This window comes from Salinicola salarius, assembly GCF_003206135.1.
In the GTDB taxonomy this organism is placed as follows: Bacteria; Pseudomonadota; Gammaproteobacteria; order Pseudomonadales; family Halomonadaceae; genus Salinicola; species Salinicola salarius.
Genome location: NZ_PZJT01000009.1, coordinates 171883 through 229553, shown reverse-complemented (window position 1 = coordinate 229553; position 57671 = coordinate 171883). Strand labels below are relative to the sequence as shown.

The window sequence follows — 57671 nt, the reverse complement described above, 5'->3', positions numbered from 1 at the left end:
CCACTCCGCCGACCGCGAACGTCTCGCGGGCTACCGACAGGCCATGCACGAGGCCGGACTCGATGACCTGTCGCGCATCGTTCGCGGCCCTCTGACCCGTTGCGCAGGGCGCGAAATCACCCTCGAGCTGATGCGTGGCGATGACAGGCCCACGGCCCTGATCTGCCACAACGACCTGGTCGCGCTGGGGGCGCTGCTGGCGCTTTCCCATCTTGGCCTGCGCGCGGGGCAGGACTGCGCGGTGGTCGGCGTCGACGACATCGATGAAGCCGCCCTCACCGACCCCGCATTGAGCAGTATCGCGACCCACCCGCGGTCGATCGGCCGCCGCGCTGCCGAACTGGCCCTGAAGCGGATACGGACGCCCGACGGCGAACGCGAGCGCATCGTCCTCGATGCGCCCTTGATGGTTCGCGCCAGCTCCCAACCCTCGCTCGCTCGCCCCCAGGAGTCACCATGAGATTTCACGAGGTTCCACGCTATCTGTCCGGCTGGCGACTCATCGTCGCCACGGGCCTTCTTTTCGCCGCGCTCGCCACGCCGGCCGAAGCCCGCGAGCTGATCTTCGGCCACGGCGCCACGGAGGATACCGCCTACCACCTGAGCGCGGAGCGCTTCAAACAGTTGCTGGAAGAGAAAACCGACGGCGAACTCACGGTGAACCTCTACAGCAACTCGGTGCTCGGTCATGAAACCGAGATGTTCGAGCAGCAGACCGCCGGTGCGCTGGATTTCTCGATCATCAATCCCGGCTTGATCTCGGAGTTCTCGCATACCGCCAGCATCTTCTCGATTCCGTTTCTGTATCGCGATCTCGATCATTGGCGGCACGTGCTGGATGGCGAGGCCGGCCAGGAGATCGCCCAGCGCATCGAGGCGGAAACCGGCGTCAAGGTGCTCGCCTATTATGGCGGCAGCACCCGCCAGATCGTCAGCACCCGCCCGCTGGAAACGCTAGACGATCTCAAGGGCATGAAGCTGCGCACCAATCCGACCCGGCCGGTGATCACGGCCTGGGCGGCGCTGGGCACCCAGCCCACGGTCATGGCCTACAAGGAGATCTACACCGGGCTGCAACTAGGCGCCATCGACGGCCTGCTCAACGAGGCGGAGTGGATCTACCGCATGCGCTTCCATGAAGTCGCGCCTTATATCGGACTTTCCGAGCACGACATCACCGTGCGCTTGCTGACCATTTCCGACGATACCTGGGACTCGCTCACGCCGCCCGAGCAGCAGGCGGTACAGGCCGCTGCCGACGAGAGCGAGCAGTACGCGCGGAACCTGCAGATCCGCCTCGACAAGGAGTCCCGCGACAAGCTCGAGGCCGAAGGCGCCACCTTCTACTCGATGGATCGCGAGCGCATGCAGCAGATCGTCGCCGGCCCGCTGGGCCAGGTGATCGATGACATGGGGCTGCGCGATCTCTACGAACTCATCATCAATACCCAGTAAAGGAGTCGTGTCATGGCATTCGCAACGGCCCTGGGCCGCGTCAACCGCCAGCTGGAACGCCTCCTTCACGGGGTGTTGCTGTTCTTGCTGGCCAGCTTCATCCTGCTGATCGTCTATCAGATCGTCAGCCGCAACCTGGGCTTCCTGCCGAGGCTCTACTGGACCGAGGAGATGAGCCGCTTCGCCTTCCAGTGGATGATCATGCTGGGCACCGCGATCGGCGTGCTGCATGCCGATCACTTCGTGCTCGAGGCTTTCCCCCGCGGCTCCCGCCCCGACCGGGTGACCCGGGTGATCCGCGATGTCGCCTGCCTGATCGTCGGGCTGATCTTCGTCGTCTTCGGCCAGGCCTTCGCCCTTTCCGGTTTCAACCGGATTGCCAGCGCCTCGCAGCTGCCGATGGTCGTGACCTATTCGACCTTCCTCGTCAGCGGCGTGCTGATCGTGCTGTTCAGCCTGCAGCGCCTGCTGGTGACCGCCAGCCAGGGCGTCGATGCCATGGAGAGCGAGCTCAACACGCCTTCCGAGATCGACGAGCTCATCGATCCGGACCATGCGAGCGCGCCGCCCACGCAAGAATTCGATTTGCCCTCGTCACACGAGAAGGAGACCTCGCGATGATGCCTGCCGACTGGCTCTACCTGCTGCCGTGGCTGCTGTTCGCGCTGCTCGGCGTCCTCATCGTGCTGGGCGTGCCGATCGCGATGTCGCTGGTGCTCACCTCGTTTAGCATCATCGTGCTCGATCCGCGCCTGACGCCGTGGATTCTGTTCCAGCGCATGTACTACGGCATGGACTCCTTCGTGCTGCTGGCGGTGCCGCTGTTCCTGCTCGCCGGCAACCTGATGAATGCCGCCCGCATTACCGATCGCCTGATCACGCTGTGCCTGCATCTGGTCGGCCATGTCAAAGGGGCGCTGGCCCACGTCAACGTGCTGGTCAGCATGCTGTTCGCCGGGGTTTCGGGGTCATCGACGGCCGACAGTGCGGGTATCGGTACGGTATTGATCCCGGCCATGAAAAAAGAGGGTTACCCGACCCACTTCAGCGTCGCGGTGACGGCCGCCTCCTCGGTGATGGGGATCATCATTCCGCCGTCGATCAACATGATCGTGTGGGGCGCGCTCACCAGCACCTCGATCGCCGGGCTGTTTCTCGGCGGCATCGTGCCGGGGATTCTGATCGCCGCCGCGCAGTTGCTGCTCAACCTCGGCTACGTGCGCCGCTATGACGTGCCGGCACGAAAACGCGCCACGCTCAGGCAACTGGCAAGTTCGGGCAAGGACGGCCTGCTTGCCGCCGGTATTCCGGTGCTGATCATCGGCGGTATCACCCTGGGCATCGTCACGCCCACCGAGGCTGCGGTCATGGCCGTGCTCTACGCGCTGCTGCTGGGCTTCATCGTCTATCGCGAACTCACCTTCAAGAGCGTCCTCGACGCCTCCACCGACACGGTGCGCCTCTGCTCTCTGTCGCTGTTCAGCCTCGTCGGCGCGGCGATCTTCGGCTACCTGATCAGCTTCTATCGGATTCCGCCGCAGCTGATGGCCGGCGTGGAAATCAGCGATCCGACCACGCTTTTGATCATCGCGACCATCGTCATGCTGCTGGTGGGCACCTTCATGGATTCGCTGCCGGCGATGGCGATCCTGGCGCCAATCTTCCAGCCCCTGGCGGCCCAGGCCGGCGTCGACCCGCTGCAGTTCGGCGTGATCAGCGTCATGGCACTCGGCTTGGGGCTGATCACCCCGCCCTACGGGCTCTGCCTGATGATCTCGGCCAAGATCGGCGGCATTCCCCTGCTCAAGGCGCTGGGCACGACGATGATCTACCTGCTGGTAATGCTGGTGGTGATCGGCCTGCTGATCGCCTTCCCCGACCTGATTCTCTACTTGCCTCAGACTTTCGGGCCGGATGCAGGCTGAACCGGTCCATCATCGAAGTGTGCAATTTCTGGGGAGTCATTCGCTCCGGCTTGTCAACGACAGCCGGGGCGACTAAAGTTGCAAGATAGATTGAAAACAGTGTTCCATAATCCTGCATTTCCGGATTGCGATGCCGATAAGGGTAGAACTGGAACAACGGAACTGGAAACGACAGAACTGGAGCCAGTCATCGGCAGGCCGCTTTATCGACGACCTGCGTACCTATTCACTGACAGCGCCCTCGAGGCGACCCATCATGCCCGATCCCCTCTGCTTGCTTTTCGATTGCGACGGCACCCTGGTCGACAGCGAACCGCTTCTCGCCGAAGTCATGGCGAAGTATCTGAATCAGGCCGGCCTGCCCTTTCAGCCCCATGACTACATGACGGATTTTCGCGGCGCGCGATTCGCCAGCATCGTTTCCCATCTGGAGCGGGTGCACGGGAATCTCGACGACGCCGTTCGCCAGCGGATAGAGACGGCGATGCGCCAGGAGATGCACGAGCGCATGGCGGACGAGCTCGAGCCGATCGCCGGGGTGCGGGAAGCGCTCGACGCACTGGGTTCGTTGCCGCGCTGCGTCGCCTCCAACGGCCCCGAGACCAAGATCCGACGCGCGCTGGACAGCACCGGTTTGCGCGGCTTCTTCGGCGACAACATCTACAGCGCCTACACCGTGGGCAGCTGGAAGCCGGCGCCGGGGCTCTTCCTTCACGCCGGCCGCGACATGGGCTTCGAGCCGGGCGAATGCATCGTGATCGATGACGCCCAGGTCGGTGTACGTGCCGCACTGGCAGCCGGCATGCGGGTCGTTCATATCAACCGCTTTGCCGATCTCGAACCCACCCCGGCCGGCGCTATCGGGATTCGCGACATGCGCGAGCTGCCGGCCGTGATCGACAAGCTGATGCCAGCCCTGGCCGTGAGCAACCTTTAGGGGCTGTCGTTTCAGCCAACGCCGGCCAGCCTCACCGACCAGCCTCAATGGCAGAACGATGATCGCGGCCCGAGCCAAACGCTCGGGCCGCGATCGTTTTTGGCACGGTCGTTTTGGCCCGTTCGATATCGATTCGTTCGCTTCGAGTGGTCGTTCGCAGGCGGATCGCCGCGTTATCATGTGGCTTTCATGTCTCGATTCGGAGTTCCCATGCCTTCGTTACAGGATCAGCTGCGCGGCCTGGTCTACTCGACCGAACACGGCGAGACCTGCCCCGACTGCCGCCAACCCGTGGCCCAGTGCGAATGCCGCGACCGCGAGGAAGCCGAACGCATCGCCGCACTCGACGGTATCGTGCGCATTCGGCGCGAGACCAGCGGTCGCAAGGGCAAGGGCGTCACCACGATCCAGGGCGTCCCGCTGGGCAGCGACGAGCTGAAAACCCTGGCCAAGACGCTGAAGAAGCGCTGCGGCACCGGTGGCGCGGTCAAGGATGGCGTGATCGAAATCCAGGGCGATCACCGCGACGTGCTCAAGGCCGAGCTGGAGTCGCGCGGTTTCAAGGTCAAGCTCGCCGGCGGCTGATCGGGGCTCGTCGCTTTTCCCGCCACCGGGAATTTCCCGCGCGCAGGCTTGTCATAGCCGCACGGTCGTCGTGCCGCCCGCTTCGACGCCGACTTTCTTAAGTTCCACCGTTCCACCTCGAGGGGTTCCGATGCTTTTGCCCACGGTTCCGCGACTTTTGCGTCTCGTCACCATCCTGTTCGCGCTCGTCGTGCTGGCGGGCTGCGCCGGCGGGCCCCAGTTCGACACGCTGGCCGCCCGCGTGGTATCCGAGAAGCCGATCACGCTGCCCGAGTCCGCCACGCTGGAGGTCCAGTTGAAGGACATCTCCACGGGAGACGTGCTGGCCAGCAGCCGCTATGAACGGCTGGGCCAGCTGCCGATTCCGATCACCCTGCAGTACGCCACCGAGGCGATCGACCCGGACGATCTCTACCGCCTCAGCGCGCAGATCCGCGACGACGACCGCATTCTCTACCTGAATCCGGAGCCGGTATCGGTCTTCGCCGACGGAGACCCCGCCGAGCCGGACATTCCAGTGTCGACCACGGGTGTCGAAACGAACCGCTGAAGCGCCTGACTCGCCCAAGGTACGGCTTGCCGAAGATGACATGCCCCGCCACTCTGTAGGGACTCGATTCATCGTCAAAGAGGACAAGATGGAAACATTGACATTACCGGGTACGGATATCGTCACATCGCGCATCGGCCTCGGCACCTGGGCCATGGGTGGCCGCCAGTGGGGCGGCACCGACGATCCCAACGCCATCCGCACCATTCATGCCGCCATCGACCAGGGCGTCAACCTGATCGATACCGCTCCGGCCTATGGCTTCGGTCACTCGGAAGAGGTCGTCGGCAAGGCCGTCGCCCAGGCCGGCCAGCGTGACAAGCTGGTGCTGGCGACCAAGGCGGGCCTGGAGTGGTACGACGACGCAAGCGTCGCCCGCAACGCCACGGCGAAGCGGCTGGAGAAGGAGCTCGACGATTCGCTGCGTCGGCTGAACACCGATCACATCGATCTCTACCAGATCCACTGGCCGGACCCGCTGGTCGACATTCAGGAGACCGCCGAGGCGATGGCACGCTTCCATCGCGCGGGCAAGATCCGGGCGATCGGCGTCAGCAACTTCTCCCCCGAGCAGTGCGACACCTTCCGCCAGACGGCGCCGCTGCATACCCTTCAGCCGCCCTACAATCTGTTCGAGCGCGACATCGACCGCGAGATCCTGCCCTACGCCGAAAACAACGACCTGACGTTGTTGACCTACGGCGCGCTGTGCCGCGGGCTGCTCACCGGCAAGATGCACGAAGGCTATACCTTCAACGGTGACGATCTGCGCAACAGCGATCCCAAGTTCCAGTCGCCGCGATTCGCCCAGTATCTGGCCGCCGTCGATGCGCTGGCCGAACTGGCTCGCACGCGTCATGACAAGAGCGTGCTGGCGCTGGCCGTGCGCTGGATTCTCGATCGCTCTCCCAACATCGTCGCGCTGTGGGGCGCCCGCAAGCCGGAGCAGGTCGAACCGCTGGGCGATATCACCGGCTGGAAGCTGAGCGACGAGGACATGGCCGACATCGATGCCATTCTGACCCGGCACGTCAAGGATCCAGTCGGCCCCGAATTCATGGCGCCGCCGACGCGTCAATGAACGTGAAGTGATTCATCGCCAATCTGGAACCCGGCCTCGGCCGGGTTCTGTCGCTTCAGCGCGCCAGGCGTTGCAGCGGCTCCAGCGCGTCGATCAGTGCCGTCAGGGTCGGGCCGATCGGTGCGGTGACCTTGAGATCGAACAGCGCGTCCGCGCGCGTCTTGCCGAGATTGACGCAGGCGATCGGCTTGCCGAGCTTGGCTGCCTGACGGGCGAAGCGAAACCCCGAATAGACCATCAGCGACGAGCCGACCACCAGCATCCCCGAAGCCTCCTCCAGCGCCTGGAAAGCCTGTTCGACACGGGCCCTGGGCACGTTGTCGCCGAAGAACACCACATCCGGCTTGAAGACGCCGACGCGGCAGCGATGGCAGCTCGGCACGTCGAACGTCGAGAAGTCGTAACCGTCGAGATCGGCGTCGCCGTCCGGCCCCACCTCGGCGCTCAATGACAGCCACTCGGGATTGCGTCGTGCCAGTTCGTCGTGCAATGCATGACGCATCAGGGTCGCGTCACAGTTCATGCACTTCACCACATCGGCCTGACCGTGCAGGTCGATGACGCGGCGGGCGCCGGCGCGTTGATGCAGGCCATCGACGTTCTGGGTCACCAGCGAAGTGATTCGCGACTGACGCTCCAGCGCGGTCAATGCCGCGTGCGCCTTGCCCGGATGGGCGGCCGCCAGCGCCCGGAAGCCGACCAGGCTGCGGGCCCAGTAGCGTTGCCGCACGCCGTGACTGCCCATGAAAGCCTGATGACTGACCGGCGGCGGCCGCTTCCAGTCGCCGCGCGCATCGCGATAGTCGGGAATGCCGCAATCGGTACTCACCCCGGCCCCCGTGAGCACGAACAGCCGTCGATGGCGCGAGACAAACTCGGCCAGCGCCTCGACGTCCTGGCTGGTATCTTCGAACATGATGTTTTCCATCGAAAGACGTTTCTCATCGACCCGCTTGCAGTATTCACCGTAGCATGCCGGATGGCCGATCATGTCGCACCGGCCCCCGCATCATGCCGTCGTGATGAGCCGCCGGGCATCGCCACGGTTCGACCGGCGAATCCATCGACATCGCAGACGATGCTCGACCTCGGCTAGAATGGGACCTCTTCCCGCCCACGCCGCAAGGACACCCGCTCATGGCCTGGTTGGAGTACGTGCTGCCGCTGATCTTCCTCGCTCCCCTGGGCGCCGCCGCCCTGGTGGCGATCACTCTGCGCGACGTGCAGACCGTCGGCCTTCGCTCTCCGCATGACGGCAAGCCCATCCGCGAGATCGCCCAGGCCCATCGCGACCGTCTCGAGAAAGCCCGTATGACGTTCTTCCTCGATGCCACGCTGGCGCCGACGCTCACCTTGATGCCACTGGTTTACGGCATGGGCCGCATGCTGTTCGCCGAAAGACAGAGCTGGCTGGAATGGTCGCTGTATGGCGTCGTCAGCACGCTGCTGGCCATGCTGTTCTGCTTTCTGATCCTGCGCGACGTGCAGCGTCTCCGTCGCCTGACGCGCAGTCTGGCCTGCGAGCTGGCGGTCGGCCAGGCACTGGATCATCTGATCCGGCCGCTGGCCAAGCCCTACTTCGTCTTTCATGATTTTCCCGCCGACAGCTACAGTATCGACAACGTGCTGGTAACGCCCCAGGGCGTGTTCGTGATCCAGACCGTGGCCCGCGACTTTCCGCTCGATCTCGAGGGTCACCCCATCAACACCGTATCGGTAGAGAACGAACGCCTGCGCTTCCGCGGCTGGAGCGAACGTCAGATCCTGCGCAAGGTTCAGCTGTCGACGGTCTGGCTGCGCCAGTGGCTGTCGCGCCACGCCAAATTGAGCGTGCCGGTGAGAGGCATCCTCGTGCTTCCGGGCTGGATCATCGATGACGAAACCGAGCATCTCGGCGACAGCCGCGACATTCGTGTGGTCGACGGCGTCGATCTCGCCACCCAGCTCGGCACCGCCCAGGTCGAAGTCATCGACGACGCCCAGCGCCAGCATCTGGTGGACACCCTGAATGCCCGCTATCGGCGCTTCGAGAGCAAGCGCCGGCCAACTGACGGAGCCTGAAAGTCTCCGCCTCGGACTTTTCCCAGGCTTTTTCCAGAGAGCGCTTCAAACAAAAGCTTCAAACAAAAGCTTCAAAACGACCTCTCAAAGAGGCCCAAAAACTTTTCCACAAGCCAGGAGACGCCATGCCCCGTTCCGATTCCCGCCACGATTCTCGCTACGATGTGCTGACCTTCGGTGAAGCCATGGCCCTGTTCGTCGCCGACGACGACGGCCCGCTGGACCAGGTCACGCGATTCCACCGCCGCACGGCCGGTGCCGATACCAACGTGGCGATCGGGCTGTCACGACTGGGCTTCGATGTGCGCTGGCTCAGTCGCGTCGGCGCGGATCACAACGGCACCTTCCTGCAGCGGGCGCTGGAGACTGAAGGGCTGGACTGCCGCCATGTGCAGCGCGATGACACCCACGCCACCGGCTTGGTCTTCAAGGAGCGCGCCGTCGACGGTGCCGACCCTCACGTTGAGTACGTTCGCCGGGGCAGCGCGGCCAGCTACCTCAACGTCGCCGACAGCGAAGGCGTGGCGCTGGAATCCGCACGCCACCTTCATGCCACCGGGATCCCGCCGGCCATCTCCGAGTCGGCGCGAGAGCTGTCGTTTCATCTGTTGCGCCGGGCGCGCAGCGCCGGCCTGTCGATCTCGTTCGATCCCAACCTGCGGCCCAGCCTGTGGCCCAGCGAAAAGGTCATGATCGAAACGCTCAACGCGCTGGCCGCCGAGGCCGACATCGTCATGCCAGGGCTCAGCGAAGGGCGCCTGCTGACCGGCCGCGACACGGCCTACGACATCGCCGGAGGCTATCTCGACCGGGGCGCCAAGGTCGTGGTCATCAAGCTGGGCCCGGAAGGCAGCTACTTCCGTACCGCCGACAGCGAAGGCACCGTCGAAGGCTCGCCCGTCAAGCAGGTCATCGATACCGTCGGCGCCGGTGACGGCTTTGCGGTGGGCATCGTCAGCGCCTATCTGGACGGACTGGATTGGCGCGCCGCGCTGCATCGCGGCAACTTGATCGGCGCCCGACAGGTGCAGGTCATCGGCGACATGGAAGGCCTGCCCAGCCGGGAGCAGCTGGTCGCCATGGAGCGCAGCGGCGAGGCGATCTAACCCGGCACGGGGTCGTCGTCGCGAACCTGCCGGCTCGTATGATTCGTGGCGTACGGCTTCGCGTTCAGGCAATCGCGAAGCCCCGCCAGCACCGCGGGCTTGAGCGCTCCCAGCGCTTCGCCCGAGAGCCCGCTGAGAACGATGAGCCGCGTCTGGCGGCGCTGCCGATAGCTCTGTTGCCCTTGCGAATAGCCCGGCCGCCCTTGCGAATAGCCCGGCCGCCCTTGGGAATAACCCAGCCACAGAGGCAGCTCGACGGCGCGCATCGTCGACGGCTGTACACGCAGCGACCAGCGGCGTGGCCGGGCCAGCCGCTCCCAGAGCCACCAGCGCTCGAACTGCGCAACCGTCGGCCGCTGGCCGCCGCCAAGCGCAAGGGCGTCATCGTCCTCTGCCGGCTGCAGGTCCAGCTCCCCCGCCACCAACAACGCCCGGGGCAGGTTCTCGGCGGCCAAGAGCCAGGCCAGCGGCGTTGCCGCCTCGCGGCCGATCGCCACGGCCCACAGCGACAGCCACGCCGGTTCGAACCGCTCGGCGCCAAAGCGGCGCAGCCTGGGTTCGGCGTCGGTAGCGTTCACGCGCCGGGGCAGACGCACCAGCGGTTCCGGCGGCACGGCCTTTCGCTCAGCCATTGGCCCAGCCCTGCAACAGCCCCAGCACGATCAGCGAGACGAAGAACCACACCACCAACCCAATGCAGCGGCGCCGCGTCAGGCGGGCATCACGGCCGATCTCGATGGCACCGTCATGGCGGCCCTTGAGCATCGCCTGCATGTCCGGCGCGGTTTCGTCGATCACCACATCCGACAGCTGAGCCGCCGAGGGTGCCGGCGCGGTCAAACTCACGACATAGCCGACGACGACCGAAACCACCAGCCCTACGAAGTTCTGATACAGCCAGGAGATATCGGTCTGCGACACGGCCCACACTGCCGCCATGCCGAGAACGATACCGGCGACCGCCCCGCGCCCGTTGCTGCGGTGGCTGAGCACGGCCAGCAGGAAGGTGCCCAGCAACGCACCGTAGAACCAGGAACCGATACGATTGACGGCTTCGATGACCGGCCCGAGATTGCCCGCGAAGAACGCGAACGCCGTGGCGTAGAGCCCCCAGAAGATGGTCGCCCAGCGCGACGCCTTCAGATAGTGCTTCTCGTCGGCATCGGGCTTGACGTAGCGGGCATAGAAATCGCGCACCGTCACCGCGGAGAGCGAATTGAGCGCGGAATCCAGGCTCGACATCGCCGCCGCGAAAACGCCGGCAATCACCAGCCCGGTGATTCCGACAGGGAAAGCGTTGACCACGTAGCGCGGGAACAGCTCGTTGAGGTTGTCCGGTGCGGTCAGGCCATGCTGCTGGTAGTAGGCCGCCAGCATTACGCCGATGAACAGGAACAGCAGCATCTGCGGCACCAGCAGATAGCCGCCGATCAGCAGCGAGCGCTGCCCTTCGGCGATCGACGGGCTGGTCAGCACCCGCTGGATCTGGCTCTGGTCGGTGCCGAAATAGGCGATGTGCATGACCACGCCACCGATCAGCCCCGCCCATAGCGAGTAGGTCACGGTGGGGTCGAGCGACAGGTCGATGGTATCGAACATGTCGTTGGCGGCACCGTAGGCGAATACGTCGCTCCAGCCGCCGGGCAGGCTCGAGACCATCAGCACCATGCTCAGGATCGCCCCCAGCCACAGCACGAACATCTGGATCACGTCTGTCCAGATCACCGCGCTGATCCCGCCAAGCACGGTGTAGCTCACCGCGATGACCGCCATCAGCACGATGGTCAGATTGACGTCCCAGCCGGTGACGACCGACAGCACCAGCGCCGGCGCGTAAAGCACGACGCCGGTGGCGAGGCCTCGGGCGACCAGGAACAGCAGCGCAGCCAGCGATCGCGTCAGCGCCCCGAAACGACGTTCGAGCAGCTCGTAGATGCTGTAGATCCCGGCGCGGTGGAAGATCGGCACCAGAATCACGATCAGCACCGCCATCGCCAGCGGTACGTTGATGAACGTCGCCAGGCGCTCCAGCCCGCCTTCGAAACCCCAGCCGGGCGCGCCGATGAACGTGATGGCACTGGCCTGCGTCGCCATGACCGACAGTCCGATGGCCCAGCCGGGAATCTTGCGACCACCGAGGAAGTAGTCCTGCGTGCTCTCCTGATCCTTGCCGAAGCGGGCGCCCACCCAGGCGATCCCCACCACGTAGACGATCAGAACGACGGTGTCCCACCAGGTAAAGGCTCCCACATCCGAGTCCTCGCTTTTTTGTTATCGACAAACTTGAGCGTAGCACGTCGTTTCCGGTGTGACCCTCGGCGCCACGGACGGAGCGTCTCGCCTCTCGTCAAGGGCCGGCGAATTCTGCCATCGAGACTCGGAGCATTTCGCCATGGGGACTCGGAGAATTTCGCCATGGAGACTCGGAGAATTTCGCCATGGAGAGTCTTGCCAAGGCGCGAAAACGGCCCGATGATGGCGCGATTTTTTCCTCCATCCTGTCAGCGGCTGGTATTTCACGAGGCATCCGATGCGTCTGATCTCTTTCGACGTTTCCCGCACCCTGCATATTCCCGGGGTTCGCTACATCAAACCCGAGCGCATGTTCGAACACCTCGACGAGATCCAGGCCGCCGACTGGCTCCTCTTCCCCAGCTACTGGCAAGTCAACACGTTGCTTCACGCGCTGCACAAGCGGATCTTCCCCTCGCCGGCCACCTATTACCTGGGCCACGACAAGGTGGAGCAGACCCGTGCCTTCCGTGCCCTCTGCCCGGACAACCTCCCGCGAACGACGATCCAGGCCAGCACCTGCCACGGTATCGATACCGTCGAGGCGGAAATCGGCTACCCGATGATCCTCAAGGAGATTCGGAGCGCCCGCGGACAGGGCGTGCATCTGATCGAGACGCGACGCGAACTGGAAACGTTCGCCGAATCGCAGGAAGTACTGTACGCCCAGACGCGTCTGCCCATCGACAGGGATCTGCGCATCGTGCTGATCGGAGACCAGATTCTTGCCAGTTACTGGCGTGTGACGCCACCGGGCGGGTATCGCGCCAACGTCTCCCAGGGCGGGACGATCGATCATGAGGACATCCCCCCTTCGGCGCTAGCCCTGGTTCGACGCGTCGCCGCCCGCATGGGGATCGATCACGGGGGATTCGACGTGGCGATGGTCGGGGATCAACCCTTTCTGTTCGAGTTCAACCGCCTGTTCGGCACGCAGGGAATCACCGCCCCCGGGCGAACGACCGCTGCCGCCATCCTGGAATGGCTCTCGCGCAGCCAGGGCGTTCCCGCCGCGAATGACGCGGGAATCGAGACGGATGCCAGCCAGAAAAACCCCGGCCAGGTAGCCGGGGTCGGAGTCAGTGCAACACGGAGCGATCTCAGCCTGGCGGCTGCTCGGGACTGTCGGGCATGTTGATGCTGCCCGGCTCCATGCGGTTGAGGTGCAGGAACTGCAGATGGCGCTCGTACTGGTCGAGAATGTCATCGATGACCTGCTCACGGGTATAACCCATCAGGTCGTAACCCTGACTCCCTTCCAGCAGATACACCTCCAGACGGTAGTACCGGTTGCTGCTCCGCGGCGTGCGCATGGCGAAGGACGGCGTGGAGAACGGATGCGTCCAGATCTGGTAGGCGAAGTTCTGCTCGTTGCCGAGATCGACGTAGAGCGACAGGTAGTCGTCGTCGTTCTGGTTGCCATCGCTGATATCGACCTGAACGCCCTGCTTCAACAGCTCTTCACGCACCGCTTCCATCGCCGGGCGCCCGGTCGATTCCAGGAACTGCTGCGCCTGCTGGCGATTGGGGAAGGACATGGCGCGCTTGAGTCGCATCTTCCAGTCGTAAGGGCGATCACGGCCACCGGTGGACATCCGCCCCGACAGCGAGCCGGACAGGCTCAGGCGATGGCTGTCTTCCTTGAACGCCTCGACCTTCAGTGCCTTGTAGAGCCCGGCGATCATGAAAAACAGCACGATCGAGAAGGGCAGCCCGGTGATGACCACCGCGCTCTGCAGCGTCGACAGGCCACCGGCGAGCAGCAGCGACAGGGTCAGAATCCCGATCACGGCCGACCACAGGATACGCATCCAGATGGGCGCGTCGCTGTTGACGTCCTTGAGCTTGGAGGTGAAGTTCGACAGCACCAGGGCACCCGAGTCGCCGGAGGTGATGAAGAACACGATCGCCAGAATGCTCACGGCAACGGTCGTGATGACCGGGAACGGATATTCCTGCAGGAACAGATAGATCCCCGCCGGCGGCGTTTCCATGACCTGCTGGCCGAAGTCCGCCGCCCCGTTCATCGCCATGTCGAGGGCGCTGTTACCGAGGATCGACATCCAGATCATCATGAACGCGATCGGCAGCGTCAGGGTACCGGCCACGAAGGTACGAATCGTGCGGCCACGCGAGATGCGCGCCAGGAACAGGCCGACGAACGGGCCCCAGGCGATCCACCAGGCCCAGAAGAACAGGGTCCAGCCGTTCAGCCACTCCGTCGGGCGGTCGAAGGCGTAGGTGTCGAACGACATCGAGATGAAGTTGGACAGATAGTCGCCGACGTTCATCACCAGCGCGTTGAGCAGGAACACCGTCTTGCCGGCGAACAGCACGAACAGCAACAGCGCGATGGCCAGCAGGACATTGAACTCGGAAAGCCGACGGATCCCCTTCTCGACACCCGTCACCGCCGAAATGGTGGCGAACAGCACGATCAGCAGGACCAGGATCGTCTGCGTCCAGGCGCTCTCCGCGATACCGAACATGAAGTTCAGACCGTAGTTGAGCTGGATGACACCGATCCCGAGACTGGCGGCGATGCCGAACACGGTTCCCAGCACGGCGGCGATATCCACCACGTGGCCGACAGGGCCGTAGATCTTCTTGCCGAAAATGGGATAGAGGGCGCTACTGATGGTCAGCGGGAGGTTGTGGCGATAGCTGAAGAAGGCCAGCGACATCCCCACCAGGGTATAGATGCCCCACCCTGAAAGCCCCCAGTGCAGGAAGGTCAGCTGCATCGCGTGGCGCGCGGCCGCGATCTGGTCATCGGGAGCATTGGGCGCGTTGTAGAACTGGGTCAGCGGCTCCGCCAGGGCGAAGAAAATGACCCCGATCCCGATACCGGCGGAGAACAGCATTGCCGACCAGGAGAAGATGTTGAAATCGGGTCGCGAATGCTCGGGCCCGAGGCGAATCCTGCCGAAGCGGGACACCCCCACGAACAGCACGAACGCCAGATAGATGACGACCGTCAGAAAGTAATACCAGCCGAAAGTGTTGGAGATCCAACCCAGCAGCGCATTGATGATGCCGCTGGCCTGTTCGGTAGCGACCATCGCCCATAGCGAGAAGAGGACGATACCAATGACCGACCCATAGAAGACGACTGGATTCAGCCTGTCCTCGGTCGTGGAATTATTATCGGGGCTTGTACTCATGCGGCTCCCATCATGTTCAGATAGTTTGCGTTGACGAGAGGTCAGGGCGCCCCGGAAGCCCGTACCGGCCTGCGGGGGTCGCTGCGCGATAATGGCCCTTCACTCGTTTCCGTTTTACCGCCGCGAGGCCTTGCGACCTCGGATCGAGTCAGATCGATTCGGTCGTCGAATCCATCGCTGTCTTCAACGAAAGTCGCCGACCCGATCCACTCTCCCCGGCCTCTTGCCTTGTCCTGCAACCACCTGACCAGGGAATCGCTACCACTGCCGATGCTCCTGTAATCGCCCGGTATCGGGCCGAGCCAATGCTTGAACTATGATCCATTGCGGCACAAATGCGAGTGCTATTTCACCGCTCGAATTCCCAGCGCTTTGCCTCATCGGCTCTTGCCGTCGAGCGCTCCGTGTCAAAGCGCTTCGTGTCGTGTCAAAGCCCTTCGTGTCAAAGCCCTTCACATCGAACTCTCGAAGGCTCGGCAGGTTGGTACGCGGTTTCGACGCACGCTGGCGTCGGCGCCATTCGGTATCGACGACGCTACCGATGACGTGATTTTTATTGATTGATCGTTCAATTAAAATACGGCGTTATGAATCAACTTTCAACAGCCACACCGTCAGACTCTCGAGCAGCCGCGAGGGCCAGAGCACCGAAAGCGACGACGCCGGATACGGATCCGACGTCGCAGCGGGAAGCAAAAGGGAAGCAAAAGGGAAGGGAAAGGGAAAAGGAGTTGAAAGAGAACGCGGACTTACTCGGCCTTGAGGCGCCCGCCCATCTCCTGAGCGAGCTCGACGGCATAGTGGTCGGTCATGCCACCAATGAAATCGAGCATCCGGCGGTAACTGTCGTAAAGGGGCCAGTTCGGCTTCGGCGTATTCTCGCCGATCAGCGCCAGCACACGCTGATGCTTGAAGGATGAATGGCCGGTGTGATGCAGCTCGTGGGCCGCCCCGATGAATGCCTCGAGCAGGATGCCGAGCGTGGTGTAGGCGCCGATCTCGAGCTTGGCCTTGCGCTCGTTCTGGAAGATGCGCTCGCGGGCCAGTTGCTTGGCCGAGGAGACGCCCCAGGTCAGGTCCGGGTGGCACAGCTCGAGCAGATCATCGTTCAGCGTGCCATTGAGCAGCGCCCTTTCGTGCTGGACGAAGACATCCCCGACCTCGTTGACCGCCCGCTCCATCGCCGCCCCCCGCAGCGCCGCGATACGCCGACGCTGGGAGACACCATCGGCGGCCATCTGCTCGTAGCCGGCTGGCGGCTCGCCGGCGATCTGCAACAGCACCTGCGCCACTTCCTCGTAGCGCAGGATGCCCATTTCCAGACCATCCTCCAGATCGAGCAGCGCATAGCAGATATCGTCCGCGGCCTCGACCAGGTAGGCCAGCGGATGCCGACACCACTTCGACTCGTCGACCGCCTTCAGCCCCAGACGCTCGGTCACCTCGACCAGTAGCTGCTTCTCGGACTGGTAGCAACCGAACTTGCCCATCTGGCCACCGTGCTCGACCGTCCACGGGTACTTGAGCAGGGTGCCCAGCGTCGCGGCGGAGAGCCGCATGCCGCCCCGAAACTGGTTGTACTCGATCTGGGTCACGACCCGGAAACCCTGGGCGTTACCCTCGTAGGTCAGCAGGTCGCGGCGCTGCGCGTCGTCGAGCCCTTCCAGCAGGCCACTGCCCTGCAGCTCGGCCCATTTGAACCAGTCTCGTATCGCGTACTCGCCGGCGTGGCCGAACGGCGGATTGCCGATATCGTGCCCCAGGCAGGCCGCCTGGACGATCACGCCGAGATCAGCGGGGGTCACCCAGCCCGGCAGGCTGTCGCGCAGCTGCTCGCCGACGATCATCCCCAGGCTGCGGCCGACGCAGCCCACCTCGATCGAATGCGTCAACCGGGTATGGATATGATCGTTGTCGGTCAGCGGGTGAACCTGGGTCTTGCGCCCGAGCCGGCGGAAGGAGCCGGAGAAGACGATACGATCGTAGTCCTTGTGGAAAGGGCTACGACCGATTTCACCACGCGAAGTCCGGGCATCGTGCAGACGGACGGGATCGAGCAGGCGCTCCCATTGCATGGTGGTCATCTTGGTCTCCGTTGACAGTAAAGGCAGCTTCGGGCTTAGGGCTTCGGGCTTCGGGCTTCGGGCTTCGGGCTTCGGGCTTCGGGCTTCGGGCTTCGGGCTTCGGGCTTCGAACCGACTAGGATGCCGCCCGGGTCGCGGAAAGAAAAGCATCCACGCCCGGCTTGCGGCCCATCATCCCTGCTCTTGGCTCTTGGCTCGTAGCTCGTAGCTCGTAGCTATTCTTTGACGTCCATGTACTCGCGCGCCCAGATCCGATACTCATCGAGCGTCGAATAACGCGTCGACAGCTGCGAGGCATCCAGATCGTTGGTGGCGATGTTGCGTTGCTCGCGCAGGCAGTCGTAGGTCGCCTTGATCGCCGCGAAGTAGGCCGCGTGGCCGTTGACGACGATACGTACGCCGAGCCTCGCCAACCGTTCGCGGTCGCGCAGCGCCGGGTTGTCGTAGGTGACCAGCATCAAGGGCACCGTCAGCGGTGCGGCGAGCTTTTCCAGATGCTCGAAATCCCGCACGCCGACCAGACAGATGGCATCGACACCGGCGGCCTGGTAGGCACGAATGCGCGCAATGGCGGCATCGTCGTCGAGCTGGCCGGCATGGGTGCGCGCGATGATCGACATGGCGGGATCGATACGCGCCTCGAGTGCCGCACGCATCTTGCCGACGCCCTCTTCGACCGGAATCAGATCGGTCGACTTGTGGCCATACTGCGCCGGCAGCAGCGTGTCCTCGATGGTCAACGCCGCCACGCCGGCCCGCTCGAGCTCGGTGATCGTGCGCATCACGTTGAGCGCATTGCCGTAGCCGTGATCGGCATCGGCGATCACCGGCAGGCGGGCCACGCGGCCGATGCGGGTCGCCTGCTCGACGAACTCGCTCAGCGTGATCAAGGCGAAGTCCGGTGCTGCCAGTACCTGCAGCGAGGCGACCGAGCCCCCGAGAATGCCGACTTCGAAATCGAGATCGGCGGCGATACGAGCCGACATCGGATCGAAGACCGACGCCGTGTAGTAGCACGCGTCGCTGGCCAGCAGCTTGCGGAACGCGTTACGCAAATCGTGTTGCGAGGGGGTTGTCACGAAACACTCCTATCTCTATCACCCTTGCGGGCTTTGCTTCCCTAGGGACCTTTCTTTCACCCGGGAAACATGGTTTTCATGAAGGCGATGCTTTCGCCCTTGGCACACTCGGGCGCCCGCCGATAGCCGATGAAACCGCGATGAAGGCATCGGCGCGGACCGACAATCCTACCACTAAAGTTGGAGAAACGACGCTGGTACCGGGGCGCCGCCTGACGATCGATGAATGCCATGCATGATGATCGTGAGCGCGCTTCATTGGCCGAAATCCCCTCCAACCCGCATCATTAGCGGCCTCAGTATCGTTATTGGATCCACGTGCCACCATCGGGTCGGCGCCTCTCGAAAGGAAACCTCATGTCGCAAACGCATCCCCCATTCCGAGCCGATATCGTCGGCAGCTTTCTGCGCCCGGCCGCACTGAAGGAAGCCCGCGTCCAGTTTCAGCGCGGCGCCATCGACGCCTCGGTACTTGAAAAGATCGAGGATGAGGAGATTCGTCGCGTGGTCGAACAGCAGGAAGCCGCCGGTCTTCAGGTGGTGACCGACGGCGAATTCCGCCGTGCCTGGTGGCACTTCGATTTCCTCGAAGAGCTCGATGGCGTCACGGGATACCAGGGCGAGCAGGGCATCCAGTTCCAGGGCGTGCAGACGAGTGCCAAGCAGATCCGCGTCGACGGCAAGGTCGGCTTCAACCCCGAACATCCGATGCTGGATCATTTCCGCTATCTGGCCGGCGTCGCCAACGTCATGCCCAAGATGACGATCCCCAGCCCCAGCGTGCTGCACTTCCGTGGCGGTCGCAAAAAGATCGACAGCGGCGTCTATCCCAGTCTGGATGCCTTCTTCGCCGATACCGCCGACGCCTATCGCGATACCATTCGCGCATTCTATGACGCCGGCTGCCGCTATTTGCAGCTGGACGACACCGTCTGGGCTTATCTCTGCTCCGAGAAGGAGCTGCAGGCCGCGCGGGATCGCGGCGACGACCCGGACCAGTTGCAGGCGATCTATGCCGAGATGATCAATCACGCCCTGGCCGACAAGCCGGACGACCTCTACGTCTCGCTCCATGTCTGCCGCGGCAACTTCCGCTCGACCTGGATCAGCGAAGGTGGCTACGAGCCGGTGGCGGAGACGCTGTTCGGCAAGGTCGGCGTGGATGCCTGGTTCCTCGAGTACGACAGTGATCGTGCCGGCAGCTTCGATCCGCTGCGCTTCATTCCGGAAGGCCACCAGCAGGCGGTGCTCGGCCTGATCACCACCAAGGTGGGCGAACTCGAAGACCCGCAGGCCGTCCGGGCGCGTCTCGACGAGGCTAGGCAGTTCGTCGACAAGCAGCAGCTCTGCCTGAGCCCGCAATGCGGCTTCGCCTCCACCGAAGAAGGCAACAACCTCGCCGAGCAGGCGCAGTGGGAAAAGATCCGGCTGACGCTGGAGATCGCCAACGCCTACTGGGGCCAGGGCTGAAAGCCCGGAAGATCGGCCCTGCCGGGGAAACATGGCGTCTCCCCGGCAGGGCCGCCGGCTAGCGGGGCTCGCTTTCGTCGTGGCGGATGAGCGACCCCAGCAGACGGCTGAGGAAGCCCTTCCGCTCGGGATCGGGCTCCTGCTCGATCAGCGCCCTGGGATCGATGCTCTCCCGGTCGATATGTACGAACGCCGCCTGAAAGGGCGGTAGCGTCAGCCCGTCCTCGCCCAGGTGCGCCGTGAACCCGGCCTGATAGACGATCTCGCCGGCACCGGCCGGCAGACTGGTGAAACGCGATTCATCGGTGAGATTGAAGACCGCCAGGATCGCCTGGTCGTGAGAGACCCGCAGCCAGCCCAGCAGCTCGTCGTCGAAGTCGCTCAGGATTAGCGTGCCGTCGACCATCGCCGATTGAGACTTGCGCCAATGCAGGAACTGACGCGTCACGTTCAGGGTGCTTTCCGCATCGGTGTGCTGCTTCTCGACCGACAGTTGGCGATGATGTCCATCCACCGGCAACCACGGCTCCACCGACGTGAAGCCACCGTATTCGCCGCTCGTCCACGGCATCGGTGTGCGGCAGCCGTCACGCCCCTTGTAATCCGGCCACAGCGCCAGCCCATACGGATCGACCAGCCGCTCGTAGGGCACGTCCGCTTCCGGTAATCCCAGTTCCTCGCCCTGATAGAGACAGATGCTGCCATAGAGCGAGCAGAGCATGACCGTGGCGACCTTGGCCACCAGCGGCCCGTGCTGCTCCAGGTTCTCGTGCTCGGTCCAGCGCGACACGACGCGCATGACGTCATGGTTGGAGAGCGCCCAGCAGGGCCAGGCATCGCCCGCGTAATACTGGAAATGCTCGATGATGTCGCGAAGTCGCTGGGCGCTGAATTCGGCATCGAACAGATCGAAGGTATACGCCATGTGCAGCCGGTCATTACCGATGGTGTACTCGACCATGCGTTCCAGCGGCCGGTCGTCGGAGATCTCCCCCACCGTCATGGTGCCGGGATACTCGTCCATCAGCGCGCGCAGTTCGTTCAGGAACCCGATGTTCTCCGGCTGGCTGATGTCGAATTGATGGCGTTGCATCGAATAGGGGTTCGATGCCGGCACGCTAGGGGTCTTCAGCTCACCGCTGCCCAGCGCCGGATTGTCCTGCAGCCCCAGGCTGTGGAAGTAGAAGTTCGAGGTATCCAGCCGGAAGCCGTCGACGCCGAGATCGAGCCAGAAACGGGCGTTGTCGAGCTGCTCCTTGCGCACCGCCGGGTTGTGGAAGTTGAGATCCGGCTGGCAGGACAGGAAATTGTGCAGGTAGTACTGGCGTCGCCGGCTATCGAAGGTCCAGGCGCTGCCGCTGAAGAACGACAGCCAGTTGTTCGGCGCCGTGCCGTCGGGCTTGGGATCGGCCCAGACGTACCAGTCGGCGCGCTGATTGTCGCGGGAACTTCGGCTTTGCAGAAACCAGTGGTGCTGATCGGAGGTATGGCTCAGCACCAGGTCGATGATCACTTTCAGTCCCAGACCGTGGGCGCGCTCGAGCAGCATCTGGAAATCGTGAAAGGCGCCGAACATCGGGTCGACGCCGCGATAGTCGGTCACGTCGTAGCCGAAATCCTTCATCGGCGACGGAAAGAACGGTGAAATCCAGATCGCATCGACGCCCAGTTCGGCCACGTAGTCCAGCTTGGCGGTGATACCGGGAAGATCGCCGATGCCGTCGCCGCGCGCATCCATGAAGCTTCGTGGATAGATCTGGTAGATGACGCTGCCACGCCACCATTGGGTCGAGTCGAACATGGAACTTCCCACATTGATGTCGTTTGATCACGGCCGTGCCGGCTGCGGCCTTGCTACAACCCCCGGCCATGCCCGATGCCCACCGGGCTATTCGTCGGCCAGTGCCGGCAACAGCACCTTGACCTTGCGCGTCAGCGTGTTGCGCCCCCAGCCCAGCAGTTCGGCAGCCTCGCCCTTGCGTCCGCCGGTGTGCTTCAGGGCGGTCTCGATCAGGATGCGCTCGAAATCCGGCACCGCCTCTTCGAGCAGGTGCGTATGCCCCGAGGCCAATGCCCGATCGGCCCACTCGCGGAACGCGTTGCGCCAGTCGCCGCTCGGCGTCTCGTTGCCTTCGAGTTCGCGCAGCTCCGGCGGCAGATCGTCGACCAGCACCTCGCGACCGGACGCCATCACGGTAAGCCAGCGACAGGTGTTTTCCAGCTGTCGAACGTTGCCGGGCCAGGGTAGGCGTGTCAAATGCGTCTCGGCCTCCTTGGTCAGCACCTTGGACTCGGCGGAGAGTTCCTTGGCGGCCTCGGCGAGAAAGTGCTGGGCCAGGCGCGGAATGTCCTCGCGGCGCTCCGACAGCCGGGGCAGATGAACGCGAATCACGTTGAGCCGGTGGAACAGATCCTCACGGAAGCGCCCTTCCGTCACCAGCTTTTCCAGGTTCTGGTGCGTCGCGGCAATGATCCGCACATCCACCTTGACCGGCACGTGCCCGCCGACCCGGTAGAATTCGCCATCCGCCAGCACGCGCAGCAGGCGCGTCTGGGTATCGGCGGGCATGTCGCCGATCTCGTCCAGGAACAGCGTGCCGCCATCGGCCTGCTCGAAACGCCCGCGACGCTGGGCGGCAGCGCCGGTGAACGCGCCCTTTTCGTGGCCGAACAGCTCGGATTCCATCAGATCCTTGGGGATCGCGGCCATGTTGAGCGCGATGAACGGGTGCCCGCTACGCGGGCTGTGCTGGTGCAACGCCTGGGCGACGCGCTCCTTGCCGGTGCCCGATTCGCCATTGATCAGCACCGTGATGTGCGACTGCGACAGCCGGCCGATCGCCCGGAACACCTCCTGCATCGCCGGCGCTTCACCGATGATCTCGGCGGACAGACCCTCCGGCATCGCCGCGGGAGAACGCCGCTCGCGGGCGTGCGCCACCCCGCGCCGAACCAGCGCCAGCGCATCGTCGACATCGAACGGCTTGGGCAGGTATTCGAACGCGCCCCCCTGATAGGACGCCACGGCACTGTCCAGGTCGGAGTGCGCCGTCATCACGATCACGGGAAGGTCGGGATGCATCTGGCGGACTTTTGCCATCAGATCGAGCCCGTCGAGCCCCGGCATGCGAATGTCGGTCAACAGCACGTCCGGCGGGTTGCGTTCGATCGACTCGAGCGCGGCATCGGCCCGCTCGAAGGATTGCACTTCCAGGTCCGGCTGTGCCAGTGCCCTTTCCAGAACCCAGCGAATCGCACGATCGTCATCGACGATCGCGATACGAGCGACTTCAGTCATGGCAGTTCTCCAGCAGAACGGTGAATCGCGCTCTCAGCGACTTCGGTACTCTCGATAACTTCGGTACCCTGACAACTTCGGTACTCTCGACAACTTCAGTACTCTCGACAACTTCGGTACTCTCGACAACTTCGGGACTCTCGATAACTTCGGGACTCTCGATAACTTCGATACTCTCGATAGCTTCGATACCCTCGACAACGTCGATACTCTCGACAACATGGGCCAACGGCCCGCGCGCACGACCCGGTCGAGGCGCTCGCGTACGAAGAAGGGATGCGGCCGATCTCACTGCTGCGCCTCGAACGGGATCAGCAGCCGGAACTCCGTGGCGCCCGGCTGGGATTCGCATTCGATCAACCCCTGATGCTGATGCAGAATCGACTGCGCGATCGACAATCCCAGGCCGCTACCCTCGGCGCGACCGGAGACCATGGGGAAGAACAGCGTCTCGCGGATGTGCTCCGGAATGCCCGGGCCGTTGTCGACGATCGCGACTTCACACACCAGCCGGTGGCGCTCGGCGCCCAGGGTGAACTGACGGCGAACCCGGGTACGCAGCAGCAGGCGCGGCTCGGGCGTTCCGAACTCCTCCATGGCCTGCACCGCATTGCGCGCGATATTGAGAACGGCCTGGATCAACTGCGGCTCGTCGCCGACCAGATCCGGCATGCTGGGGTCGTAATCGCGCTCGAAGCTCAGTTGATGATGCTCCGCCTCGAGCAGCGCCCGCACCCGCTCCAGCACCTTGTGAACGTTGAGCGGCTCGTGGTGCACCAGCGTATTCGGGCCCAGCATGCGATCGACCAGATCCCGCAGGCGATCCGCCTCCTCGACGATGATTCGGGTGAATTCGGCCAACTGCGGATCGGGGAGATCCCGCTCCAGCAACTGCGCGGCGCCGCGGATGCCACCCAGTGGATTCTTGACCTCGTGGGCGAGGCCGCGCATCAGCACCTTGACCGTCTCCTGGCGCGCGATCAGCGCCTCCTCGCGGGAAATTCGCAATAGCCGATCCCGCGGCTCGATCTCGAGCAGCAGTTCGCGGCTGGTGATCGGCGTCGCGGTGAAATCCACCGTGATCACTTCCCCGGCGGTCAGCACCATCGCCGCTTCCCGCTGCGTGTAGGGATGAAACTCCTGCATCGCCTTGAGCAGTACCTGTCGGATGCTGCCGTCCTCGCCGTTCAGGCACTCCAGCCAATGGCCGACCACCCGGGGCCGGCTCGCGGCCAGTAGCGCCTCGGCGGCAGGGTTGAGCCAGCGCACGTGCAGATGCTCGTCGAGTAGCAGGACGGCGGTCGTCAAGTGCTCCAGCAAACGTTGATACATGCGTCGTTCCATCGTGGTGATCCGGTATGTGCTTATACAGTGCAAAAACCGCGCCACTCCCCGATTTCGCTCAGGACCGGGAAACGCTCGATAGCAACCAAGCCTTCATTCACCAAAATGGTGCAATTCTCAAATCGCTGCCTATCGATTATTCGAATTCGGGTTATTGGGATTGGCGGGCAGGTTGACGCTGGCCCGCTGGACGTAGAGCGTCACCGCTGGCGTCGACAGCCGCACCTGGCCCTGAGCGTCCAGCAGCTCGGCCTGGATCTGGTGCTCGCCGCGCTCGAGCTGGCTCAGCGCGAACACGCTGGTATGCATCGGCGATTGACTCACCTTGCCGTCGACCCGGAGCTGAACGCGGTCGCCCGGCTGCAGTTCGGGCTCGATCGCCAATTGCACCTGAACGTTGCCGCCCTGGCCGGTCGGCAGGGTCTCGCCATTGCTCGGGCTGGTGATCGCAAAGCGCTCGTAGTCGACCGCCGAAGGCGATGTCGGCGTCGACTCGGCCGGGCGCGAGCGGCTTTCGACCTCTGCCGGATCGACCACCGTAATGGGCTTGAGATCGACCCGGTTGCCCTGTCCGGGCTCGTCGCTATAGACCACGTTGCCGTTGGCATCGACATGCCGATAGACCGGGGCCGCCAGCGCCGGCAACGCCAGCAGCAGCGCCACGCCGCCGATCATCCATCCAACCCGTCGTGCTTGCATCGTTCTTCCCTCCTTATTCGCCTGCCGGGCATGATATCCCGGCTCATCGGCCAGCAGCGGCCAGGGACCGCAGAGCTTGAAGGTGCCGCTCCCCTGCCGACAAAAAAAGCCCCACCGAGGTGGGGCTTTTCGTCAGGCCAAGGTGTGAACCTCAGACACTGTAGTAGAGGTCGAACTCGACCGGATGCGTCGCCAGACGCAGGCGCTCGACGTCTTCGTTCTTCAGCTCGATGTAGGCATCGATCATGTCGTCGGTGAACACGTTGCCTTCGGTCAGGAAGGCGCGATCGGCATCGAGCGCTGCCAGCGCCTGATCGAGGCTGGTGGCCACGGTCGGGACCTTCTTGCCTTCTTCCGGCGGCAGATCGTACAAGTTCTTGTCCATGGCGTCGCCAGGATGGATCTTGTTCTTGATGCCGTCGATACCGGCCATCAGCATCGCCGCGAACGCCAGGTACGGGTTGGCGGTCGGGTCGGGGAAGCGAGTCTCGACGCGCTTGCCCTTCGGGTTGGAAGTGTACGGAATACGAATGGACGCAGAGCGGTTACGCGCGCTGTAGGCGAGCATGACCGGCGCTTCGAAGCCCGGCACCAGACGCTTGTAGGAGTTCGTCGAAGCGTTGGTGAAGGCGTTCAGCGCGCGTGCGTGCTTGATGATGCCGCCAATGTAGTACAGCGCCATTTCGGACAGACCGGCGTACTCGTCGCCCGCGAACTGGTTCTGGCCATCTTTCCAGAAGGACTGGTGAACGTGCATCCCGGAACCGTTGTCACCGACCAGCGGCTTGGGCATGAAGGTTGCCGTCTTGCCGTAGGCGTGCGCCACGTTGTGGATGACGTACTTCATCTCCTGAACTTCGTCGGCCTTCTTCACCAGGGTGTTGAACTTGACGCCGATTTCGTTCTGACCGGCATTGGCCACCTCGTGGTGATGCACTTCGACGCTCTGGCCGATCGCCTGCAGCGTGTTACACATCGCGCTGCGGATATCGTGGAAGCTGTCGACCGGCGGCACGGGGAAATAGCCACCCTTGACGCGCGGACGGTGGGCCAGGTTGCCACCTTCGACCTGACGATCGGTGGACCAGGCGCCCTCTTCGGAAGAGATCTTGTACATGGAGCCTTCGATATCGGTCTTCCAATGCACTTCGTCGAAGATGAAGAACTCGGGCTCCGGACCGAAGAAAGCGGTGTCGCCCAGGCCGGTGCTGTTCAGATAGGCTTCGGCACGCTTGGCGATGGAGCGCGGATCGCGCTCGTAGCCCTGCATGGTGGCCGGCTCGATGATGTCGCAGCGCAGGATCAGCGTGGAGTCTTCGGTGAACGGATCGAGGAAGGCGGTCCCGTCTTCCGGACGCAGAATCATGTCGGACTCATTGATGCCCTTCCAGCCTTCGATGGAGGAGCCGTCGAACATCTGACCATCTTCAAAGAATTCCGCATCGACAGCACTGGCAGGAATCGTGACGTGCTGCTCCTTGCCCTTGGTATCGGTAAAGCGCAGATCCACCCACTTGACGTCGTGTTCTTCGATAAGGGCGAGGGTTTTCTCAGACATGTTGTCCTCCACTGTGAGCCATGGCTCGATTCGTTGGCGAATATCCAACACCGTTTTTTGGCATGCGTGTTTTGTAGCACGAAGTTAGCGCTCTTGCCCACGCGCACACCGTTTTTACATAGTCATGCAGAGAATGTGCCAAAATGAAGCAGAACAGTGGGCGCCTGATATAACCGCATGACGATAAAGATAATTTTGATTGGCCTCTGAATGCGAGATGCCCCTCGGGTGTGCACCGATCGTCAATCATGCATCAACAGGAATTGCCAAAAGCACCAATTTGGCGCATGACTTTCGCCATATGCACCAAAACGGAACATAAAGTCACGACAGGAAACTTTGCCGAAATCCGATACCCGACGGATACTGTTCTTACGCGCCGTGACTCATGGCGATCAATGACTCAGTAACGGAACTACCCATGCCCAGGCTGGATCGCACACAGGATGTGGTACAGCGCCTACGCGGTCACTGGCGTCTCAATCTCAGCGAGCCGCTATGGGGCCGCAGCGCCATTCTGGCACTGCGCCGGGTACTGGATGATGAAGCCGAGGCACGCCTGCCTCATCGCGCCGACTGGTGCCTGGGCCCGGACAGCTTTCAGCAGCTGCTGGAGAGCCTCAGCGATAGCGCGCAGATCGTCAGTCTGGAAAGCGCGCTGCAGCTTCATCACGATCAGTTGCCCCGCATCGCACTCACGTTCGATGGTGGCTGGCGCGACACGCTCAAGCAGGTGTCACCCATGCTGGAGCGCATGGCACTGCCGGCCAACGTCTTTCTCCCCTGCCCTGTCACCCAGCGAGCCTGGAGCTCCTGGCATGAAGCGTTCGGCGAAGCGCTATGGCATGAAGACACGGCCGAGCGTGCCGCCCGGCACCTGGTCGAGTCCGGTCTGCCCGTCCCGCCGGCTTGCATCGGCCGCCGGGACGAGCACTACAGCCAGGCGATCAAGACCTACATCGACGAGCTCGACCAGTCGTACAAGCCGGCCACGTTGCATGCTGTCGCCGCGACGCTGAACGCCGACGCGATTGTCTCCGGCGAGTCGCTGGACGCGTTCAGCATCCGGCGGCTCGAGCAAGGCGGGCTTTTTCGTTTCGGCAGCCTGATACCGCCACGATTCACGACACGAGACGCCGGGACGCTGGCTCGGCTACGCGAGAGCCAGCACCAGCTGGCCATTCTGTGTCGTCATCCGCTGCCCATCGCGGCCGATGCCGATGTCGGCACCATCGCGGACGACGACCTGGCCCGGCTCGCGACCGGCGCAGGCATCGAACACGTCCTGACTCGCCGTGCAGGCTGGCTCGAGCCGTCCGTCGATACCGTACTCCTGCCCCGTTTCGTCATCACGCAGCCGGTCGCCAACAGTCCCGGGCGGCTGTTCGACTGGCTGCTGGGCAATCTCAATTCCTGAGTTCGTCCTGAGATCGTCCTGAAACCGTGCTGAGATCGCCCAGAGATCGCCGCCGAGCCCGGCTTCACAGATCGGGAATGTCGAGCTTCGGCCACCGTCGTAGCCACCCCTTGGCGGCGACCCGACGCCGAAATACTTCGCGATCGCCATGTCGGGGATTGTGCGTGACCCGCCCGGCCAATAGCGAACCCACGCCGAACGGCGCGATCAGACGCAGGCGATCGTCGTCGCCCAGCGTGACGCCCACCGCGGTTTCCCGTTCGACCCAGACACTCAGCGCTTCTTCTATAGAAAGGTAGGGACGATGCCCGTGGCGCTCGTGCATGCGAGCCTGGTTCTTGACCGACCAGGGCAGCGCTGAGGCGCGCTCGAGGTGCCGTTCGTGCTCGCGATCGACACGCTTGCCGACCTGAACCGAATCGAAATAGTCCGGATCGAAATAGATCAGATCGATATCGTTCAGCGGCGTGGATGGCGAATAGCCGTGCAGGCGATCCCAGACCAGGTTGCGCACGAAGCCAGCGGCCAGCCACCAGTCGGGCAGGCACAGCGACCGCGCCTGGCGCAGCGCCTCCATTCGCCAGGCGTCGGCAAGAATCCATTCGATTATCCGCTCGGCGTCTTCCACGCGCTCCTCGCAAGAATAAAACCGCTGTTTTTCAGTTGGTTGAAATGACAATAAAACGTGCGCCAGAACCGGGGCCGGGGCAGACGACCGGCTCTCGCGCCCGCAGGATCGCCATGAAAAAAGATCTTGCGCGACGCCGATAGACTAAAGTAGCCAGTGTCGCGCGCTTGCCTGTACAATGCGCGCCCGACCCTCCTACTCAGTGCCCAGGGGACTCGTCGATTCAGCTGCCAAGGCATGGATCATCGACTTAGACATGGGCGCACACATTTTATGATGGAAACCGCCCCATGAGTGACAACGCCTCTAACGCTCGCATCGAGAGCATTAGGAACATTGCCATTATCGCCCACGTCGACCATGGCAAGACGACACTGGTCGACAAGCTCCTGAGCCAGTCCGGCACGCTGGATCGCAAGGCCGAAGGCCAAGACCGGATCATGGACTCCAATGACCAGGAAAAGGAACGCGGCATCACCATCCTGGCCAAGAACACCGCGATCCGCTGGAACGACGGCAACGGCCGCGACTACCATATCAATATCGTCGACACCCCGGGACACGCCGACTTCGGTGGCGAAGTCGAACGCGTCATGTCCATGGTCGATTCCGTACTGCTGCTGGTCGATGCCGTCGACGGCCCGATGCCGCAGACCCGCTTCGTGACCCAGAAGGCGTTCGCCCAGGGCCTCAAGCCGATCGTCGTGGTCAACAAGATCGATCGCCCCGGCGCGCGTCCGGATTGGGTCATCGACCAGATTTTCGATCTGTTCGACAACCTCGGCGCCACCGACGAGCAGCTCGACTTTCCGATCATCTACTGCTCGGCGCTCAACGGCATCGCCGGCATGGAACCGGATCAGCTCTCCGACGACATGACCCCGATGTTCAAGAGCATCGTCGACATCGTCGAGCCGCCCAAGGTCGAACTCGACGGCCCGTTCCAGATGCAGATCTCCGCGCTGGACTACAACAGCTACGTTGGCGTCATCGGTCTCGGCCGCATCAAGCGCGGCAGTGTCAAGCCCGGCCAGCAGATCAGCGTCATCACCAAGGAAGGCGCGGTCCGCAAGGGCAAGATCGGCCAGGTCATGACCCACATGGGCCTGGAGCGAGTGCAGACCGAAGAAGCCACCGCTGGCGACATCGTCTGCATCACCGGTATCGACAATCTGGCGATCTCCGACACGCTGTGCGACGTCAACAACGTCGAAGCGCTGCCGCCGCTCTCCGTCGACGAACCGACCGTCTCCATGACCTTCCAGGTCAACGACTCGCCGTTCGCGGGCAAGGACGGCAAGTACGTCACCAGCCGCAACATCAAGGATCGTCTCGACCAGGAGCTGATCCACAACGTGGCGCTGCGTGTCGAACAGGGCGAGTCCGCCGAGAAATTCAAGGTTTCCGGGCGCGGCGAACTGCACCTTTCGGTGCTGATCGAAACCATGCGTCGTGAAGGCTTCGAGCTGGCCGTCGGCCGCCCCGAGGTCATCATCAAGGAGATCGACGGCGTCAAGCAGGAGCCGTACGAAGAAGTCATCATCGACTGTGAAGAGCAGCATCAGGGCGCGGTCATGGAAGAGCTCGGCTACCGCAAGGGCGAGCTCACCAACATGAATCCGGACGGCAAGGGTCGCGTGCGTCTGGACTTCATCATTCCCGCGCGCGGACTGATCGGCTTCCGTGGCCAGTTCCTGACGCTGACCTCCGGTACCGGCATCCTGACCAGCCGCTTCGATCACTACGGCCCGCTCAAGCCCGATGCCGCCATCGAGCGTCGCAACGGCGTGCTGGTGTCGATGGTTCCCGGCAAGGCGCTGGCCTACGCGCTCTACACCCTGCAGGAGCGCGGCAAGCTGATCGTCGATCACGGCACCGAGGTCTACGAAGGCATGCTGATCGGCATCAACAACCGGGCCAACGACATGGTCGTCAACCCGACCAAGGGCAAGAAACTGGACAACATGCGCGCGTCTGGCAACGACGAGAACATCGTGCTGACGCCGCCGATCCGCTTCACCCTCGAGCAGGCCATCGAGTTCCTCGACGACGACGAGCTGGTGGAAATCACCCCCCAGCACATTCGTCTGCGCAAGAAGCACCTGACCGAGAACGAGCGCAAGCGGGCCGGTAAGAAAGGCTGATCGCGCGCTACTGCAGCATTCACGACACCCGCCATTCGGCGGGTGTCGTCGTTTGGGACCGGTAGCGTTGACTCTTCGTACTTCAAGAAACACGACTCGTGCCGATAGACGGCTGTACAATCGGCAACGTCCGGATGCCCCGGTAACGGCCGCCGTCATCGTGCGTGGCCGTACCGACGTAGACATCCCGCCGTAGGCAGTACGAATACGACGACAGAAACAACGAAGCCAGGAGCGCTGCCCCACCGGCGCCCTCGTGAACAATAGCAATAACGCTGCAGGGGAGACGCGATGACGCCCATCATCGATGTCCGCAATATCCGCAAGTCATTCGGGGGCCTGACGGTCATCGACGGCTGCTCGATTCAGGTCGCCAAGGGTTCGATCACCGGCATGATCGGCCCCAACGGCGCCGGCAAATCGACGCTGTTCAACATCATCGCCGGCAGCCTCGCGCCCGACAGCGGCGAAGTGCTGCTCAATGGCGAGGCGATCACCCACCTTTCCGCCAACCAGCGCTTTCACAAAGGGCTGCTTCGCACGTTCCAGATCGCCCACGAATTCAGCCACCTGACCTCGCTGGAAAACCTGATGATGGTGCCGCCCCGTCAGGAGGGCGAGAACCTGTTCAGCACCTGGCTGAAGCCCGGTGAAGTCCGCCGCCAGGAAGCCGAAGTGCGCCGGCGCGCGCTCGAAGTGCTCGACTTCGTCGGCCTCTCCCACGTGCGCAACGAACTGGCCGGCAATCTCTCCGGCGGCCAGAAGAAGCTCCTCGAGCTCGGCCGCACCATGATGACTGACGCCCAGGTCGTGCTGCTCGACGAGATCGCCGCCGGGGTCAACCGCACGCTGCTCGGCGACCTGATGGGCAACATCGAACGGCTCAACCGCGAACTGGGCTACACCTTCCTGGTCATCGAACACGACATGGACATGATCGGGCGGCTGTGCGATCCCGTCATCGTGCTCGCCCAGGGCCAGGTGATGATGGAAGGCTCGATCACCGAGATCCAGAACAACCCGGAAGTGATCGAAGCCTACTTCGGCGCCGAACCGGCCTAGGATCGCGAACCGGCCCTGGACGACGGGCTCGTGGGACATCAGCGACACAACAACCATAGAGCGAAACATGCCACTACTCGAAGCAATCGACGTTCATGGCGGCTACGGCGGCATGAACATCCTCAACGGCGTCGACATGACGATCGAGTCCGATGAGATCGGGGTCATCGTCGGGCCCAACGGCGCCGGCAAATCGACCATGCTCAAGGCCGTCTTCGGGCTGCTGACGATCACCCAGGGCGAGATCCGCCTGCGCGGCGAACCCATCACCAATCTTTCGCCGCACAAGCTGGTCGAGATGGGGATGGGCTTCGTGCCGCAGGAGAAGAACATCTTCCCCAGCCTCTCCGTCGAGGAGAATCTGGAGATGGGCGCCTTTCTCAAACCCGCCACCGCGTCGCGTCTCAAGGAACAGATCTACGAGTTCTTTCCCCCGCTGCTGGAAAAGCGCCGCCAGCCGGCCGGCGAGCTCTCCGGCGGTCAGCGGCAGATGGTCGCGATGGGCCGCGCGCTGATGAACGAACCCAGCGTGCTGCTGCTGGACGAACCCACCGCCGGGCTTTCGCCGCTCTACATGAATGAAATCTTCGATCGGGTGAAGACCATCAACGCCGCCGGCGTCGGGGTACTGATGGTAGAGCAGAACGCCAAGCAGGCGCTGCGGATCGCCCACAAGGGCTTCGTGCTCGCGGCCGGTCAGAATCGATTTACCGATACCGGCGAGGCGCTTCTGAACGACCCGCAGGTGGCCAAGAGCTTCCTCGGCGGTTGAGGCCGTATTCTGAAGTATCCGGGGTTCGCGGCCGGCTCGAAGCTCGAAGCTCGAAGCTCGAAGCTCGAAGACGGCAAGCCTAGCGTCAAACCGATTCCAACAGAGATTTCGTCGTGAATGAGCTGATCTACTTCTTCAACTACGTCGTGGTCGCCGGTAGCGTCACCGGCAGCATCTACGCCATCGGCGCCGTCGGCGTGACGCTGATCTACAGCATCCTGCGTTTCGCCCACTTCGCCCATGCCGACATGATGACCCTCGGCACCCTCATCGTCCTGTTGCTGACGATGGCCTTTCCCCATGCCGGCGATGCGCTGGGCCTGCCCACCGCCATCGTCATGCTGCCGATCGCCATGGCCGTCACCTCGCTGATCGCCGTCGGCATCGACCGCGCGTTCTACCAGCCGCTGCGTAGCCACGGCGTGAAGCCGATCGTGATGGTGATCGCCTCGCTGGGTGTCACCCTGATGCTGCAGGGCTTGATCCGGCTGTTCTCCGGCACCGGGGCGCAGAGCCTCTACGTCGACGCGCGCAAGGAGATCTTCCGCATCGACCTGCCCGGCGTCACCCGGCCGATCATTCTCACCGAGCCGCAGATCATCCTGTTCATCGTCACCATCGTCGCCGTGGTCGGGCTGCATCTGTTCCTGACCCGGGCGCGACTGGGCAAGGCGATGCGGGCGATGTCCGACAACCCCGACCTGGCACGGGCCTCCGGCATCAACACCAGGCTGATCATCACTCTGACCTGGGTCATCGCAGGCTCGCTGGCCACGATTGCCGGCACCCTGCTGTCGCTGGACGTCGCATTCAAGCCGGATCTCAGCTTCTTCCTGCTGCTGCCGATCTTCGCCGCCGCCATCGTCGGCGGTGTCGGCCATCCGTACGGCGCCATCGCCGGGGGCTTTCTGGTCGGCTTCGCCGAGACCCTGGCCGTGTTCAACTGGTCGGTCCTGCTCAGGCCGATACGCGATAGCCTGCCGACCTGGCTGGAACTGCCGAACAACCTGGCGCTGGTGGGTACCGAATACAAGATCGTCGTACCCTTCTTCATTCTGGTCGCGGTGCTGATCTGGCGACCGACCGGCATCTTCAAAGGGAAGGTGATCTGATGACAGCTTCTTCACAACAACAGTCCTCACCACAACAGCCTTCACCACAACAGCCCGCCCCCCAGCGCCCCGCCGGGCCGCCGACGCGCGCGCTCCCCGCTCGCGAGCTGCTGCTGTTCGGCGGGCTGGCCATCGTCGTGCTCGCCGTGTTCGCGACCATGGGGCCTGCCTACTCCACCCGCATGCTGGTGGAGGCGTCCTGCTACGCCATCCTCGCGCTCGGCCTGACCATCCAGTGGGGCTACGCCGGCCAGTTCAACGCCGGGATCATGGGCTTCGTCGCCCTGGGCGGCTTCTCGGCCACCTTCTTCAGCATCCCGGTCAATCCCGCGTTCTGGGCCAGCGACCTGCCCGGACGCCTGGGCTGGGTGCTGCTGGCGATGGTGGCGGTCACGGCAATCGTCTTCGGCATCAGCCGCCTCGACCGCATCGGCGTTCCCAGGCTGCTGCGCACCATCCTCGCGGTCGTCGCGGGGCTCATCAGCTATCTGGTGCTGATCAGCTGGCTGCGCAGCGTCACCGGCGATATCGAGTCCCAGGTGGAGTTCATCGGTGGCCTGGGCCTGCCGGTCTGGCTCGGCTGGATCGTCGGCGGCGCGCTGGCCGGCGGCGTCGGCTACTTCATTGGCCACATCTGTCTCGGTCTGCGCAGTGACTATCTCGTCATCGCCACGCTGGGCATCGCCGAGATCATCAAGGCCTTTCTCAAGAATTCCGACTGGCTCACCCGCGGCACCGCGACCATCTCGCCGCTGCCCTGGCCGGTTCCGGACCCCGGCGAAGTCGGCTTTCTGACCGCCCGCGCGCTCTATCTGTCGGTCACGGTGGTGATGATCGCGGTGATCTTCTTCCTGCTCCACCGCGCCTACCACGCGCCCTGGGGCCGCATGATCCGCGCCATCCGCGACAACGAAGTCTCCGCCGCCGCCATGGGCAAGTCGATCAATCGCCGCCGCCAGGAGATCTTCGTCTTCGGCTGTATCCTGATGGGGATCGGCGGTGCGGCGCTGACCAGCTTCAACGGCCTGTTCGACCCGCAGGGCTACCTGCCGCTGAACCACACCTTCCTGGTGCTGGTGATGGTGATTCTCGGCGGCCCCGGCAACAATCTGGGAACGTTGTTCGGCGCGGTACTGGTCTACGTGATCTGGATCATGTCGGGACCGCTGGCACTGTCGCTGATGCACGCCGTGACCGCGCTGGGCGCCCACTGGTTCGACTGGCAGCCGGGCAACCTCGACAGCCGCGCCCTGCAGGCGAGAGTGTTCGTGATCGGCCTGCTGATCCTGCTGGTATTGCGCTTCGCGCCGCGCGGGCTGATACCTGAGAAGGTCAAGCATCACGACTGATCGCGACGCTCGAACAGCCGAACGCGAACCGCGACACCTGAACGCAAAAACCCCGAGCCTGAGCTCGGGGTTTTGCGTTCTGGGCGTTGCCCTGAAGTCGACGAGGATTATTTCTCGATCGCGCCCTTGGTCACGAACTTGCCGTCTTCCACGGCCATCTCGACCACGATACCCGGCACGTCACCGTTGTCATCGAACTCCTGGTTGCCGGAAGCACCCTGATAGTCGATCTCCTTGCCTTCGGCGATCAGCTGCTTGGCCTTCTCCCACTCGCCCGGCAGGATCGTCTCGCCCGGCGCCGTGGCGACATCGCGCAGCGCCGCGGAGAGCCCTTCACGATCCGCGCTGCCGTTCTTCTCGATGGCGAGCGCGAGCAGGAAGGCGGCATCGTAGGACTGTGCCGCGAACACCGCGCTCGGATCGATACCGGCGTCTTCGGCCAGACCGTTGAAGACATCCGCGCCCGGCACATCCGGCGAGCCCGGACGCGTCGCGATCATGCCTTCGAGCACGTCGGCGCCGACCGCTTCGACCAGCGAGTTGCCGACCATGCCATCGCCACCGGCGAACTGGGTAAACGCTCCGCTTTCATAGGCCTGGCGCAGGATCGTCTGACCGGACGTGTCGGCGTAGGCCAGCACGACCAGCGTCTGCGAGCCGCCGGACGAAAGCTGACCGATCTCCGAACGGTAATCGGCGCGGTTGTCTTCATGCGCCAGGTTGGCGGAAATCGTGCCGCCTTCGGCTTCGAAGGTCTTGGTGAAAGCGTCGTCGAGCCCCTGACCGTAGTCGTTGTTGACGAACGTCACCGCCACGTCCTCGATCCCCTTGGACAGCAGCAGCTTGGCAAGCTGCACGCCCTGGAACGCATCGGAAGGCACGGTACGGAAGACCAGATCGTTATCTTCCAGATCCGTTACCGCCGGCGCCGTGGAAGCCGGCGACACCATCACCACGCCACCGGGGATTGCGGCATTGTTGGCCGCCGCGATCGTCGCACCGGTACACAGCGCCCCCACGATCGCGGTCACCTTCTCGCTGTTCACCAGCCGGTCGGCCGCGTTGGAGGCCGCCGACGCATCCGAACAGGTCGTATCGCCGGAGGGCATGACCATGTCTTCGCCATCCAGCAGGCCGCCTTGTTCGTTGATTTCGGCCATGGCCAGTTTGGCGCCATCGAAGATCGGCGGTGTCAGGCTTTCGATACCGCCGGTAAAGCCGCCGAGAAACCCTACCTTGACGTCCGCCTGCGCGACACCGGTACACGCCGTGGTAGCGGCAATGGCCAGTGCGAGTACTGTCTTCTTCATCGCTGTTGTCACTCTTTGTTGGGTTGCGAAAGACCACGTTCACTCTGCTGGCACGCCGGGCAAAAGACAAGCGATCGTAACCGTTCGTGTCTTCACCTTTCGGCGTGCCGTGTGGCATCCGGGATAGCACGAGTCATCCAACGGAATTGTTCTAGCGGTCACTATACTGGCAGCAAATCAAGCGATTGGCAGCTACGCTGAATCAGCGTTTTCGTCAACGGTAAGGAGACAGCCATGCACAAGCATATCGAATGGGATACCCCCGGCGGGGCCAGTGTCGACGCCCACTATGCCAAGGACGAACAGCACCGCGTCACCCCGCAGCCGGGCATGATGCTGACTGCGCGCTATCACGGCGCCACGGCGCGGGTCCAGGTCGAGGCCTACAAGGACGGCGTCAGCATCGGCAAGGTCGCCGCCCTGATCGACGACGACGGCAAGCGCCATGACAGCCACGGCGAACTCAACGTCGGCGACATGGTGAGACTCCCGGACGACAAGCGCGCCTTCCAGTCTCCCGAGGATGACGAGGACTGAGCCCGGATCGGGCAATCGATTCGGCGGCTTGTCCAGGATGACAAGCGCCCCGCCATCCCTGCACCGAGCACGACCGCCCGCCATCCGGCGAGCGGCACCAAGGGCCTCCAGGCCCATCGCCGAGCCGACAATCGGTATCGTCACGGAGGATGAAGAGATGCAGAAACAAGCCCGCGTGGAACCAGTGTTCGACAGTAGCGATCTGAAAGAAAAGATCACCGCCTGGGTGGTCATCGACGAAAGCCAGCCCGACAACGAGCGCGTCGTTTCCGAGCATGCAACTCAGGAAGAAGCGCTGCGCGCCGCCGAACAGTTCGAGCAAGCCGAACACTGAGCCCTACGGCAAGGCGCCACCCGATTCTGCCCGCGACCGGGCGTATCGGAACCATGCCGGCAGGCAGCCGGCGTTGCCAACCGGCGCCTTGCTCCACCCCTCATGGGTGGGTTTTCTCTGGCGCTCCTGGGCCAGTCTTTCGAGCCGGTCTTTCGGGCCGCGCTTCCGAGCGGCTCTTCCGGATACCCCAGGCGAGCGGCTACGCCGACCCACCCGACCATTCACTCAGACGAGCTCGCGGCCCATGACCAAACCTTCGACGCCTCTTTCATCTTCACAGCGTCCTGCTTCACAACTGCCCGTGGCACGCCGCGACTGGGCGCTGTTCCTCGATTTCGACGGCACTCTGGTGTCGCTCGCCGCCCACCCCGACGATGTCCGCGTCTCCCCGCACCTGAAGGCGATTCTCGGCGAACTCGACCAGGTCTTCGGCGGCGCGGTGGCGGTGGTCAGCGGGCGTCCGCTGGATCAGCTCGAGCGCCTGCTCGCCCCGGTTTCCCTGCCGATGGCGGGCATTCACGGGCTGGAATGGCGCGACCGCGACGGCACGCGCCACACGGCGATCGACCAGCCTGCCCAACTGGCCGCCTGCCGTGATGCCCTGGCAACCTTCGTCGAGGCCCATCCCGGCTTGCACTACGAGGACAAGGGCGTCTCGCTGACCCTGCACTACCGCAGCGTTCCGGAACTCGCCGAGGCGTGTCGCGAGTTCTTCGAGGCCCAGCATCGGGCGCTTGGCGACACCTTCGAGCTGATCGACGGCAAGTGCGTCCTCGAGTTGCGTCCCGGCGGCTATCATAAAGGGACCGCCGTTGCCCGCCTGCTCGACGAAACCTCGGCCTTCCGGAGCCGCACGCCGGTTTTCATCGGCGACGACGTCACCGACGAAGACGCCTTTCGTATCGTCAACGCTCGCGGCGGCCATTCCATACGTGTCGGCCATCAGGATGAGACGGCCGCAAACTACTCCCTTGAATCAGTACAGGAGGTACTGACATGGTTGGAGAGTATGACAACGCGGGACCTTTGACCCCGCTCCGCCATGCGGAACATACCCTGGAACTCGGCCTGATCGGCAACTGCCAGATCGGCGCGCTCATCGATGCCCAGGCGCGCATCGTCTGGTGCTGCCTGCCCCGCTTCGACGGCGACCCGTTCTTCTCGCACCTGATGGATACCCAGGATCGCGGCTATTTCAGCATCGAGCTGCAGGATCTGGTCGGCACCAGGCAGTACTATCAGCGCAACACCGCCATCCTCTGCACGGAACTCACCGACAAGTACGGCGGACGCATTCGCATCAGCGACTTCTGCCCGCGCTTCAATCAATTCGGGCGGGCTTTTCGTCCGGTCGCTCTGGTCCGTCGTGTCGAGCCCCTGGCGGGCACGCCGGTGATCCGCGTCAAACTGCGTCCGACCAGCGAATACGGCACCCAGACGCCGGATACCACGCAAGGCAGTCACCATATTCGCTATATCGGTCGCAATCGGATCACGCGTCTGACCACCGACGCCTCGATCACCTACGTCCAGCAGGAATCGCCGATCGTGCTCGACGGCGAACTCAACTTCCTGCTCGGCCCCGACGAAAGCGTCACCGAATCGGTCACGACGCTGTGCCAACGCTTTCATAGCGAGACCGCCACCTACTGGCACGAATGGGTTCGCGGACTGTCGATTCCCTTCGACTGGCAGCATGCGGTCATCCGCGCCGCGATGACCCTCAAGCTGAGCACCTTCGAGGATACTGGCGCGGTGATCGCGGCGATGACCACCTCGTTACCCGAGGCCGCCGACAGCCAGCGCAACTGGGACTACCGCTACTGCTGGCTGCGCGACGCCTATTTCGTGGTCCATGCGCTCAACCGGCTGGGCACCACGGCCACCATGGAGAATTATCTCAACTACATTCTCAACCTGGTCGTTGGTGCCGCCGAGAGCGAGCTGCAACCGCTCTACGGCATCGGCGGCGAGACCCGGCTCGAAGAATTCGACATGCCCGGGCTGGGCGGCTATCGCGGCATGGGGCCGGTACGCACCGGCAACGCCGCCTACAGCCAGATCCAGCACGACGTCTACGGCGCCGTCGTGCTGGCGGCCAACCAGGCCTTCTTCGACGAGCGCCTGACGCGCCCCGGCGACGAGGCGCTGTTTCGCCGCCTCACGGCACTCGGCGAGCAGGCCGCGCGACTGTTCGACAAGCCCGATGCCGGCATCTGGGAATATCGCGGCCGCGCCCGCGTGCACACCTATTCCTCGATCATGTGCTGGGCGGCCTGCGACCGGCTGGCGCGCATTGCCGGCCAGCTCGAGCTGCCCGAGGATTCGATTCACTGGCGACAGCAGGCCGAGCGCATGCACGAGATCATCTGCCGCGAGGCGTGGAGCGAATCGCGCCAGGCCTTCACCGAGAGCTTCGGCGGCGAAACCATGGACGCCAGCCTGCTGCTGATGCACGAACTCGGCTTCCTCGAAGCCGACGACCCGCGCTTCGTCTCCACGGTCTGCGCCATCGAGGCCGAACTGCGCCGCGGCGACCACCTGTTCCGCTACGCCGCCGCCGACGATTTCGGTCCACCCGAGAACGCCTTCAACATCTGCACCTTCTGGTTCATCGACGCGCTCTGCGCGATCGGCCGCAAGGACGAAGCCCGGCGCCTGTTCGACAACATGCTCGAATGTCGCAATCCCCTCGGACTGCTCTCCGAGGATCTGGACACCGCCCACCGCGAACTGTGGGGCAACTTCCCGCAGACCTACAGCATGGTCGGGTTGATCAACTCGGCAACACATCTCAGTCGTAACTGGGAGGAGGCCGTATGACACGTCTCGTCGTCATTTCCAATCGCGTATCCGTCCCGGAGCCCGGCAAGTCCCAGGCCGGCGGCCTGGCCGTGGCGATCACCGGCGCACTCGACGAATACGGCGGGTTGTGGTTCGGCTGGGACGGCGAGGTCAGCGAAACGGCCATCACCGAACCCACCACCGTGCAGCGTGACAACATCACCTACGCCACCCTGCCGCTATCCCGGGAAGACTATGAAGACTATTACCTGGGCTTCTCCAACGAAGTCCTCTGGCCGGTCTTCCACTTCAACCTTGGCGCCATGGACTTCCGGCTGGAGTACGCCAAGGCCTATCAGCGGGTCAACGACCGCTTCGCCCACGCCCTGAGCAACCTGCTCGAAGGCGGTGAACTGATCTGGGTACACGACTATCACCTGCTGCCGCTGGGCAAGGCGCTGCGCAAGGAAGGCGTCAAGGACCCGATGGGCTTCTATCTGCACATCCCCTTCCCCAGCTACGACCTGCTGCGCGCGATGCCCGGCTACCGCGAACTGCTCGACGACCTGCTCCACTACGACCTGATCGGCTTCCAGACCAACAACGATCTGCACGCCTTCCGTCAGGCCGCGATCGAAACCTTCGGCGCCGAGATTTCCGGCGACACCATCGAGTGCAACGGCCAGAAGATTCGTACCGGCGTCTACCCGGTGGGTATCGATGTCGACGAGCTAACCGCCGAAGCCGAGCACTCCCGCGACAACGAACAGGCGCGTCAGCTCAAGGCGGATCTCGGCGAACGCGACCTGATCATCGGCGCCGACCGGCTCGATTACTCCAAGGGCCTGGTACAGCGCTTCAACGCCATCGAGGCGCTGCTCACCAACTTCGAGCATCGCCGCCAGAAGACGATCTTCATGCAGATCGCCAGCCCCTCGCGCAGCGCGATCCCCGAGTATGACGAGCTGCGCCGCCAACTCGAGGAGATGGCCGGGCATATCAACGGCACCTACGCCGATCTCGACTGGATGCCAGTGCACTATCTCAACCAGACCTTCCCCCGCGACGCGCTGATCGGCCTGTTCCGTTCCGCCCGGGTCGGCCTGGTGACCCCGCTTCGCGACGGCATGAACCTGGTCTGCAAGGAGTTCGTCGCCGCCCAGGATCCCGAAGACCCCGGCGTACTGGTACTCAGCGAGCTGGCCGGCGCCGCCAAAGAGCTGAGCCGCGCGCTACTGGTCAATCCCTACGACGTGCATGCCATCGCCAGCGCCATCGAACAGGCCCTGAACATGCCGCTCGAGGAACGCCAGGAACGCTACCAGCAGATGATCGGCGTGCTCAGGCGCAACAGCCTGCTCGAATGGCGCCGGCGCTTCATCGAACACCTGAGCCAGCAGAACACGGACGCCACCTGACCGGGAATCACGAGGCCTGCCGGAATGACGAAGGCCAGGCACAAAAAAGCCCCGGACCAGGGGAGGGTCCGGGGAAGTTGGAGGTATGGGGGAAATCGAGGGACACGCTTCTCGGCGCTCGCCTCCCGGGCGCCAACCGTTGATACGGCGCGATCAGTCGAGGCTGGCGAAGGTCACTTCGACATTGCCCTGGCCGGCATCGGCGCCACCGTTCACGTTCTGCAGCGCCTGAGCGGCGGAAACGCTCTGACCCTGGCCGACGAGTCCGACGTTGCCGCCGGTGATATCGGTTGCCCGCTGCGTGATCGCCGCGACATAGGCCAGTGAATGGTCGGCTGCAGTGCTATGACCACCGCTGACGGTATCGATGCGATAGTCGGACGGCAGCAACTGATATTCGGAAGTCGCCTGGGTATTCAGCGCTTCACGCTGCTGGGCGAATGCCCGTTGTTCCATGACGCTGTTGGCCTGAGCGGCGGCAGGCAGTGCAACGACCAGTGCGATAGCGGCGAGAATGCGAGTTTTCATGATGACACTCCAATATCTACGTTTGCGTGGCAGGCCCCTTGGCCCAACCGATGACGAGATTATGGAGGCCGACTTATTAGGCGGCTAATCAGTTAGTGCAAAGTCGAATATCATTGAGATTGATGAATACCGAACAGCAAGACAGCAGCGAACCGTCTCGCGCCCGCGATAACCGGCTACGATGACAGCATCACCGACGTGTATCGAAACCGGAGAAACAAAGATGCTACAGGTGCGGAGCGCGATAGTGCTGGGAGGCTTGCTGGCAATCGGCATGATCTGGGGCGGGAGCTACATCGAGGATGCCGCTGAAACCTGGCGCGACGCCGGTCGCAGCGTCACGGTCAAGGGCCTTTCGGAGCGCGAAGTGCCGGCGGACATGGCGCTCTGGCCGCTGCATTACACCGTGACCGCCAACGAGCTGGACGCGCTGCAGCAGAAGCTGACCATGCAGGAAACTCGCATTCGCGAATTTCTCACGCAGCGGGGGTTCGAGACCGACAACATTACCGTGACCTCGCCTCAAGTGACCGATCGATTCGCTAATCTCTACGGCGCCGACCGACCCGACGAGCGTTACCAGGCCGAAGCCACGGTGCTGCTGCGCACCCCGGCGGTCGACGGCGTCAAGAAAGCGATGCCAGAAACGGGAGAACTGGTGCGCGCCGGCGTCGTGCTGTCACCCAACTACGATTACCGCACCGAATTCCTGTTCACCGGCCTCAATGACATCAAGCCGGAGATGATCGCCGAGGCGACCAAGGATGCACGCGGCGTCGCTCAGCAGTTCGCCAGAGACTCCGGCAGTCGCGTCGGCGAGATCCGCAGTGCCACCCAGGGCTATTTCTCGATCGAAGATCTCGACAGCTATACACCCGATATCAAGCGGGTGCGAGTGGTGACGACGATCGATTACGCATTGGAGGGGTGAGGCCAATTCGAAGGTTCGCTTCCGGCCAAGAGCGGTATTTCAGCAACACCTGATGTAACGGCCGTAACACCGGACAATTTGTCCGAGTGCTTACGCTTGTCAAATGGTTTAGTTGCACAGAATTCTATTAATTTCACTAAACCAACTTTCTCTGTGAATGACTCGCTCTTTGTGCAAATCATTTTCTAGAATCTCTGCTTTAGACAGGCCAGACAGCACCTCCCAGTTATTTTCTATCACATAGGTGGCGTTATTAGTTTGCGTGCTTTCCAAAATATACAAACACTTTTCAGGAAATCCGAAGATTAAATACCCGGTAAATCCAGCCCTGCCCACTGCAACAAAATCAGGTTCATGTACATTGATAGACTCCAACCTTTTATCGATTACTACTTTATTTCCATCCGACAAATGTTTGGCAGCTTCTCTTACAAGTGGCTTTAGCTCACCCCAAGGCTTCTTCCCCGGAGGAAGCACATCCCAGTTTAATTTCCGCAGAGGGGCGCGAATTATAGAATCAAGATTCTCGTTTCGAATTTCGCAGTAGCCAAATATCTCTAGGAAAATATTTACTACATGAATTATAAGATCAAAATTTTTCGGTAAAAACTCTACCGAATCTGAAACGATTAGTTTATCACCACCAGCATTTTTAGCGATATTCAATTCAATAGCAGGCGGCTCTATAAATTTTCGTGGGTAACGCTCGTAGGGTATATCTACGATTTTTGATTTTTCTTCAAAATCGTATCTTCCTCTAAATTCTTTCCAAGTCCATTCTTGCTGCCTGTAGTGTGTTTCCTTCGGCTCGCCTTTCAATGGGATTTCTTTGCCTTCAGAATTGAATGTTGTAATATTGCCGATAGATTTTGGAAGAACAGACTCTCCTGGCGAAAGGTCAGGACTAAACCCAATATCTATAGCCATGTTAGCATCAATATTTGAGACACTAACACTCACCACTAAGGGCTGAGCCTCTACCAAACCCTTTGTATACGCCCTAAGCGATCTAATCCTTTTCTTAGTTATGATCATGGATGAGACTCCTTTTGTATTCACTTAACGCCTTAGATGAGGCGCGTTTGAGGCGACGTACATTTTGCGGCAGCAAAATGGGCGGCGAGTCAAACATCCCTTGGAGCGACTTGTTCGGCGCCGCTTAGTCGAGGCCCGCAATTGCCAAAAGTTCATCTCGATCTTGATTGTCAAGCCATATCAAGAAACTTCGGTCCACCACATTCAGCCGCAAATTTGTTTGATCGTAATCAAGAACCATCGGCTTGATGTCTTTCTTGATCTGTAGTGCCGCTGCCGACTGTAGCGCCTGCGTGACGTTGCCTTGGTTTAGAGAGTCAGCTCGGGGATGGTGTTGTCTCAAATGGTCACGAATATCCTTTTGCCTCAGACCCTTGCCAAGGTCGTCGGGAGAGCTTGTGAGTACCGGATGTAGAAGCCATCTGTGCATTTCCAGTTCTGTTGCTTGAAATCCATCCGCAAACTGAGTGATGAAAGAATTGAACCGCCCGGATTGCTGATTGACAACCTCTCTAACTATCTCTCTTGCGTCCAGTCCTTCACCAACGACAACTGCTTCGGTCTTGGTCTCTAGTACGCCGCTGGCAATACAACAACGATGACAGGCCTCTTGCACTACATGCACGCTCTTGAAACAAGAATCAAGGAGATCTGCTAGAAATTGCTCCGAAAATTCTACATTCAGAAGAGCGGCGCCATCTTCTACCACGCACTTTAGCTCATCGGATTCCCACTTGTCCGCATCAATAGATAACACTCGGCCAGTCAGATCGCCGTTGTAAACAGATAGCCGATTCTCCTCCAGCCACACTCCAATCACAATGAAGCAGATTTTCGAATTTTCGTGAAACGCTTTCAGCGCTACAGAAAAATCTCTTTGTGTTTCAACAGGAAGATAGTGAAAATCCTCAAGAACGATAAATTTTGAAAACCCTATTCCTTCAAGAGCGCTGATAATATCATTAACATCTTCAGACTCCAGCTCGAGTGGCTGCGTCTCCCTCTCTCTTCCTTCTGCACGTTCCGCCTCGGCACCGCCTGTCGCATTACTGCCGAAAATGCCCGCCGTTATCGACGCGAAAATTTTATGCTTTCCAGAGCTGCTCTTGGTATTGGATAGAGTCACCTCAAATCCGCACTTCTTTAAGATTGCTGAATGTATATCACCGAGCTGCCACTTGTTCGAACAGTGGACGGTAATGTAATCATCGGGGTTGAGGCAGTGCTTCCGTAAACTCGTTTTCCCTTGCTTGGAACTTCCGTAGATGACCAAGTGCCGATCTCGGCTCAGGCTGTCGACCAGAAGTCCATCTGCGGTATCACGCTCTTTGTAATTGAGAGGCAGATCCCGACTGATTCCAAAGACATCGTCGGTCTTATGAATGGCTTCTGGCATTTCATTCTCCTTTCAAATGAGCCGAACGTCCGGCTGTTGGGCTGCATGAAGCGTAGTGTAATGAAGTCCCTAGCAGCCGTTAGTTAGGCATTTATCGGTGTTTAGAAAAAGCTATTGATAGCATATCCACACGCCCTCAACTCTCTCGCGACTTCGGTTTTCCATGCCCCAGGCTGATCCAGGGGCACATAGACAACGCCGCTAATGTCGTTGGGCGTCTCTATGTCGCCTTTCACCAAAGAACATACGTTTTCTCTGCCAAGCTTTGCCATGAGATAGCCATGCTCGAAGACTACATTCTGGCGAGCTCTATTTCTCGGGTGATTATTCGACTCATGAGCTCCACGGCCATGATCACATGCCGTATATAGGACAATCGCAAAATCGGCATCACTCGAATAATGCTCGATTTTTTCAATAATAGTTCTTCCCGCGCTAGCTTGCTCATTGAGAATGATAGCTTCTAACCCGAGTCTCTCAACAAATCGACTGACCTCTTGCTTTGCCTCGTTATCTCTCCCATGTACGATAAATACCTTTCGCTTGTTCCGCGCGACAGTATTGCGTGGGATCGCAGGTGCTTTCGGAGTATTTGGCGATACAGCCTCCTGGCCATCATATCCAAATTCCAGGGCATCGAGGGCTGGAGTAAACTGTTCAGATATAAATGTTCTTCGTTCAGCATAGGTGCTGAATTTTTGCTTGATAAAACCCCAGAACGTATCAAGACTACGATGCTGCTTTAACCATTGAGGGAGAAGGTATGAAATATTTGAATTGCTCAAAAGCTCGTGACGTAGGACTTCATATTCCCGCTGATCCGCGGCTAACCCTGTAGCCCGAGACGTCAGAAGATTAGCCAAATAACTTAGCTTATCGAAATCGCTTTCCAAAAACTCGATACTCAAGTTTGAAATCCTATCCCAGTTCTATTGCCTAACACAGATGAACGCGCCGGCTGTCTTTGCCGGACTGGCTGCTTTGGGTCGATTGCAGCTATTCGATCGATCACATAATGCACACATCTCATCAAGCTTACCCATCGGGCTCAGACGTCATTATGTAACTCTTGGTAACGCAGATTTCACGGCGCGACAAGCCCGCCAAAAGGATTGTCAGGGATCTCTTACAAATGGTGTCAGCCAATCTCCGCTTGGCACCACTTTTGTTATGATATAACCTTTCCGCCTCATCCAAAGGGTCTCTTCATGTCACATCGTCACCGGCACCGCCCTGATGGGCCGTGTCACTTTTCCTTGATGTCGCTTGGCGCCGGGCGGCGGATATTGCTCGCGCTGTTGCCGCTGGCCGTGCTGTGGCTCGTCGCGGGCTGGGCTGCCGGGGTGTTCGGTTGATGGCTCGTTCGATGGCAAAGCCCGACACGTTGCTGACGCTGGAATCCCTGTCGCTGGCGCAGGGCAACCGTATGGTGCTGGAGAATATCGACGGCCATTTCGAGGCCGGCACCATCACTGCGCTGGTGGGGGCCAACGGCGCCGGCAAGAGCACGCTGGTCCAGGGGATCATGGGCGAGCTGCGCCCCGTCAGCGGCCATGTTCGCTGCGAGGTTCCCAATGCGCGGCGCGCGTGGCTGCCGCAGCAGCTGGCGCTGGATCTGACCTTCCCCATGAGCGTCGAAGAGCTGGTCATGAGCGGTTGCTGGCCGACCCACGGCAGTTTCAAGCGCTACGGGCCGGCGGAGTATCGTCGCGGCCAGGCGGTGATGCAGCGCCTCGGCCTGCAGTCGTTCGAACACCGCCCGCTGGGTGAGCTCTCCGGCGGCCAGCGCCAGCGTGCGCTGCTCGGCCGTACGCTGATGCAGGAGGCCCAGTTGCTGCTGCTCGACGAGCCGTTCGCCAATGTCGATGCGGCGACCGTCGAGGTCCTGATCGATGTGCTTCGCGCCATGGCGGCCGAGGGCGCGGCGATCATCATCGTGCTGCACGATCACGATCAGATGACGCGGCTGGCCGATCGCGTCCTGCGGCTGGAACGCGGGCACGGGATCTGGTCCACGCCCGCGACGATTGGCGATTCCTCTTCATCGGCGGAGACGTTGGCATGATCGATTGGCTGTTCTCTCCACTGGTGGATTTCGGTTTCATGCGTCGCGCGCTGGTGGCCGGGCTGGCGCTGTCGCTGGTGGCGCCGCCGCTGGGGGTCTTCCTCACGCTGCGCGGCATGAGCCTGGTCGGCGATGCCATGGCCCACGCCGTGTTGCCGGGCGTGGCGGTCGGCTTTCTGCTGGCGGGCTTCTCGCTGCCGGCGATGAGCTTCGGCGGCTTGCTCGCCGGGCTGCTGGTGGCGGGGCTGGCGGGCAGCGTGTCGCGCCTGACGGGCCACCGCGAAGACTCGGCGATTGCCAGCTTCTATCTGATTTCGCTGGCGGCCGGGGTGATGTTGATCTCGATGCGCGGCAGCAGTGTCGACCTCACCCACGTGCTGTTCGGCTCGATCCTGGCGGTGGACAGCACCGCGCTGTGGCTGATCGTCGGCGTGTCGAGCCTGACGCTGATCGTGCTGGCGGCGATCTTCCGCATTCTAGTGGTCGAGTGCCTGGACCCGCTGTTCCTGCGCGGCCAGGGCATTCGCGGCGGCGCGGTGCACGGGCTGTTCCTGGGCCTGATGGTGCTCAATCTGACCGCCGGCTTCCAGACGCTCGGCACCTTGATGGCGGTCGGCCTGATGATGTTGCCGGCGACGGCGGCGCGCTTCTGGTCGAAGCGGCTCGAGGGGCTGATGGGGCTGGCGATCGCCATCGGCATGGTCTCCAGCGTGGGCGGGCTGCTGCTCTCCTATCATGCCGGCCTGCCTTCGGGGCCCTGCATCATTCTGCTGGCCGGCGTGATCTATCTGCTTTCCGCCCTGTTCGGGCGTTACCACAGCGTCTTCGCCCGCTGGCGACGGCGCGTGCAGCCCATGCTGCCGCCCGATGCCCACGGCTGACCCTTCCTTCTCTCGCCACAAGGACCGTTACATCATGGCTCACGTTTCCCTTCGCGCCGTGCTGATGGGCGCACTCGGCGCCTCGGCGCTTTCGGCCAACATCGCTCATGCCCAGGAACCGCTGCAGGTGGTCACGAGCTTCAGCATTCTCGATGACATGGTGTCGACGATCGGTGGCGATCACGTCAGTGTCACGTCGCTGGTCGGACCCGATGGCGATGCTCACGCCTTTTCGCCCAGGCCCGCCGATGCCCAGTCGCTCGCGGATGCCGACCTGGTCGTGGTCAATGGCTTGCAGCTCGAGGGGTGGATCGACCGGTTGATCGACGCCAGCGGTTACGAGGGCGAAGTCGTGGTCGCCAGCAACGGTATCGACACGCGTTCGTTCGAGGGGCACGAGGACGAGGGCGACCATGACGACCATGATCATGCGGCCGACGGCGAAGAGGAGCATCACCACCACGGCGATGTCGATCCGCACGCCTGGCAGGATCTGGAGAATGGCGAGCAGTACGCACGCAACATCCGCGATGCGCTGGTGAAGGCCGATCCGGCTCATGCCGACGCCTACCGCGCCAACGCCGAGCGCTACATCGATGAGATGGAAGCGCTCGACAAGGAGGCGAAAGCGCGGCTGTCGCGGATTCCGGCATCCGACCGGCTGATCATCACCAGTCACGATGCCTTCGGCTACTTCGCCGACGCCTACGATCTCGAGCTGCTCTCGCCGGTGGGCATCAACACGCTGGCGGAACCCAGCGCCAGCGACATGGGCCATCTGATCCAGCAGATCGAGTCCAGCCACGCCAGGGCGCTGTTCCTGGAGAACATGACTAACCCGGCGCTGATCAACCAGTTGCACGAAGAGACCGGCATCGCCATCGGCGGCACCCTCTACGCCGACGCGCTGACGGCGGAGGGCGAAGGCAGCACCTATCTCGGCATGTTCCAGCACAATGTCGATACCCTGCTCGACGCGCTGGAAGCCGACGACTGACCCCTACAGGCCAGCCCGCGACGGCGGCGCTGGCCTACTTTTTATCCTGCTCTCTATTTCCTACTCTCTAATTCCTGCTCTCTTCCCTCTTCCCTCTTCCCTCTTCCCTCTTCCCTCTTCTTCAAGACTGAACGACACTTTCCGGGCAGCATCCGCTCAAGCCTCTACCGAGAAGTGTCGTCTCGTATGCCGTCAGCCATCCCGCCGCCGCAACGCCGCCTCACGCTCTCCCAGGCGCGTCGTCTCGCCCTGAAAGCGCAGGGTTTCACGTCCCGCTCCCCCGAGTCCGTCAACCGCGGCCATCTTCGGCGCCTCGTGGATCGTCTCGGCGTGTTGCAGATCGATTCCGTCAACGCGCTGGCACGTTCCCACTATCTGCCGGCCTTTTCGCGCCTCGGCCCCTATCCGACCGAGCACCTCGACGAAGCCGCCTGGGCGGGCAATCGCCATCGGTCTCTGTTCGAATACTGGGGCCACGAAGCGTCGCTGCTGCCGCTCTCGCTCTACCCGGCGATGCGCTGGCGCATGCGCCGCGCGCAGGAAGGCATCGTCATCTACAAGCATCTGGCGCGATTCGGACGGGAGCGACGGGACGTGATCGAACGCGTGCTGGCCAACGTGCGCGAACATGGCCCGCTGGGCGCCGGCGCGCTGAATACGCGGGCAGGCCCCGCCGGCCCGTGGTGGGACTGGAGCGACGAGAAACACGCACTGGAGTGGCTGTTTGCTGCTGGCGAGGTCACCGTCGCCAGCCGCCGGGGTTTCGAAAGGCTCTACGACCTGCCGGAACGGGTGCTGTCGAGCGCCGTCCTGAACCAGGCCGAACCCGATCTGCTCGAGGCGCATCGCCAGCTGTTGCTCCGGTCTGCCGAGGCGCTGGGCGTGGCAACGGAGAAGGACCTGCGGGACTACTACCGGCTGGCGCCACAGGATACCCGTGCCGCACTGCGGACGCTGATCGAGGACGGCACGCTGACGCCGGTCGAGGTAGAAAGCTGGCGACAGCCGGCCTATGTCGTCGGCGAGCCGCGCATTCCCCGACGACTCGAGACCGCCGCGCTGCTCTCGCCGTTCGACTCCCTGATCTGGTATCGCGAGCGCACCGAGCGCCTGTTCGGCTTTCACTACCGCCTGGAGTTCTACGTGCCGCCGGCCAAACGAACCTACGGCTACTACGTCATGCCGTTCCTCCACGGCGACCGGCTCATCGCCCGGCTAGACCTGCGTGCCCGGCGCGCCGAGGGGGAACTGAGCGTTCTCGCCATCCACCCAGAGCCCGCCGTGACGTTCCATGACGCCGAACTCGACGCGCTGGCCGGCCAGCTCGAACGGCTGGCGAGCTGGCTCGGGTTACCGCGTATTCACCTGGCCTGCGAGCGGCCCCTTGCCCAGCGTCTGAGCGCCCTGTGGCCGGTGGATTCTTATCGGCGGCACAGCCCTTTGTAATGACGCCGCAACCGGTGCCGAAAATGCAATTAGCCCCGGCTTTCATGCGCTGGCGGCGGACAGCGCGACGAAGTGACCCGCCTGTGGCTCGGCATAACGAAGCGTGGGTAACCGATGTCCGTGGGGCTTGATGGGATCGGGCACCTCGGTGGCCTGCAGCAACTTGGCGAAGTCACGCTTGGCGTCCACGTCCGGCATGGGTACGGCGGAGAGCAGGCGCTGGGTATAGGGATGGCGCGGATCGTGCAGCACCTGCTGGCAGCTGCCGATCTCGACGATCTGGCCGGCGTACATGACCGCGACACGGTGGCTGATCTGCTCGATGACCGCCATGTCGTGGGAAATGAACAGGTAGCTCAGGTTCAAGCGTTGTTGAAGATCCTCCAGCAGTTCCAACACCTGGGCCTGTACCGAAACGTCCAGTGCCGAGACCGCTTCGTCGGCAATGATCACCTTGGGGTTGAGCGCCAGCGCGCGGGCGATACAGATGCGCTGACGCTGCCCACCGGAGAACTGATGTGGATAACGCAGTGCCACCTCGGCCGGCAGCCCGACCTGCTCGAGCAGTTCGGCCACGCGCCGCCGACGTTCGGCGGCGTCGGCCAGACCATGCACCAGCAACGGCTCGCCGATCAGGTCCCCCACGCTCTTGCGCGAGTTGAGCGCAGCGAAGGGATCCTGGAAAATCATCTGGATGTCGCGGCGCACGGCCTTGAGCGCGGCGCCGCGCAAGCCGTTGAGTTCGCGCCCTTCGAACCTGACGCTGCCCGTGTAGTCGAGCATGTTCATCAAGGCCTTGCCAGTGGTCGACTTGCCGCAGCCGCTCTCGCCGACGATGCCCAGCGTTTCCCCGGCATGTAGCGTGAAGTTGACGTCTTCCACCGCGCAGACCTCGCGACGGGTCTCGAACGGCGAGCGCCGCTTGACCGGAAAACGCACCCGCAACCCTTCCACCGCCAGCACCGGGGTGTGCGCCTCGCTGGCCAATGGCCGTACCGCGGCCGTGCCCAGGCGGGGAACCGCCGCCAGCAGCTTGCGCGTGTATGCCGATCGCGGGGCGGTGAACAGCGCACGCGCCGGGGCGGATTCCTCGACGACGCCACGGTTCATCACCACCACGTCGTCGGCCATCTCAGCGACGACACCCATGTCGTGGGTAATCATCAGCAGCGCGGTATCGAACTCGCGCTGCAGTTCACGCATCAGTTCGAGGATCTGTGCCTGGATCGTCACGTCCAGTGCCGTGGTCGGCTCGTCGGCGATCAGCACCTTGGGATGACAGACCATCGCCATGGCGATCATCACCCGCTGGCGCATGCCGCCGGACAGCTCGTGCGGATGCTGCTTGAGCCGCTGCTCGACATGCGGCACCCGTACCGCGTCGAGCATCTCGAGGGCGCGGCGACGGGCCTGTCCGCCCTCGGCCAGCTTGTGGCGGCGAATGGTTTCTTCCAGTTGCTGCCCAACCGTCATCAATGGATTGAGGGAGGTCATCGGCTCTTGGAAGATCATCGCGATGTCGCGCCCGCGCAGGCGCTGCATGGCGCGTTCGGGCAGTTCCAGCAGATCCCGCTCGCCATAGAGGATGGCGCCGTTCGGCAATCGCGCCACCTTGGGCAGCAGGCCCATGATCGCCAGCGAGGAGAGCGACTTGCCGCTGCCCGACTCGCCGGCAATGCATAGCGTGCGACCGGCATGCAAGGTGAAGCTCAGATCGTCGACCACGCGCTGCGTGTCATGCTCGTGCGAAATATCGATCGACAAGCGCTCGACGGAGAGCACGCGCCGATCGACCGACCCTGGCTGAGTCGTCATCGTCGTCTCCTCACTCGAACACGATGCGTGGCACATAGAACGACACCACCCAGTTGGGCATGTCGACGATCTCGTTGATGCGCAGATCGCCGCACACCGAACAAAGCATGTAAGCCTGCTCGGCCGGCATGTTGCGGGTCTTGACCAGCCACTCGATGGCGCCGCTCAAGGCCTGCCGCGCGCCTTCCATCAAGTCCGGTCCGACGCCAGTGAAGACCTCGTAGCCGGCGCCGTCGAGATGGCGGGTCACCGGCCCCGGCGTGGAGAAGCGCGGCATCGCCAGGGGCGTCTGCTTGATCAGGTCGAGACGCAAGGAGACATCCATGGCGCTTTCCAGCGCCGTGCCGCAGACCTCGCCATCGCCCTGGGCGGCGTGGGTATCGCCGATCGAGAACAGGGCTCCGGCGACTTCCACCGGCAGATAGAGCGTGCTGCCGGCGCCGAGGTCGCGCACATCGAGATTGCCGCCCACGCGGCGCGGCGGCACGATCGAGTGCGTGCCCGGCGCCGCCGGCGCGACGCCGAGCGTCCCGGCGAACGGCTTCAGCGGCACCCGTGCGTGAGTGCCGAACGCGGCCGGTGTCATGGCCTGCGTATCGTAGTGCCACAGGGTCAGCGCGGGTGTTTCGAACTGGTCGGCCAGCAGCCCGAAGCCGGGAATGTTGGCCGTCCAGCCGAAGCCGGACGGAGTGAAGTCGTCGATATGGACCACGAGGATATCGCCGGGCTCGGCACCATCCACGAAGATGGGCCCGGTCACCGGGTTGATCCGGTCGAACGGCATGTCGGCCACCGCAGAGACATCCGAGGTCGGCGTGAAATGGCCGCCCGAAGAGTCGTTGCAGGCGAACGTCAGCCGGCTCCCCGGCGCGACGTGCGCGGCCGGGGCGATGGCGTTATCCCATCCCAGGTGGCAATGGTGCCCGTGAATAGTCTTGATCAGTTCGTTGTCACACATCATTTCACCCAGATGTAGTCGTAGTTGACGGGGATGTGGACCGGATCCACGTATAGGGCATCGTCGCCACCCATGCGCGCCGAGTGCACGGTGAAACGCTGCTCGTTGAAGATCGGCACCCAGGGCGCGTCATCCATCGCCGTGGTGAAGATCTTTCCCCAGCGCTCAGCACGTGCCTGCTGCTGGTCCGGTGCGACCATGGCGTCAGCAGCGGCGGCCTCGGCGTCCAACTCTTCGTTGCAGTACCACGACCAGTTCCAGCCGCCGGGCACCGCGCCCTCGCAACCCAGGATCGGTCCCCAGAAGTTGGAGGGATCGGGGAAGTCGGCGATCCACGCCATGCCGCCCGACCACACCATCGGTGCCTGATCCTTGGCGCCGCCCGCGGCGATCACGTTGGCCTGCGCCAGCGACTTGATCTCGGCGCGCACGCCGATCTGCGCCAGGTCCTGCTGGATCGCCTGGGCGATACGCGGCTGCGGGTCGGTGTTCATCACGTAGATCTCGGTATCGAACCCATCGCCGTAGCCGGCTTCCTCGAGCAGCGCCTTGGCCTTCGCTACATCGTAGGGGTAGCCCTTGTATTCCTTGTCATAACCTGGCATCGCCGGCGGCAGCGGCTGGTTGGCGGGAATCGCGCGACCGTTGATGATGCGTACGATGCGCTTTTTATTGATCGCCATGTTGATGGCGCGGCGTACTTCGACCTTATCCAGAGGGGGCATCGTGACGTTCATGGTCAAGTAACCGGTATGCAGCTGGTTGCCTATGACCATCAGATCCTTGAAATCGGGATCGTTGCGGAACTGCAGGAACTGCGCGGGCGGAATACCGTCACCAGCGATATCCACCTCGCCGCGCTGCAACCGCATCAGGGCCACATTGGGCTCCTGGCCGATCTCGAAGTCGATGCGGTCTAGATACGGAATGCCCTCGCGGTAGTAGTCGTCGTTCTTGACGAAGGTCAGATGCTGGCCGAGCGCCCAGTCCTGCAATTCGAAGGCTCCCGTGCCCACCGGGTGCTTGCCGAAATCGCGGCCCCACTTCTCGACCGATTCCTTGGGTACCACCGAGGCGAAATTGAGAGCCATGATGTGCAGGAAAGCCGCATCCGGCGCCGACAGCTGGATCTTCACGGTGTAATCGTCGGGCGTGGTGATACCGCTCAACGTCGTCGATTCGCCCGAGGCCATGGCATCGAAGCCCTCGATGGAGGAAAAGAAGCCGGCGCCGGGGCTCTGGGTCTTGGGGTTGACCGTCCGCTCCAGGGAGTACTTCACGTCGCTGGCGACCATTTCACGGCCGTTGTGGAAGGTGACGCCTTCACGTAGATGGAAGGTATAGGTCAGGCCATCGTCGGAGATTTCGTAGTCCTTGGCGAGGTCCGTCTTTAGTTCGGTGGTGCCCGGCTTGTAGTCCATCAGGCCGTCGAACAGGCTCTTGATCATCGACCAGTTCTGCCAGTCGTAGCCGATCGCCGGGTCGAGCGTGGCCACGTCGTTCTGGTAGGTGACCACGATCTCGCCGCCTTCCTGGGGCGTCTGTTGCGCCAGCGCCTGGCTCGAGATCGTCGCGCACAGGGCGGTGAGAGCGAAGCCTTTCAATTTGTTGTTCATGGCATTGTTCCCTTAAGTTTCAGGTTTGGGTGACGTCGATGCGCGGATCGACAAACAGCACGGCCAGATCGGCCACGAGATTGCCCAGCACGATGGCGACCGCCGAGAGCATGGTGACGCCCACGATGATCGGGATATCCACCTGCTGGATGGCCTGCCAGGCCAGTTGTCCCAGGCCCGGCCAGCCGAACACCGACTCCACGACGACCAGCCCGCTCATGAAGATGCCGATGTCGATCCCGATCATGGGGATCACCGGCACGATGGCGTTGGGCAGCACGTGGCACAGCAGCACGCGCGCCCGTCCCAGCCCCTTGGCGCGCGCGGTACGAATGAAGTCTTGGTGCAACACCTCGATCATCGACGAGCGCACCATGCGCGAGTACCAGCCGCTGCCCAGCACACCGAGGGTGATGGCCGGCAACAGCAGGTGCTCGACGCCGCCGTAACCGCCCAGCGGAAACCAGCCGAGATAGACCGCGAAGAAATACAGCGCCAGCATCGCGGCGATGAAATGCGGCGAGGACACGCCGATGAACGAGAACGCCATCAGCACCTGATCGAGTACCGAATTGCGCTTGAGCGCCGCGACGATACCCAGCGTGATGCCGATCAGAAGCTCGAAGCCGATGCCGGCGGCCATCAGTTGTAGCGTCGGGCCCACTCGCGAGGCGAGCAGCGTCGAGACTTCCGAGCGCTGCACGTAGGAACGCCCCAGGTCGCCCTGCAGCAAGTTGCCCAGATAGCGGACGTACTGCTCGTAGAACGGCAGATCCAGCCCCAGTTGATGACGGATGTTGGCCACCACCTCAGTGGTGGCGCTGCGGCCGGCGATCTGCCGCGCAGGGTCGGCAGGAATCATGTAGAGCAGCAGGTAGGTGATGAAAGTCACGCCCAGCAGGATGAGCAGCGAATAGGCGATGCGCTTGGCGATGTACCAGACCATTAGCGTCTTCCTTTGAGTGTCGGGTCGAGCTCGTCGCGCAGCGCGTCGCCGACCAGGTTGAAGCTCAACGACAGCGCGATGATGGCAATGCCGGGGAACAGCACCAGCCACATGGCGGAGATGAAATAGGTCTGGCTCTCGAAGATGATGTTGCCCCAGCTCGGCATGGGCGGCTGCACGCCGACTCCCAGGAAGGACAACGTGGCTTCGAGCAGTACCGTGGTAGAGATGCCTAGAGTCGCCCAGACCAGGATGGTCGGCAGCAAATGCGGCAGGAGATGCGAGAACAGAATGCGCGGCGCGCTGACCCCGATGGTGCGCTCGACCGCCACGAAGTCCTTCGATGACAGAGAGATGGTCTCCGAATAGATGACGCGCGCGATCTGCACCCAGTTCACCATGGCGATGACCATCGCCACGATCCACAGGCTGGGTTGCAGGATCGCCGCCAGCGCGATGGCCAGCAGCAAGGCCGGAAAGGCCATCATCAAATCGGTCAGTCGCATCAGGACCGAGCCCAGCCAGCCGCGAACGAAGCCCGCGGTTACGCCCACCAGGGTGCCGATCACCACCGCGATGCCGTTGGAGACGATGCCGATGATCAACGAGGTACGCGCGCCGTAGATGACTCGCGAGAGCAAATCGCGCCCCAGCAAGTCCGTGCCCAGCCAGAACTCGCCGTCGGGCGGCAACGGCGCGCCTTCCAGCGAAAGCCCTTCGAAGAACTGTTCGGTGGGGTCGTACGGTGCCAGCCACGGGGCGAAGATCGCCGCCACGACCACGATCAGGATATAGAACAGCGCGATGGCTACGGTCTTGCGTTTGAGCAACGCCTTGAGCACCGTCATGACGCTCCTCCCTGACGCCGTGCGGGCGCCATCTGCGTCAGCAGCCGCTCGCCGGCCTGCACTAGGGTGAGCTGTCGTGACATGGCATCGCTACGCAAACGCTCGAATGCCTGCGCTTCATCCAGATCTGAGCTGACCATGATGCACGCCACGGCCCGGGCGATGAGCCCCTGCTGGTCCACCTGCGCGGCTAGCCGGTTATGAGCGGTTTCGAGCTCGGTGAGCCGCTCGCGTAATGTCCGTGCCATGGCCAGCGTGGTATAGACGGTATGCTGGGTGATCGGCTTGTTGAGGATCGCCGTGGCGCCCAGCCGCCGCGCGCGCTGGATCTGGGATAGCGTCTGGTGGTGGGTCATCGCCACGATCGGCAGGCCTGCCGCGCGGGCCGCCTCGAGCAGGCGCGGGCTGGCGAAGTGATCCAATTCAACGATCACGCCATCGACATTCGTCAGGGCGATCTCGGCATCCTCGGCCACGGCCCAGCCATGCAAGCCCAGACGCGCCAGGCTTTTGTCGAGCATCGCCTGCGAGCGTGGCTCGCAATCCACCAGCAGCAGCCGGGGAGTCAAGGTTTCCGCGTTCATTTCACGACCCTCAAGCGGGGCGACGTGAGCGCGGCACCGACCACGTCGCGGAACTGGGGAATGCCGGTGC

Annotated in this window: 54 protein-coding genes (2 of these 54 only partly in view); 29 read left to right on the top strand and 25 right to left on the bottom strand. The window is 62.7% G+C overall.

The window, feature by feature from the left end; translation table 11 throughout:
- The 8 genes from DOM32_RS10680 to DOM32_RS10645 all read left to right on the top strand — a co-directional run.
- On the top strand, positions 1-460 hold the 3' portion of the coding sequence (locus DOM32_RS10680) for a LacI family DNA-binding transcriptional regulator (protein WP_110634235.1). 599 nt of this gene lie to the left of the window's left edge; 460 of the gene's 1059 nt are visible here — the last part of the coding sequence; the start codon falls outside the window, past its left edge; it ends in the stop codon at positions 458-460.
- Positions 457-1455 (top strand): TRAP transporter substrate-binding protein, encoded by a 999-nt coding sequence (locus tag DOM32_RS10675; RefSeq protein WP_110634232.1) that lies wholly within the window; start codon positions 457-459, stop codon positions 1453-1455. Before DOM32_RS10680 ends, DOM32_RS10675 begins: the two co-directional genes overlap by 4 nt.
- Positions 1456-1467: 12 nt before the next feature.
- On the top strand, positions 1468-2076 hold the full coding sequence (locus DOM32_RS10670; RefSeq protein ID WP_110634227.1) for a TRAP transporter small permease: 609 nt from the start codon (positions 1468-1470) through the stop codon (positions 2074-2076).
- Complete coding sequence (locus DOM32_RS10665; RefSeq protein ID WP_110634224.1) at positions 2073-3380, top strand: TRAP transporter large permease; 1308 nt, start codon at positions 2073-2075, stop codon at positions 3378-3380. The genes DOM32_RS10670 and DOM32_RS10665 overlap by 4 nt, the downstream gene beginning before the upstream one ends.
- A 256-nt stretch (positions 3381-3636) precedes the next feature.
- The gene (locus tag DOM32_RS10660) at positions 3637-4317 is read left to right on the top strand and encodes an HAD family hydrolase (protein WP_071230816.1); all 681 of its coding nucleotides are present in this window, start codon (positions 3637-3639) and stop codon (positions 4315-4317) included.
- Positions 4318-4527: 210 nt separating this feature from the next.
- Positions 4528-4902 (top strand): translation initiation factor Sui1, encoded by a 375-nt coding sequence (locus tag DOM32_RS10655; RefSeq protein WP_071230817.1) that lies wholly within the window; start codon positions 4528-4530, stop codon positions 4900-4902.
- Positions 4903-5032: 130 nt separating this feature from the next.
- Complete coding sequence (locus tag DOM32_RS10650) at positions 5033-5452, top strand: YbaY family lipoprotein (RefSeq protein WP_071230818.1); 420 nt, start codon at positions 5033-5035, stop codon at positions 5450-5452.
- 40 nt (positions 5453-5492) lie between these two features.
- Entirely contained in the window at positions 5493-6533 is a 1041-nt protein-coding gene (locus DOM32_RS10645) for an aldo/keto reductase (protein WP_277354957.1), read from the top strand.
- A gap of 55 nt (positions 6534-6588) precedes the next feature.
- Here DOM32_RS10645 and DOM32_RS10640 read toward each other — a convergent pair whose 3' ends face one another.
- Positions 6589-7449, bottom strand: coding sequence for an NAD-dependent protein deacetylase (locus tag DOM32_RS10640; RefSeq protein WP_071231149.1), 861 nt, complete (start codon positions 7447-7449; stop codon positions 6589-6591).
- A 221-nt stretch (positions 7450-7670) separates the two neighbouring features.
- Between DOM32_RS10640 and DOM32_RS10635 the strand changes: the two genes are divergently transcribed.
- Positions 7671-8594 (top strand): nuclease-related domain-containing protein, encoded by a 924-nt coding sequence (locus DOM32_RS10635; RefSeq protein ID WP_071230820.1) that lies wholly within the window; start codon positions 7671-7673, stop codon positions 8592-8594.
- A gap of 125 nt (positions 8595-8719) precedes the next feature.
- On the top strand, positions 8720-9700 hold the full coding sequence (locus DOM32_RS10630) for a sugar kinase (protein WP_110634218.1): 981 nt from the start codon (positions 8720-8722) through the stop codon (positions 9698-9700).
- Here DOM32_RS10630 and DOM32_RS10625 read toward each other — a convergent pair.
- Together DOM32_RS10625 and DOM32_RS10620 are read right to left on the bottom strand one after the other, a co-directional pair.
- A complete protein-coding gene (locus DOM32_RS10625; protein ID WP_110634215.1) occupies positions 9697-10332 on the bottom strand; it encodes a hypothetical protein in 636 nt (211 codons plus the stop codon). The genes DOM32_RS10630 and DOM32_RS10625 overlap by 4 nt on opposite strands.
- The gene (locus tag DOM32_RS10620; protein WP_110634212.1) at positions 10325-11950 is read right to left on the bottom strand and encodes a sodium:solute symporter family protein; all 1626 of its coding nucleotides are present in this window, start codon (positions 11948-11950) and stop codon (positions 10325-10327) included. Before DOM32_RS10620 ends, DOM32_RS10625 begins: the two co-directional genes overlap by 8 nt.
- A 280-nt stretch (positions 11951-12230) precedes the next feature.
- Here DOM32_RS10620 and DOM32_RS10615 point away from each other — a divergent pair, with 280 nt between their 5' ends.
- Positions 12231-13130 carry an ATP-grasp domain-containing protein gene (locus tag DOM32_RS10615; RefSeq protein WP_110634209.1) on the top strand — a complete coding sequence of 300 codons (900 nt, stop codon included), beginning with the start codon at positions 12231-12233 and terminating at the stop codon, positions 13128-13130.
- On the opposite strand, the gene betT is transcribed toward DOM32_RS10615, so the two are convergent.
- From betT to DOM32_RS17925, 4 genes are all read right to left on the bottom strand, one after another.
- Positions 13093-15156, bottom strand: a complete 2064-nt coding sequence (gene betT / locus DOM32_RS10610) for a choline BCCT transporter BetT (protein ID WP_071230824.1) — start codon at positions 15154-15156, stop codon at positions 13093-13095. The genes DOM32_RS10615 and betT overlap by 38 nt on opposite strands.
- 749 nt (positions 15157-15905) lie before the next feature.
- Positions 15906-17240 (bottom strand): deoxyguanosinetriphosphate triphosphohydrolase, encoded by a 1335-nt coding sequence (locus tag DOM32_RS10605; protein WP_110634206.1) that lies wholly within the window; start codon positions 17238-17240, stop codon positions 15906-15908.
- 215 nt (positions 17241-17455) lie between these two features.
- Positions 17456-18319, bottom strand: coding sequence for an isocitrate lyase/PEP mutase family protein (locus DOM32_RS10600; protein WP_071230826.1), 864 nt, complete (start codon positions 18317-18319; stop codon positions 17456-17458).
- A gap of 56 nt (positions 18320-18375) precedes the next feature.
- Positions 18376-18552, bottom strand: a complete 177-nt coding sequence (locus DOM32_RS17925; RefSeq protein WP_208625366.1) for a hypothetical protein — start codon at positions 18550-18552, stop codon at positions 18376-18378.
- Between the two features lie 124 nt (positions 18553-18676).
- On the opposite strand from DOM32_RS17925, the gene DOM32_RS10595 reads away from it, so the two are divergent.
- The gene (locus DOM32_RS10595; RefSeq protein ID WP_110634203.1) at positions 18677-19789 is read left to right on the top strand and encodes a cobalamin-independent methionine synthase II family protein; all 1113 of its coding nucleotides are present in this window, start codon (positions 18677-18679) and stop codon (positions 19787-19789) included.
- Positions 19790-19847: 58 nt separating this feature from the next.
- On the opposite strand, the gene DOM32_RS10590 is transcribed toward DOM32_RS10595, so the two are convergent.
- The 5 genes from DOM32_RS10590 to glnA form a co-directional block, all read right to left on the bottom strand.
- The gene (locus tag DOM32_RS10590) at positions 19848-21590 is read right to left on the bottom strand and encodes an alpha-amylase family glycosyl hydrolase (RefSeq protein ID WP_110634200.1); all 1743 of its coding nucleotides are present in this window, start codon (positions 21588-21590) and stop codon (positions 19848-19850) included.
- Positions 21591-21677: 87 nt separating this feature from the next.
- Positions 21678-23087: a nitrogen regulation protein NR(I) gene (gene glnG / locus DOM32_RS10585; RefSeq protein ID WP_071230829.1), complete on the bottom strand. Its 1410-nt coding sequence runs from the start codon at positions 23085-23087 to the stop codon at positions 21678-21680.
- Positions 23088-23375: 288 nt separating this feature from the next.
- Positions 23376-24419 (bottom strand): nitrogen regulation protein NR(II), encoded by a 1044-nt coding sequence (gene glnL / locus DOM32_RS10575; RefSeq protein WP_071230830.1) that lies wholly within the window; start codon positions 24417-24419, stop codon positions 23376-23378.
- Between the two features lie 141 nt (positions 24420-24560).
- Positions 24561-25130: a DUF4124 domain-containing protein gene (locus tag DOM32_RS10570; RefSeq protein ID WP_071230831.1), complete on the bottom strand. Its 570-nt coding sequence runs from the start codon at positions 25128-25130 to the stop codon at positions 24561-24563.
- A gap of 151 nt (positions 25131-25281) precedes the next feature.
- Positions 25282-26688 carry a glutamate--ammonia ligase gene (gene glnA / locus DOM32_RS10565; RefSeq protein WP_071230832.1) on the bottom strand — a complete coding sequence of 469 codons (1407 nt, stop codon included), beginning with the start codon at positions 26686-26688 and terminating at the stop codon, positions 25282-25284.
- 421 nt (positions 26689-27109) lie between these two features.
- Here glnA and DOM32_RS10560 point away from each other — a divergent pair, with 421 nt between their 5' ends.
- Positions 27110-28105 carry a polysaccharide deacetylase family protein gene (locus DOM32_RS10560; protein ID WP_110634191.1) on the top strand — a complete coding sequence of 332 codons (996 nt, stop codon included), beginning with the start codon at positions 27110-27112 and terminating at the stop codon, positions 28103-28105.
- Positions 28106-28169: 64 nt separating this feature from the next.
- Here the strand turns inward: DOM32_RS10560 and DOM32_RS10555 are convergent, their stop codons facing one another.
- Positions 28170-28733 carry a nucleotidyltransferase family protein gene (locus tag DOM32_RS10555; RefSeq protein ID WP_110634188.1) on the bottom strand — a complete coding sequence of 188 codons (564 nt, stop codon included), beginning with the start codon at positions 28731-28733 and terminating at the stop codon, positions 28170-28172.
- Positions 28734-29023: 290 nt separating this feature from the next.
- Here DOM32_RS10555 and typA point away from each other — a divergent pair, with 290 nt between their 5' ends.
- From typA to DOM32_RS10530, 5 genes are all read left to right on the top strand, one after another.
- Positions 29024-30877, top strand: coding sequence for a translational GTPase TypA (gene typA / locus DOM32_RS10550; protein WP_110634185.1), 1854 nt, complete (start codon positions 29024-29026; stop codon positions 30875-30877).
- A 291-nt stretch (positions 30878-31168) separates the two neighbouring features.
- Positions 31169-31939, top strand: coding sequence for an ABC transporter ATP-binding protein (locus DOM32_RS10545; protein ID WP_110634182.1), 771 nt, complete (start codon positions 31169-31171; stop codon positions 31937-31939).
- A 67-nt stretch (positions 31940-32006) separates the two neighbouring features.
- Positions 32007-32711, top strand: a complete 705-nt coding sequence (locus tag DOM32_RS10540) for an ABC transporter ATP-binding protein (protein WP_110634179.1) — start codon at positions 32007-32009, stop codon at positions 32709-32711.
- A 113-nt stretch (positions 32712-32824) separates the two neighbouring features.
- Positions 32825-33823: a branched-chain amino acid ABC transporter permease gene (locus tag DOM32_RS10535; RefSeq protein ID WP_110634176.1), complete on the top strand. Its 999-nt coding sequence runs from the start codon at positions 32825-32827 to the stop codon at positions 33821-33823.
- Positions 33823-35172, top strand: coding sequence for a branched-chain amino acid ABC transporter permease (locus tag DOM32_RS10530; RefSeq protein ID WP_110634173.1), 1350 nt, complete (start codon positions 33823-33825; stop codon positions 35170-35172). Before DOM32_RS10535 ends, DOM32_RS10530 begins: the two co-directional genes overlap by 1 nt.
- Before the next feature lie 107 nt (positions 35173-35279).
- Here the strand turns inward: DOM32_RS10530 and DOM32_RS10525 are convergent, their stop codons facing one another.
- On the bottom strand, positions 35280-36482 hold the full coding sequence (locus tag DOM32_RS10525; protein WP_110634170.1) for an ABC transporter substrate-binding protein: 1203 nt from the start codon (positions 36480-36482) through the stop codon (positions 35280-35282).
- 234 nt (positions 36483-36716) lie between these two features.
- Here DOM32_RS10525 and DOM32_RS10520 point away from each other — a divergent pair, with 234 nt between their 5' ends.
- The 5 genes from DOM32_RS10520 (at position 36717) to DOM32_RS10505 (ending at position 41555) form a co-directional block, all read left to right on the top strand.
- Positions 36717-37019, top strand: a complete 303-nt coding sequence (locus tag DOM32_RS10520; RefSeq protein WP_110634167.1) for a hypothetical protein — start codon at positions 36717-36719, stop codon at positions 37017-37019.
- Positions 37020-37176: 157 nt separating this feature from the next.
- The gene (locus DOM32_RS17870) at positions 37177-37353 is read left to right on the top strand and encodes a hypothetical protein (RefSeq protein WP_167400665.1); all 177 of its coding nucleotides are present in this window, start codon (positions 37177-37179) and stop codon (positions 37351-37353) included.
- Positions 37354-37597: 244 nt separating this feature from the next.
- Entirely contained in the window at positions 37598-38383 is a 786-nt protein-coding gene (otsB, locus tag DOM32_RS10515; RefSeq protein WP_157957067.1) for a trehalose-phosphatase, read from the top strand.
- Entirely contained in the window at positions 38350-40176 is a 1827-nt protein-coding gene (locus DOM32_RS10510) for a glycoside hydrolase family 15 protein (protein WP_110634161.1), read from the top strand. Before otsB ends, DOM32_RS10510 begins: the two co-directional genes overlap by 34 nt.
- Complete coding sequence (locus tag DOM32_RS10505) at positions 40173-41555, top strand: alpha,alpha-trehalose-phosphate synthase (UDP-forming) (RefSeq protein WP_110634158.1); 1383 nt, start codon at positions 40173-40175, stop codon at positions 41553-41555. Before DOM32_RS10510 ends, DOM32_RS10505 begins: the two co-directional genes overlap by 4 nt.
- Positions 41556-41708: 153 nt before the next feature.
- On the opposite strand, the gene DOM32_RS10500 is transcribed toward DOM32_RS10505, so the two are convergent.
- Entirely contained in the window at positions 41709-42083 is a 375-nt protein-coding gene (locus tag DOM32_RS10500) for a hypothetical protein (protein ID WP_110634155.1), read from the bottom strand.
- Between the two features lie 223 nt (positions 42084-42306).
- Between DOM32_RS10500 and DOM32_RS10495 the strand changes: the two genes are divergently transcribed.
- Positions 42307-43014 (top strand): SIMPL domain-containing protein, encoded by a 708-nt coding sequence (locus DOM32_RS10495; protein ID WP_110634152.1) that lies wholly within the window; start codon positions 42307-42309, stop codon positions 43012-43014.
- Between the two features lie 108 nt (positions 43015-43122).
- Here DOM32_RS10495 and DOM32_RS10490 read toward each other — a convergent pair whose 3' ends face one another.
- From DOM32_RS10490 to DOM32_RS10480, 3 genes are all read right to left on the bottom strand, one after another.
- The gene (locus tag DOM32_RS10490; protein ID WP_110634149.1) at positions 43123-44049 is read right to left on the bottom strand and encodes a hypothetical protein; all 927 of its coding nucleotides are present in this window, start codon (positions 44047-44049) and stop codon (positions 43123-43125) included.
- Positions 44050-44173: 124 nt separating this feature from the next.
- Complete coding sequence (locus tag DOM32_RS10485; RefSeq protein ID WP_110634146.1) at positions 44174-45445, bottom strand: hypothetical protein; 1272 nt, start codon at positions 45443-45445, stop codon at positions 44174-44176.
- Positions 45446-45546: 101 nt separating this feature from the next.
- The gene (locus DOM32_RS10480) at positions 45547-46353 is read right to left on the bottom strand and encodes a TIR domain-containing protein (RefSeq protein WP_110634143.1); all 807 of its coding nucleotides are present in this window, start codon (positions 46351-46353) and stop codon (positions 45547-45549) included.
- Positions 46354-46653: 300 nt separating this feature from the next.
- Between DOM32_RS10480 and DOM32_RS17865 the strand changes: the two genes are divergently transcribed.
- From DOM32_RS17865 to DOM32_RS10460, 5 genes are all read left to right on the top strand, one after another.
- Complete coding sequence (locus DOM32_RS17865; RefSeq protein ID WP_167400664.1) at positions 46654-46800, top strand: hypothetical protein; 147 nt, start codon at positions 46654-46656, stop codon at positions 46798-46800.
- Positions 46801-46811: 11 nt separating this feature from the next.
- Entirely contained in the window at positions 46812-47510 is a 699-nt protein-coding gene (locus tag DOM32_RS10475; RefSeq protein WP_110634140.1) for a metal ABC transporter ATP-binding protein, read from the top strand.
- Positions 47507-48391: a metal ABC transporter permease gene (locus tag DOM32_RS10470; RefSeq protein WP_071230854.1), complete on the top strand. Its 885-nt coding sequence runs from the start codon at positions 47507-47509 to the stop codon at positions 48389-48391. The genes DOM32_RS10475 and DOM32_RS10470 overlap by 4 nt, the downstream gene beginning before the upstream one ends.
- Positions 48392-48425: 34 nt before the next feature.
- Positions 48426-49388 carry a metal ABC transporter substrate-binding protein gene (locus tag DOM32_RS10465; RefSeq protein WP_110634137.1) on the top strand — a complete coding sequence of 321 codons (963 nt, stop codon included), beginning with the start codon at positions 48426-48428 and terminating at the stop codon, positions 49386-49388.
- Positions 49389-49574: 186 nt separating this feature from the next.
- Positions 49575-50834, top strand: a complete 1260-nt coding sequence (locus tag DOM32_RS10460; protein WP_110634134.1) for a winged helix-turn-helix domain-containing protein — start codon at positions 49575-49577, stop codon at positions 50832-50834.
- 42 nt (positions 50835-50876) lie between these two features.
- On the opposite strand, the gene DOM32_RS10455 is transcribed toward DOM32_RS10460, so the two are convergent.
- The 7 genes in view from DOM32_RS10455 to DOM32_RS10425 are tightly spaced (at most 19 nt apart) and all read right to left on the bottom strand, a layout consistent with a single transcriptional unit that may run on beyond the window.
- Positions 50877-52649 (bottom strand): ABC transporter ATP-binding protein, encoded by a 1773-nt coding sequence (locus DOM32_RS10455; RefSeq protein ID WP_110634131.1) that lies wholly within the window; start codon positions 52647-52649, stop codon positions 50877-50879.
- Between the two features lie 10 nt (positions 52650-52659).
- Positions 52660-53607 (bottom strand): acetamidase/formamidase family protein, encoded by a 948-nt coding sequence (locus tag DOM32_RS10450; RefSeq protein ID WP_110634128.1) that lies wholly within the window; start codon positions 53605-53607, stop codon positions 52660-52662.
- Positions 53607-55223 (bottom strand): ABC transporter substrate-binding protein, encoded by a 1617-nt coding sequence (locus DOM32_RS10445; RefSeq protein WP_110634125.1) that lies wholly within the window; start codon positions 55221-55223, stop codon positions 53607-53609. Before DOM32_RS10445 ends, DOM32_RS10450 begins: the two co-directional genes overlap by 1 nt.
- A 19-nt stretch (positions 55224-55242) precedes the next feature.
- Entirely contained in the window at positions 55243-56169 is a 927-nt protein-coding gene (locus DOM32_RS10440; RefSeq protein ID WP_110634122.1) for an ABC transporter permease, read from the bottom strand.
- Positions 56169-57017 (bottom strand): ABC transporter permease, encoded by an 849-nt coding sequence (locus DOM32_RS10435; protein WP_110634119.1) that lies wholly within the window; start codon positions 57015-57017, stop codon positions 56169-56171. The genes DOM32_RS10440 and DOM32_RS10435 overlap by 1 nt, the downstream gene beginning before the upstream one ends.
- Positions 57014-57601: an ANTAR domain-containing response regulator gene (locus DOM32_RS10430; protein WP_110634116.1), complete on the bottom strand. Its 588-nt coding sequence runs from the start codon at positions 57599-57601 to the stop codon at positions 57014-57016. Before DOM32_RS10430 ends, DOM32_RS10435 begins: the two co-directional genes overlap by 4 nt.
- Positions 57598-57671, bottom strand: the final stretch of a protein-coding gene (locus DOM32_RS10425) for a transporter substrate-binding protein (protein ID WP_110634113.1). 1069 nt of this gene lie beyond the right edge of the window; only the last 74 of its 1143 coding nucleotides appear in the window; its start codon lies beyond the right edge, outside the window; the stop codon is at positions 57598-57600. The genes DOM32_RS10430 and DOM32_RS10425 overlap by 4 nt, the downstream gene beginning before the upstream one ends.

Coding starts and splice junctions, on each gene's coding strand:
- DOM32_RS17925 (WP_208625366.1), bottom strand. CDS start 18,552: ATGGCATTCATCGATCGTCAGGCGGCGCCCCGGTACCAGCGTCGTTTC.
- DOM32_RS10465 (WP_110634137.1), top strand. CDS start 48,426: ATGGCTCACGTTTCCCTTCGCGCCGTGCTGATGGGCGCACTCGGCGCC.
- DOM32_RS10430 (WP_110634116.1), bottom strand. CDS start 57,601: ATGAACGCGGAAACCTTGACTCCCCGGCTGCTGCTGGTGGATTGCGAG.
- DOM32_RS10445 (WP_110634125.1), bottom strand. CDS start 55,223: ATGAACAACAAATTGAAAGGCTTCGCTCTCACCGCCCTGTGCGCGACG.
- otsB (WP_157957067.1), top strand. CDS start 37,598: ATGACCAAACCTTCGACGCCTCTTTCATCTTCACAGCGTCCTGCTTCA.
- DOM32_RS10510 (WP_110634161.1), top strand. CDS start 38,350: ATGGTTGGAGAGTATGACAACGCGGGACCTTTGACCCCGCTCCGCCAT.
- DOM32_RS10500 (WP_110634155.1), bottom strand. CDS start 42,083: ATGAAAACTCGCATTCTCGCCGCTATCGCACTGGTCGTTGCACTGCCT.
- DOM32_RS10650 (WP_071230818.1), top strand. CDS start 5,033: ATGCTTTTGCCCACGGTTCCGCGACTTTTGCGTCTCGTCACCATCCTG.
- DOM32_RS10655 (WP_071230817.1), top strand. CDS start 4,528: ATGCCTTCGTTACAGGATCAGCTGCGCGGCCTGGTCTACTCGACCGAA.
- typA (WP_110634185.1), top strand. CDS start 29,024: ATGAGTGACAACGCCTCTAACGCTCGCATCGAGAGCATTAGGAACATT.
- DOM32_RS10660 (WP_071230816.1), top strand. CDS start 3,637: ATGCCCGATCCCCTCTGCTTGCTTTTCGATTGCGACGGCACCCTGGTC.
- DOM32_RS10505 (WP_110634158.1), top strand. CDS start 40,173: ATGACACGTCTCGTCGTCATTTCCAATCGCGTATCCGTCCCGGAGCCC.
- DOM32_RS10625 (WP_110634215.1), bottom strand. CDS start 10,332: ATGGCTGAGCGAAAGGCCGTGCCGCCGGAACCGCTGGTGCGTCTGCCC.
- DOM32_RS17870 (WP_167400665.1), top strand. CDS start 37,177: ATGCAGAAACAAGCCCGCGTGGAACCAGTGTTCGACAGTAGCGATCTG.
- DOM32_RS10520 (WP_110634167.1), top strand. CDS start 36,717: ATGCACAAGCATATCGAATGGGATACCCCCGGCGGGGCCAGTGTCGAC.
- DOM32_RS10590 (WP_110634200.1), bottom strand. CDS start 21,590: ATGTTCGACTCGACCCAATGGTGGCGTGGCAGCGTCATCTACCAGATC.
- DOM32_RS10485 (WP_110634146.1), bottom strand. CDS start 45,445: ATGCCAGAAGCCATTCATAAGACCGACGATGTCTTTGGAATCAGTCGG.
- DOM32_RS10635 (WP_071230820.1), top strand. CDS start 7,671: ATGGCCTGGTTGGAGTACGTGCTGCCGCTGATCTTCCTCGCTCCCCTG.
- DOM32_RS10605 (WP_110634206.1), bottom strand. CDS start 17,240: ATGACCACCATGCAATGGGAGCGCCTGCTCGATCCCGTCCGTCTGCAC.
- DOM32_RS10595 (WP_110634203.1), top strand. CDS start 18,677: ATGTCGCAAACGCATCCCCCATTCCGAGCCGATATCGTCGGCAGCTTT.
- DOM32_RS10570 (WP_071230831.1), bottom strand. CDS start 25,130: ATGCAAGCACGACGGGTTGGATGGATGATCGGCGGCGTGGCGCTGCTG.
- DOM32_RS10645 (WP_277354957.1), top strand. CDS start 5,493: ATGCCCCGCCACTCTGTAGGGACTCGATTCATCGTCAAAGAGGACAAG.
- DOM32_RS10630 (WP_110634218.1), top strand. CDS start 8,720: ATGCCCCGTTCCGATTCCCGCCACGATTCTCGCTACGATGTGCTGACC.
- glnL (WP_071230830.1), bottom strand. CDS start 24,419: ATGTATCAACGTTTGCTGGAGCACTTGACGACCGCCGTCCTGCTACTC.
- DOM32_RS10455 (WP_110634131.1), bottom strand. CDS start 52,649: ATGACGACTCAGCCAGGGTCGGTCGATCGGCGCGTGCTCTCCGTCGAG.
- DOM32_RS10440 (WP_110634122.1), bottom strand. CDS start 56,169: ATGGTCTGGTACATCGCCAAGCGCATCGCCTATTCGCTGCTCATCCTG.
- DOM32_RS10670 (WP_110634227.1), top strand. CDS start 1,468: ATGGCATTCGCAACGGCCCTGGGCCGCGTCAACCGCCAGCTGGAACGC.
- DOM32_RS10530 (WP_110634173.1), top strand. CDS start 33,823: ATGACAGCTTCTTCACAACAACAGTCCTCACCACAACAGCCTTCACCA.
- betT (WP_071230824.1), bottom strand. CDS start 15,156: ATGAGTACAAGCCCCGATAATAATTCCACGACCGAGGACAGGCTGAAT.
- DOM32_RS10615 (WP_110634209.1), top strand. CDS start 12,231: ATGCGTCTGATCTCTTTCGACGTTTCCCGCACCCTGCATATTCCCGGG.
- DOM32_RS10525 (WP_110634170.1), bottom strand. CDS start 36,482: ATGAAGAAGACAGTACTCGCACTGGCCATTGCCGCTACCACGGCGTGT.
- DOM32_RS10435 (WP_110634119.1), bottom strand. CDS start 57,017: ATGACGGTGCTCAAGGCGTTGCTCAAACGCAAGACCGTAGCCATCGCG.
- DOM32_RS10490 (WP_110634149.1), bottom strand. CDS start 44,049: ATGATCATAACTAAGAAAAGGATTAGATCGCTTAGGGCGTATACAAAG.
- DOM32_RS10675 (WP_110634232.1), top strand. CDS start 457: ATGAGATTTCACGAGGTTCCACGCTATCTGTCCGGCTGGCGACTCATC.
- DOM32_RS10545 (WP_110634182.1), top strand. CDS start 31,169: ATGACGCCCATCATCGATGTCCGCAATATCCGCAAGTCATTCGGGGGC.
- DOM32_RS10640 (WP_071231149.1), bottom strand. CDS start 7,449: ATGTTCGAAGATACCAGCCAGGACGTCGAGGCGCTGGCCGAGTTTGTC.
- DOM32_RS10475 (WP_110634140.1), top strand. CDS start 46,812: ATGGCAAAGCCCGACACGTTGCTGACGCTGGAATCCCTGTCGCTGGCG.
- DOM32_RS10540 (WP_110634179.1), top strand. CDS start 32,007: ATGCCACTACTCGAAGCAATCGACGTTCATGGCGGCTACGGCGGCATG.
- DOM32_RS10460 (WP_110634134.1), top strand. CDS start 49,575: ATGCCGTCAGCCATCCCGCCGCCGCAACGCCGCCTCACGCTCTCCCAG.
- DOM32_RS17865 (WP_167400664.1), top strand. CDS start 46,654: ATGTCACATCGTCACCGGCACCGCCCTGATGGGCCGTGTCACTTTTCC.
- DOM32_RS10560 (WP_110634191.1), top strand. CDS start 27,110: ATGCCCAGGCTGGATCGCACACAGGATGTGGTACAGCGCCTACGCGGT.
- glnG (WP_071230829.1), bottom strand. CDS start 23,087: ATGACTGAAGTCGCTCGTATCGCGATCGTCGATGACGATCGTGCGATT.
- DOM32_RS10450 (WP_110634128.1), bottom strand. CDS start 53,607: ATGTGTGACAACGAACTGATCAAGACTATTCACGGGCACCATTGCCAC.
- glnA (WP_071230832.1), bottom strand. CDS start 26,688: ATGTCTGAGAAAACCCTCGCCCTTATCGAAGAACACGACGTCAAGTGG.
- DOM32_RS10495 (WP_110634152.1), top strand. CDS start 42,307: ATGCTACAGGTGCGGAGCGCGATAGTGCTGGGAGGCTTGCTGGCAATC.
- DOM32_RS10470 (WP_071230854.1), top strand. CDS start 47,507: ATGATCGATTGGCTGTTCTCTCCACTGGTGGATTTCGGTTTCATGCGT.
- DOM32_RS10665 (WP_110634224.1), top strand. CDS start 2,073: ATGATGCCTGCCGACTGGCTCTACCTGCTGCCGTGGCTGCTGTTCGCG.